Source organism: Propionispira arboris, assembly GCF_900109225.1.
In the GTDB taxonomy this organism is placed as follows: Bacteria; Bacillota; Negativicutes; order Selenomonadales; family Selenomonadaceae; genus Propionispira; species Propionispira arboris.
In genome coordinates this window covers 1-57,671 of sequence record NZ_FNZK01000003.1, presented here as the reverse complement: position 1 = coordinate 57,671, position 57,671 = coordinate 1, and the positions used below count along the sequence as shown (strand labels likewise).

The window sequence follows — 57,671 nt, the reverse complement described above, 5'->3', positions numbered from 1 at the left end:
ATTGCATAATTCGCGGCAGTAAGACCAGCGACAATAGCCGCAGCACTGCTGCCAAGACCACGGGACAGCGGCACACGATTTAGCATTTTTATATAAGCACCTTGATATTCAACATTTGCTCGATGAAGCAAATATTGAATCGATTTCCAAACAACATTACGCCCATCACAAGGAATGTTTTGCGCACCTTCGCCCATGATTTCAATCACCAGTTTACCTTTTTTGTGTAAAGTAAGCTCTAATTCATTATAAAGATTGCAAGCTATTCCCAATGAGTCAAAACCCGGACCACAATTAGCCGTAGTTCCCGGTACTTTTACTTTTACCGTCTTATCTTCCACCATGTATTCAATTGACCTCCTGCGATTTCTCTACACGAATCACATTACGAATCTCGGTAACAACCGGCAATTCATTTAATACGTGCGTTGCCTTCCGCAGATTTGCCTCCGTTACACAATGCGTAATCACAACGATTTCCGCTTGATTTGCCACACGTCTTGTTTGAATTACCGAATTCAAACTAACACCTTGATCCCCAAATGCACAGGCAATAGAGCCTAAAACACCTGGCTGATCTTCAACCAGTAAGCGTACATAATAAGAAGACACTGTATTTTCTACAGGACAAAACTTTTTATCTTCAAAACAAGTACAACGAATACGACCAAAAGTCTGGTTTACGATATCACGGGAAACATCAACCACATCAGCCACAACAGCAGATGCTGTCGGCAATGCGCCTGCCCCTCGACCATAAAACATTGCTTCGCCAATTGCATTACCCTTGACAAAAATTGCATTAAAAACATCATTAACCGCTGCCAATGGATGTGCTTTTGGCACAAAAGCCGGGTGTACACGTACATCCACACCATTTTCCGGCGAATCTTTTGCGATTGCCAATAATTTTATGACATAGCCTAATTCGGTAGCATATTCAACATCTTGCGGTGTAATTTTTGTAATGCCTTCCACATAGACTTTATCGAGAGTAACTCTCGTATTAAAAGCGATCGATGATAAAATCGCGGCTTTGCGGGCTGCATCCAGCCCCCCCACATCAGCTGTAGGATCGGATTCAGCATAGCCCTTCGCTTGGGCTTCCGCTAATACAGTATTATAATCCATGCCCTCTTTGGTCATTTTAGTCAGCATGTAATTCGTTGTCCCATTGACAATACCAATTACTTCCGTTATTTTGTTGGCAGTTAAACATTGTTTCAGTGGTGTAATAATTGGAATACCGCCACCGACACTTGCTTCAAACATGAAATCAACATCTGCCGACTCAGCCGCTTCAAACATCTCTTTTCCATGCTCAGCAACAACATCTTTATTTGCGGTAACAACATTTTTCCCCGACTGCAGTGCACGCAGCATATACGTACGGGATGGCTCGATACCACCCATAAGTTCAATCACAATGTCAATTTCAGGATCATCTAATATGGTCTCAATTTTATCGGTAATCACAAAATCACCAACGATATTGCGTTTCTTATTGACATCACGCACTAAAACCGTTTTAACTTCTACTGCCCGTCCGACTTTCTGTGAAATTTCATGAGCATTTTCCGTCAGAACTTTACATACCCCTGCACCAACTGTACCCAAACCTAATAAGCCTATTTTTATCTTATCCTTCATTCACTATCCAGTCCTTTCCGCCAGTTGTTTTCCTTACGCTTGCCCTAATACTTCCAAGCGTTTTACACCCTCAACCATTCTCAATTTATCAAGAAGTGCTTCCAAATCCACCACCAAGTTTGCCGTTTCAATAGATACCGTGGCATTCGCAACCCCCTGCAGTGGTATTCCCTGATTAATTGTTAATACACTTCCTGAATCAGCGGAAATCGTATTTAATACACTTGATAAAACACCTTGCTTATGTTCCAGCAAAAATGTCAATGTTACAATTTTATTTTGACTCGCTTCATAAAATGGAAATACATAATCTTTATATTTATAATATGCACTACGACTGAGCTCCATTTTTTCAACAGCCTCATTAATTGTTCTCGCTTCACCACGTTTCAGCATTTCCTTAACGCGGATTGTTTTTTTTATTGCTTCTGGTAAAATTTCTTCTCTTACCAAAAAAAAGCCAGATTTTTCTTTATTCATGTTCAGCCTCCGTACTCTTCCAATGGATGATATTCTATACTCAGTAGACATTATACCATCTTTTATTTACAATTTACAATAGATAATCAATAAAAAATGCCCGCTTATCACAAAATGAATCATGCGCGAGCATTTTTATCCGAACTAGTCGGTTTTACTTATTTATATGTCCGGATCGAATCTTCGATTCAGTACCATTTATTAAACGCTCAATATTCGTTTTATGTCGGCAAATCACAAAAATTGCCGCAACAATGCCAAAATACAAAAACTCCAATGGCTCATCAAATATATACGCAGCAATTGGAACCAAGGCTGCTGCAATCACTGATCCCAACGATACATATTTGCTAAAAAATACAATGACAATCCATACCCCTAGAATAACAAGCGTCACATGCGGCATCAGCATTGCAATAACACCAAGACCGGTAGCCACACCTTTACCGCCTTTAAAGCCTAAAAAGATCGACCAGCCATGACCTACAATAGCTGCGATTCCACCCAAAATCATAGCCAACGGCGTCCCAACAAAATAAAGTCCTAAAGCAACACCGAGAACACCTTTTAGTAAATCAGCGGTAAATACTAAGAGTCCCGGTCCTTTACCCAAAATACGCCAAGCATTGGTTGCACCGATATTTTTACTGCCATGTTCACGAAGATCGACACCCCAAATATATTTTCCAAAAAGTAAACCACTTGGAATCGATCCAAGACAATAACTTAAAATGCCAGCGAAAAAAAGTCCCATTTTATCGCCTCCCCATTCACTTTGTTATTTATTCATCTTCTTCTTTACGACCTCTAACGACCAACTTTAGAGGTGTCCCTTCAAAGCCAAAACTATCACGCAATTTATTTTCTAAGAATCGCAGATATGAAAAATGCATAAGTTCCGGATCATTGACAAATACAATAAAGGTTGGTGGTTTAATATCAACCTGTGTCATAAAGAGGATCTTCAGACGTTTTCCTTTATGAGCTGGTGGTGGATTAATCGATATAGCATCCATTAAGAGTGTATTTAGTACACTCGTTTGAATACGCATCGCTTGTTGTTCTGCCACGTATTTTACCAGTTCTGTAATTCTATGAACACGTTGTTTCGTTAAAGCTGATGTATACAATACCGGTGCATATTGCAAAAAGCCAAGTTCATCGCGTACAGTTTCCGTAAAACGAAGTGACGTCTTATCATCTTTTTCAATTAGATCCCATTTATTTACGACAAGAACGACACCTTTTCCCGCTTCATGTGCATACCCGGCAATTTTCTTATCCTGCTCCGTAACACCATCGACAGCATCAATAACCATTAGCACAACATCCGAACGATCCACTGCGCGCAAAGCACGCATAACGCTATATCGTTCTACCGGCAAATCAATTTTACTTTTACGGCGCATGCCAGCTGTATCAATCAAGATAAATTTTGTATCATCTCTTACAAAATGTGTATCAATAGCATCACGTGTTGTCCCCGCAACATCACTGACAATAGAACGTTGCTGACCAATTATTAAATTCACTAAAGATGATTTACCAACATTCGGCCGACCAATTACTGCAATGCTGATTTCATCGGTTTCTCGTGCTTCTTCGGCATGATCTGGAAAAGCTTCTACAATCCCATCCAATAAATCCCCAAGATTTAAGGAATTTGATGCAGAAATCGGAATCGGCTCACCGAGTCCTAATTTATAAAACTCATAAACATCCATTTCACGATTTGGGCTGTCTACCTTATTTACTGCCAAAACAATTGGTTTTTTAGTGGTACGCAAAATATGAGCTACGGCTTCATCCGCATTCGTTATCCCAGACCTGCCGTCAACTACGAACACGATCACATCTGCTTCCTCAATCGCAATCTTAGCTTGATAACGCATCGAAGTAAGCATATCATCCGTTGTTTCAATTTCAATACCACCCGTATCAATCATTGTAAATTGATGATTCAACCATTCTGCATCCATGTAAATACGATCTCTGGTCACACCGGGAAAATCTTCAACAATCGATACACGTTTTTTCCCAATTTGATTAAAAAGTGTGGACTTACCCACATTTGGACGACCAACAATCGCCACAATTGGTTTGCTCATTCATCTCACCTGTCTTTACTATTTATTCTTACTATATGCTGCATTACTTTGCCAAGTATATACATTCGGATTGACATCTAATGTCATCGGATGCTCATGCCACGATTGCAACAAACGTTTAAGTTCACCGCCATTATAGGCAACCTTCACATCCACGCCCAAATCTCGCTGTAAATCCGCTAATGAATAATCATCCAAAAAAACATCTTCGCCAGTACGTAGTGCTGACCCTGGAATAATGACACCAGTCCGTTTTCCTTGGTGATCTTTTAAATTCTTTAAAATGTCCTGCCCTGTCAAGAGCCCCGTAACTGTGATTTCTTTTCCAAAAAATTCATTTTCAATCGCAACAACCCGAACTGATAAATTTGGTATATCAAGCTGTTCGAGTAAAGAAGTCAATACCGAACCTGCTGATTTACCGCATACAATATCTAAGTATATCTGCTTCGCGTAAGGATTGCAAACATTATCTGTAATTTCATCCCATTCAGAGAGAAAATTACGGGTAAGACCTATACCATTTTCGAGTTGTGGAAAGCCATCATATTCTTTGGCAGGCGGGATTTCACGTTTCGCCAGAAAATAAAATTCATCACCTAAGTATACAAATGATTTTCCCGTTTTATTGCGATTTATTTTTTGCCAGCGTTCAACTTGATCAATCACTCTCGACGCTTCTTCCTGGCTAAACATTGCCAAGGGATAACAATCTTCGCGATATTTCGTCAAACCTACGGGAACAATCGCCAGCGTTTGAGCATATGGCTGCATCTGCATCAAATCATGAATGGTTTTTTCCAATTCTTCGCCATCATTGATTCCAGGGCATAATACAATTTGTGTATGAAATTCTACCGCAGCCTCTTTTAAATGGTTCAGTTGCAACATGATATCAGCCGCACGTTTATTTTGCAGCATCTTGGCACGAAGCTGACCATTTGTTGTATGCACCGAAACGAATAATGGTGTCAAATGCAGTTTCTTAATGCGCTCAAAATCTTCCGGTTTAGTGTTCGTAAGTGTCACAAAATTCCCATATAAAAAAGACATGCGATAATCATCATCTTTGACCGACAGACTGGCACGCATATTGGGTGCAATTTGATCGACAAAACAGAACCAGCAGCGGTTACCACAGCAGCGAATTCCATCAAAAACAGCCGATTCAAACTCTGCGCCAAGTTTCTCATCATATTCTTTATCAAATTCAATAACTTCTTGTTCACCGTTTTTTTTCTCAACCAGCAGCTCAATTTCTTCCTCCGCCAAAGCAAAACTAAGATCAATGATATCTCGCAAATTTTGACCATTGATCTCGATAATTTTATCGCCAATTTCCAGGCCGATTTCTTCCGCTAAACTATCTGGTTCAATGTTGACAATAATTCCTTTATGTGTTATCAATCCAATCACCTTACCCTATGAAAGTTAAACCGATAAACAAAGGAGTGATGTAGAAAAACCACCACTCCTTTGGAAATTCAGTCACACTCAATTTTTCCTGTATTAAGTAATATTATATACGAATTAAAGAATCCTGAATACCAACAAGATTATCTTTTATTTATCGGAAAAGTTTTTAAACAGATCCCCAAATTGATCACCCAATGTGTTTGTTGTTTCCGTCTGTTCTGAAATATAATCCGTATACTCTGCTCTTTCAGCATCTTGTTGTGCCTGTATAAGACTGAGTGCAATGCGTTTCGTCTTTTTATCGATATGAATAATTTTTACGTTTAGTTCCTCATCAAGATGAACGACTTCTTCCGCTTTTGTTATCCGTTTTTCCGAAAGCTCTTTCATATGAATCAACCCGTCCAGATGATCTCCAATCGTTAAAAATACACCAAATTCGGCAATTTTACTAACCTTACCCTTAACATAGCTGCCTTCTTTATATTGCTCCACTTTGGCAAACCATGGATCACGAATTGTATCTTTCACACTCAAAGAAATCCGTTTTGCCGCTATATCAAAACTTTTTACGAAAACATCAACTTGATCGCCTACTGCCAAAATATCGGAAGGGTGATTGACTCGTTCCCACGATAAATCTGAAATATGCGCCAAGCCATCAATTCCGCCAATATCGATAAACGCTCCATAATCTGCTAAACGCTTCACAGTGCCGCGAATCACCTGACCAACCGTTAACTGCTCAAAAATCTCCGTTTGTTTTTCATTGCGATCTGCTTCCAAAAGCACGCGCCGTGATAAAACAATGCGCTGTTTATCCGGATCAATTTCGATCGGCAAAACAACCAATGTTTGACCAATATATACAGATAAATCTTCAATAAATTTCAAATCAATCTGTGAGGCAGGAATAAAACCTCTAAGACCAAATATTGCTGTTACCAGACCACCTTTTACAGCTTCAAGCACAATCGTTTCCAGCTTTTCTTTTGTATTAAAAGCATTTTTTATTTTATCCCAAGCTACGATTTTATCAGCTTTCACTTTCGATAAAACAACCCCGTTTTCACCAGCGACAGATACAACATATAAATCAAGTACATCACCAATTTGTACAATATCAGCAGCATTTTCAGGAATTGGGAATGCCAGTTCCGCTTTTGGAATACTAACTTCCGCCTTATAGCCAATATCGACAAAAATTTCCTCATGATTTATTAAGACAACTGTCCCTTTAATTATATCATCTTCCTGAATTTTTTTAATATCTTGTTCCTCAAGTAAACTTTCCATATTCTGCACTTTTTCGTAAACCTCCTTAATAATCCAATCCGGAGTTGAAGCCCCAGCTGATATACCAACTTTATGAATACCGTTAAACCAGCCCGTTTCAATCTCTTGTACCGTTTCAATATGATGTGTTTTACAACCGGCATTTGAACAAAGCTGGGCTAGTCTAGTTGTATTTGCGCTGTTTTTTCCACCAATTACAAGCATGAGGTCAACTTCCTGTGAAAGCTCAATGGCGGCCTTTTGCCGCTGGTCTGTTGCCGTACAAATCGTTCGGGCAATTTTAATATCATTTGATTTATCAATTAAGACATTGACAATCTTCTTAAATTCTTCCCCTGAAAAAGTCGTTTGAGCGACAATACCTAATTTTAAACACGTTTTAATTTGAGCAGCCTGCTCAACTGTCTCAACAACTTCCGCCTTATGCCCTGACCATTCAAAAATACTTTTTACTTCCGGATGTTTTTTTTCGCCAACAATCACAACTTGATAGTTTTCTTCAGACAGAGAATAGGCTGACATCTGCGCTTTTTTCACATGTGGACAAGTTGCATCCACAATTTGCAGACCAGCAACTCCTGCTTCTTCATAAACTTGCGGACCAACACCATGAGAACGAATAATGATTGTATCTCCTGTCATCTCTTGTAGCGTATCCACCATACCAATGCCCTCACTGGCTAAGCGTTCTACCATTTGGGGATTATGAATAATCGGGCCTAATGTACAGGCTTTTCCCTCTAAAGCGGCACTATCTTGTGCTAATTTGATTGCGCGTTTTACACCATAACAAAAGCCATTATGTCTTGCTAAAAAAACTTCCATCTTTATATCACCATCAATTATTTATTCTGTTCAATCGTTATCATTTTTTCTATTTCATCCATAATCTGCTGCGAAAAAGCTTGTAATTCATCTCGATCCGCTGGATTTCCTTGAAACACCATTGGCATTCCATAGTGAATTTTCAGTTTAGGAAATTTTGTCTTTTCGCCAAAAATATCTGCTGCCCCTACCAGTGCGGTGGGAATGACCGGCACATTAGCCTTAGCGGCAATAAAAGCTATTCCAGCTTCCGGCTTATGCCTTTTGCCATCATGGCTGCGTGTTCCTTCCGGAAAAAGCCCTAAGCAATCTCCTTTTTTTAATATCTGCAAGGCTGTTTTTATTGCACCACGATCACCAGCCCCCCGTTTAACTGGAAATGCATAGAGTTGCTTTATAATTTGTCCCAAAACAGGTACAGCAAATAATTCCTGTTTGGCCATAAAGCAGACCGGACGCAAAGCAAATACAGCTGCCATGGGAGGGTCCCAATTACTCGCATGATTCGCGGCGATAATGAGTCCTCCTGACAATGGAATATGCTCAGCACCTGATATTTTACAGCGAAATACCACTTTAAACAACCACTGTAACAATTTGCGAACAAATTTGTATAACATGATATATCACCTACATAAATTTAATATAGCTTCTACCGTTTGATCAATAGACAGTCTCGTCGTATCAATCAAGACTGCATCAGCCGCCTGAACAAGCGGAGAAATTTCTCGTTCACTGTCCGCCTTATCACGAGCCGCGATTTCTTGTTTTAATTCAGACATGTCCACACTATAACCATTCAGCTGCAATTGACGCCAGCGTCTTGCCGCACGTTCATCAATTGATGCAGTTAAAAATATTTTCACATCAGCATTCGGTAATACATTGGTTGCTATATCCCGTCCATCCATAAGCACCGAACCACGCTGTGCCATTTTTCGCTGCAACGCGACTAATTTTTCTCGAACAGCACCAATTTTTGCAACTTGCGAAACAAGTGCTGTAACTTCAGGAGTTCGAATTTCACCACTAACATCGATTCCATCAACAAAAATAATAGATTTTCGATCTATATATTGTAAATCAACTTCAATATCTGCGACTACAGAAAGTATAAGTTCCTCTGTGATATTTGTTGCAGATTGTTGTAAAACTTTCCAAGCTACAGCACGATACATTGCTCCTGTATCAATATATGTATAAGCCAATTTTTCTGCGGCCAACTGTGCTACGGTGCTTTTTCCAGCCCCGGCGGGGCCATCAATTGCTACGACTAAATTCCTCATGTATTTCTCCCCCGCTATCTGTTTCTTAAAGTTTCCAATGTCGCATAAAATTCCGGATACGAAATATTCACACATTCCGCATTATCTATGGTTACTCCCGCACCTGCTGCTCCTGCAATTGCCAAAGCCATTGCTATGCGATGATCATGATAAGATAAACAAGAAGCAGCTTTCAGCTTAGCAGATCCTTTAATCGTAAGTCCATCCTCTGCCGCGATAATGCAGTCTGCTAATTTATTAAACTCAGTCGTAATGGCTTGCAAGCGATCCGTTTCTTTCACCCGAAGTTCACCCGCGCCAGTAATGACAGTTTCTCCTTCAGCAAACATCGCCGCAACTGCAATCACAGGAATTTCATCAACCAGACGAGGAATAATTTCCGCACCAAAAGTTGTACCATGAAGTGCAGCTGATTTTACGACAATATCTGCGACTGGTTCTTTGCCACTAAACCGTTTATTAATTAAAGTAATATCAGCTCCCATATCAATTAAAATATCAAGGATTCCAGTGCGGGTTGGATTCACCCCAACATTACGCAATGTCAATTCACTGCCTGAAATAATAGATGCTGCCACCAGCCAAAAAGCCGCTGAACTGATATCCCCGGGAACTTCAATCAACTCTGGTGCGTGAAAAGAATCCACCGCTTTGATTGTAATGCTCGTTCCCTCTTTATCCAATGCAACACCAAAAGTTTCCAGCATTTTTTCTGTATGATCGCGTGATGTATAAGGCTCCGTAACCCGAGTCTCACCATCAGCATACATACCGGCGAGCAAAATAGCAGACTTCACCTGTGCACTAGCCATCGGCATCTGATAATCAATACCTTTTAATTTTTGCGTTGGAATCAAAGTTACTGGCAAAAATTTCGCACTTTCACGACCGACAATATGAGCCCCCATCGCCGACAGCGGCTTAATAACACGCCCCATCGGACGTTTATGAAGCGATGCATCACCTGTAAAGGTTGTTAAAAAAGGCTGGGGTGCTAAGATTCCCATCATTAAGCGCAAAGTCGTTCCTGAATTCCCCGCATCAACAATGCACTGCGGCTCCTGCAATCCATGAAGGCCCTTGCCATGGACAATAAATTCAGTCGGTCCGATTTGGTCTATTTGAATACCCAATGAACGCATACACGCAACCGTAGACATACAATCCTGTGCATTTAAAAAATTCCTTATCCGTACTGCCCTATCGCCTAAACTTGAAAACATAACGCTGCGATGTGAAATTGATTTATCTCCTGGAATAAAAATCTCCCCACATATACCATGTTTTAAAGAATCAACTGTTTTATTTCCACCCATTTCATTCAACCTTTCTACTTAAAAATCATCAATCACTCCAAGCCGCATATTGCCCTGCGGCAGCACCTGTTGAAAAGGCAGCTTGAAGATTGAAACCACCTGTATAACCATCGATATCAATGACCTCACCAGCAAAATACAAGTGCTTCACAAGCTTTGATTCCATTGTTTTAGGGTTAATTTCCTTGACTTCAATCCCCCCCGCTGTAACAATTGCCTCTGCAATCGGCCGTGTTTTCGTAACGGTAAGCGTTAAATGTTCAATTGCATTCACCAACCTGAGCCGTTCTTCTTTTGTTACTTGATGGATTTCTTTATCCGGTTCCAGTGAAGCTAACCCAATCATTACATCAATGAGTTTCGCTGGTAGAAGTTCGTGCAGCGAATTTTTAATCTGTTTACGAATAAATTTTTCAAAGTCACGTTGAATTCTTTTATCCAATACTTCCGGTGTCAAAGCTGGCTTTAGATTAATACTAAGTTCTACCTTTTTACCCTGTTGCAGCTGCTCCGTTACAACCCGGCTAAGTGATAATATAATTGGTCCTGATACACCAAAATGCGTAAACAGCATCTCGCCAAAGTCCTCACCAATCTTTTCACCATCAGCAAGAGCTGTCACTTTTACATTTTTCAGTGACAGTCCCTGTACGGATTTGATCCAGGATTCTTTTGTTTCAAGCGGAACCAACGATGGTTTGATTGGCACAACCGAATGTCCTAAATTTTTGGCCATAGCATATCCGTCGCCCGTTGAACCTGTTCCGGGATACGAAGCTCCACCCGTAGCTAAAATAACAGCATCGCCCTCATAGATCTTTCCCGTTTTCGTTTTAACACCGCATACTGTGCTATTTTTCACTAAAATATGATCAATCACCTGATTGACTTCAATTTTAACACCAAGTCGATGCAGCGCGCGCAACATTGACCCTACTACATCAGCAGCTTTATCACTTTCAGGAAAAATTCTACCGCCACGTTCTATTTTAGTACTCAGTCCTAGTCCATTAAAAAAAGCAATAACATCCTCATTATCAAATGCTCGGATCGTACTATTCAAAAAAGCACCATTGCCCGTAATGTTTTTTATAAGTTCAGGTATTTGTGCTGTATTTGTTATATTGCAGCGCCCCTTACCTGTAATCAACATTTTTTTACCGACACGATTCATTTTTTCCAGTAAAAGTACTTCAGAGCCATTTTCCGCAGCTTTGACGGCTGCCATCAATCCCGCAGGACCACCACCGACCACAATAATCTTTTCCATTTGTCTACACCCTATCTTTTGAAAATAAACTTTTCTTCTTATTGAATTGATTTCAAACGATCTACTTCTCTTGCCGTCAAAGCACGATACTGTCCGCGATGAACACCCGACAAGGTAAGTCCCGCAAATTCAATTCTTTTCAGTGACTTAATCGAGCATCCAATCGCTTCACACATCCGACGTACCTGACGGTTCCGACCTTCATGGATTATGATTTCAAGCGTTGTAATATTTTTCATAGGTTCTGTCCCAGCAATATATACTTCAGCGGGAGCCGTCATACCATCCTCAAGTTCAATACCAGCCCTCAGCTGATCGAGTTTATCTTCCGAAGGATTCCCTTCAACTTTTGCAATATATGTTTTATAAATTTTATATTTAGGATGCAGCAGTGAATTCATTAATTCACCATCATTGGTTAAAAGCAAAAGGCCTTCTGTATTGTTATCAAGCCTGCCGACAGGATAAATACGTTCCGGAACCTTTGCTAAAAGATCAAGGACTGTTTTTCTGCCACGTTCATCCTTCGCTGTCGAAATAACCCCTTTGGGTTTATTTAAAATAAAATAAACATGATCCGTCATTGTCTTAATAACTTTTCCATCAACCAAAAGTTCGTCTTTTTCCGGATCAATTTTACTACCAAGTTCTTTTACCACTCGTCCATTGACACTGACACGGCCTTCTAGAATAATTTTTTCTGCTGCCCGGCGGGATGAAACTCCAGCCTGACTCATAACCTTTTGTAAACGTTCCAAACAACATTCTCCTTTTTTTACGCAACTACCGATGCTTTCATAAAATCATACTGCTTTTATTATAACAGATATCGCTGTTAAATTTTCCTTTTATACAAAAAAAGAACAGTTTACACTGTTCTTTTACTGTTTATATTAAACCAATGTATTTTTGATATAGGACACGGCCAAAGAAATCGTCTGATATACCGTTGAAAAAAAAGAACGTTTATCTACCGATTCCTTAGCGATCAGATTTACCGAAGCAACCTCTTTACCATCATACATGATTTTTACCTTACCAACAGGATCTCCTTTGCTAACGGGCGCATAAATGCGTTCAGGAACATCAATCAGTGTTTGAAATTTATCCTGATCACCTTCCACAACCGGAATATCAACATCACCATCCGCTATCAACTGAATGACATCTTTTTTCCCCGATATGACATGAACCGTCTTCACAATATCTTTTTTCTTAAATAAATTCATTGGTTGAATATTCCTAAAGCCATAATCTAACAAGGCAATAGAATCATTCCACATATATTCACTGTCAAGAACTACTGCAATCAATTGAACCCCATCACGTTTGGCCGCGGATACCAAACACCGCCCGGCAAGATCCGTATATCCTGTTTTAACACCATTGCCACCATCATATAAAGACAGCATCCTGTTTTCATTGTTCAAATCTCGCATATAAGCTCTAGATCCCCATGGTATCAGCTTTTCTTTCGTATTAACAATCTTGGCAAACATAGGGTTTTTATACCCATAAGCAGCAATCTTGGCCAAATCAGATGCCGTTGTATAATGATTTGGATCAGGCAGTCCACTTGAATTCACAAAGGAAGTATTTTGTGCTCCGATTTCAATAGCCTTTTTTGTCATAAGTTGAGCAAATTTATCAACAGAACCAGCAATATGTTCTGCCACCGCCACCGTAGCATCATTTCCTGATACGAGCATCATACCATATAATAAATCGGACAACTTGATTTTTTCACCTTCGTCAAGGCCCAGCGAGGACCCCTCTGTCTCTACTGCATTTTTGCTTACTGTTACAGTATCTTCCAGCTTGCCATATTCAAGTGCCACAATTAGCGTCATCATCTTTGTTGTACTGGCAGGATATCGTTTTGAGTTTGCATCTTTTTCATACAAAACCTTACCGGTAGCTGCTTCAATAACGATGGCTGACTTTGCCGTCAGATTCGATAGCTCTTGTGCCGATGCAACACTAAAGTTAAAATTAAGCAACATCATATTCAGCACTAAAATAATAGAAAAAACTTTTTTCAACCTTTCCACCCTTTCATTAAACACACCGTAAATATTATATATAAGACCACTACGCACCGTCAAGTATTTTTACAAAAAAACAGCTGTTCTGCCAAGTACGTAAAAAAGCAAGGACTATCCTCGTAGATTGCAAGACAGTCCTTACTTTTATTCATTCCGCATATACTGCATCTGGCAGTAATGGCAAATCTTCAATATTGTCCAAACCAAAACATTTTAAGAATTCTTCCGTCGTTCCATACAAAATTGGTCGTCCAATTACTTTTTTTCGACCTAATTCTTTGACCAGCAAACGATCTATTAGTTTCATTAAAACTCGATCGACTCGTACACCACGAATGTTTTCGATTTCCTGTTTGGTAATCGGCTGTTTAAATGCAATAATAGAGAGCGTTTCCATAGCCGGAACAGATAATTTATTATCCAATACCTGTGCCATTTTTTCCACGATCGCTGCTAATTCTGGCTTTGTACAAAGCTGATAGCCGCCAGCAACTTTAATGATGGTCAGGCCACGCTCCGATGTATCCATGTCTTCTTTTAACTGTGCGACGATTTCTTCTATATTGACTTTATCAACATTCAAAATTTCAGCAAGCTGCCCCGCTGGAACAGGATCACCATTGATAAACAACAGTGCCTCAACATGACCCTTAAGATTTGCATAAAACACGGTTATTCCTCGCTCCTTCTGTTAATATAGATAGGCGAAAAAGGCTGTGTCTGTTTAATTGTGACAGTTTTAAGCTTCATCAATTCGAGCAAAGCCAAAAATGTCGTAATAAATTCATTTTTTGTCCCGGATCTTGTGAAAGCGTCCGTAAAGAGAATAGTCCCAGCCTGCTTATCCAAAAGAAAAATAATATCCGCCATTTTATCTTGTACACTGAATTTTTCACGAGATACAAGTGAAGTATGATCTGCATTTGCCTCTAAAACACTATGAAATGCTTCCAAAAGCAGTTGAATATCGAGATTTGTCGGAGGCAGGTACTGAACAGGTATTAATGTTGGTGACCGGAAAAATAACTTTTCCTGTTCTTCTGCCAATTGGTCCAAAATTTCGCTTACTTCTTTGAAACGTCGATATTCTAAAAGACGATCAATCAGTTCTTGTCTTGGATCCAGTTCATCCTCAATATCCGTTTCATCCTCTGTTTTTTTTACCTTAGGCAATAAGATACGTGATTTAATTTGCAGCAAAGTTGCCGCCATAACCAAAAACTCGCTGGCTATTTCAATATTGAATTCCTGAAACCGATCCAGATATTCTATATACTGCTCGGTAAGAACAGCAATTGGAATATCATAAATATCAATTTTATTTTTTTCGATTAAATGCATCAACAAATCCAAAGGGCCTTCAAATGCATCTAATTTAATTTCATAGTCCAACATTTATTGTAAATGCATTGCTTCGCGAACTTCTTCCATTGTCGCTGCTGCAACTTTACGTGCCCGCTCCGTACCAGCCTCCAAAATTTCTCGAATTTTTTCTGGCTTTCCTTCATATTCCTGACGACGCACATGCATCGCCCCCATGATGTGTACCATCTTTTCAGCGAGTCGTTTTTTGCAATCTACACAGCCAATGGATGCACTGCGACAGGCTTGATCAATCTCAACAATCTCTTCTTTATTAAACAATTTATGAAATTTAAAAGCTACACAAACATCCGGATTGCCCTTATCTGTCTTTTTGATGCGTTGTGGATCGGTAATAATCATACGAACCCGTTCTCTAAGTTCATCCGGGCTTGAAGCAAACGGAATCGTATTTCCGTAGGATTTGCTCATCTTACGCCCATCAATACCAGGAAGAACCGCCGCTTCGCTCATTAAGCCCTGTGGTTCCGGAAAAATCGGACTATATAAATTATTGAAACGACGCGTAATTTCACGCGCAAGTTCCAAATGCGGCAGCTGATCTTCGCCGACAGGCACAAAGCCTGCTTTATAAAGAATAATGTCAGCTGTCATAAGTTCCGGATACCCTAAAAACCCATACGTATTAATATCTTTCCCCTGTGCACCAAGCTGCTGTAGTTTATCTTTATAGGTTGGTACACGTTCCAGCCAGGAAAGCGGGGTCATCATCGAAAGCAGTAAATGCAGTTCGGCATGTTCCTTTACTTTTGATTGAACAAAAATAACATTTTTTTCCGGGTCTAACCCTGCACTTAACCAATCAAGTGCCATGTTATAAATATTTTCTGGAATTTTACTTGTATCAGCATAGGCACTTGTCAAGGCATGTAAATCAACAATTGAAAAAAAGCATTCATAATCATTCTGTAATTTCACCCAATTTTCAAGTGCCCCCATATAATTTCCTAAATGAAACTTACCCGATGGCTGCATACCACTAAAAATACGACCCTTACTCAAAAAAATCTCCCCCTAAAATATAAATGACAAAATAAACGACATTACATTAAGAATTACATTCCGAATCGGGAAAATAATAACTCCCAATATATTTGTAAAAACCAACAAAATTAAGATAAAAAAGCTATAGCGTTCCAACCCGGCATATTGATAGGCTAATTTGCCCGGCAAAAAACTCATCAGAACTTTCGAGCCATCAAGTGGTGGCAATGGAATCATGTTAAATATAGCAAAATTAAGATTGAATACCATAACCAATTTGATAACAAGATAGACCCACTGCACTTGAATACCCATTACTGCAATAATATTCAAAAGAAGCAAGGATACAAATGCTGTTATTAAATTGGCTGCCGGTCCGGCAATTGCAACATAGAGTTCACCATGACGTCGATCACTAAAATTCCGCGGATTGATCATAACTGGTTTTGCCCAACCAAATTGTGCAAAAAACAGCATCAATAACCCAATTGGATCTAAATGAGCTAATGGATTGAGTGTCAACCTTCCCTCAAACTTTGGAGTTGGATCTCCCAATGCCACAGCGATCCTCGCATGTGCATACTCATGCACAGTCATCGCAATCAATAAACCAGGTATACCAAAAATCATATCTGGACCAAACACTAAAAAACCACTCCCAACCTGTTAAACTAAAGATAAATTTATGTCTATCTTTATAATTATACTAGAAAACCTTTGAATTGTAACGATAAATTACAAATTTTTCAAAACCATATCTCAATCAAATGAAGACCTATATATAAAAATCCTCTCTACAGATCCTATTGTAGAAAGGATTTTTACAAATTAAAGAATAAAATTTTTCACCATCAGCAACGAAACAACCGATTTTGCATCATCAATTTTTCCTGTCTGAATCAATTCATCAATTTTTTCAACTGAAATCATCACTGTATTAATAAACTCATCTTCATCAGGACATTGAAGCCCCGCATCAAGATCTTTCGCAACATACAGATGAATGACTTCATTTGAAAACCCCACCGTTGTAGCAATCGTTGTAAGTTTGGTTAACGTATGTGCGCGATAACCGGTTTCTTCTTTTAGTTCACGGCGTGCACATTCTAGTGGATCTTCATTTGGATCATCGAGTTTTCCTGCGGGAATTTCAAGAGTCACTTTTCCCATCGGATGACGATATTGCCTAACCATAACAATTTTTCCGTTATTTAAAAGAGGCACTACAGCCGCCGCCCCTGGATGTTCAATCCATTCACGTACCGCCTGCTTGCCATTTGGCAGTTCGACTACGTCTTTATTAACCTTCAAAAGAACGCCTTCATAGACGCGTGTACTGCTTATTTTTTTTTCAATTAAGCCTTCATCCATTTTTGTGCCTCCATTGCCATTCAATCCTATTTATTTTGTCTAAAACTCTCTTTTTTCAATTTTGCATTATTGAGCATTTCCATTGCGTTGTCAAGTGATGCCGCCGTAATATCGATTCCCGAAGCCATTCGCGCAATTTCATTTAACTGCTCACTCGTTGATAAAGGACGCACTTGCGTTACTGTTTTATTATTTTGTATCTGTTTATCAATATATAGATGTACATCGGCCATACAAGCAATCTGGGGCAAATGTGTAATACATAAAACCTGTTTATACGCAGCTACCATTGCAATACGTTCTGCAACCATCTGTGCTGTCTTTCCACCAATACCTGTATCGATTTCATCAAAAACCATGATACCAATTTTATCTTTTGCTGCACAAACCGTTTTAATTGCCAAAGCAATTCGGGAAAGTTCCCCGCCTGAGGCTACCTTTTGCATTGGTTTTGGATCTTCTCCTAAATTAGCAGAAAATAAAATATGAATTGTGTTAGCACCATTCATATGATAAATAGCATCGTCTTTTATTTCAATCACAAAACGTGCATTTTCCATTCCCAACGACAACAAATGTTTTTGAATGTCAGCGGATAGCAGCTCCGCTGAACTTTGTCGAAGTTTCGTCAATGCGACTGCCTTCACAGCCAAATCTTTTTCTGCCTGTACAATATTGTATTTAAGATCTTCAATACGCTGATCATAATTTTCAATTGCCAGTAATTCTTTTTTTGCATTATGATAATGCTCTAATACATCTGCAATTGTGGCTCCATATTTTTTACGAAGCTTATAAATTTCATCCATGCGTTCTTGTAATTTATTTAACCGCTCTGGACTATAATCAATACTTTCACCATAATCACGAATTTCGTAAGAACATTCTTCAATCTGACATAATGCATCCGTAATCATTTGCATAACATTGGTTAATTTCGTGTCATAGCGAATAAGCATCTCCATATTTTTTTTAATTTCCACCAGCGATGGGATGACCGCTGGCTGCCTTTTATCCCCACTATCTAAAAGGCGATAGGAAGACTTAACCAAATCAGAAATTTTTTCAGCATTCGATAAAAGTTTAATTTCTTGTTCTAACCCTTCGTCTTCCGCTTCTTTTAATTTAGCTGCCTCGATCTCATTGACCTGCCACGATAACATATCCATACGCTGAGCATGTTCGCGTGAATCCAGCTCTTGCTGTTTAAGACTCTCTTTCAGCTCATTCCATTTTACAAATGCAGTTTGATACACGGCAAGGCAGGTCTTGATTTCTATCTTATAAGCATCCACAAGAGCAAATTGATTTTCCGTCCGCAAAAGGGCTTGGTTCTCATTTTGTCCATGAATGTCAATCAGTAATTCGCCTAGCATTTTTAATGAAGTAAGCGTTACATGGCAGCCATTGACCTGAATTGTATTTTTTCCGGTTTTAGCAATTTGCCGACTGATAATTAAAGAATCGTCTTCATCCACAATATCGGATCGCTGTAAAAAATCATGCACTTGTGGATATTTGCTAGTATCAAAGACAGCTTCCACTCGCAACCAGTCACGATCTTTACGGATTTTTTCAATTGAAGTCCTGTGCCCAAGAATCATCCCTAAAGAATCAATCAAAATAGATTTTCCCGCACCCGTTTCACCCGTTAAAATATTTAACCCACGCTCAAACTCGATCTGGACATGTTCGAGTAAAGCAAAATTCCATACAGTTAATGTTTTCAGCATAGTCAATTTACTCCCTTGATGAACGATGCACTTAATTAATAAGCAGCTCCAATTTTTTTATAATACCTGGGACTGCTTCCAATGGTTTAACAACAACAAAAATATTGTCATCCCCAGCTACCGTTCCAATAATTTCCGGCCATTTCGCGTAATCCAAAGTCGATGCTACGGCATTCGCTGTTCCCGGCAGCGTTTTGATCACAATAATGTTCTCACTGAAATTCAATCCAATAACCGAATCCTGAAACATCCTAGTCATTCTATTTTTAGAAAAAACCATATTTTTTTCTAAAGGATAAGCATACCTATAACGGCCATCACCCGTTGGTATTTTGATGAGCATTAGTTCTTTTATGTCACGTGACACGGTTGCCTGCGTTACCTCTATATTTTGTTTACGTAAAGATTCTGCTAAATCTTCCTGTGTCTCAACAACCGTATTTTCAATAATGGCTTTTATTTTCGCATGACGTATTGCCTTCACTTCATCATCTCCTAACTTTTTCGATCAAATATAAAACAGGTGCCTTAATTGTGTGATTGAGCATACTATAACAAGCCACCGTAAATTCTTGCATTGGCAAATTTCTTAAATACTCGACCAATTGATTATATTCCAAAAGACCTTCCTCATGTCCAGGGTACGTAGTAATTGCCAAAAGTCCATTTGTCGCTAAACAATCGATAATTTTCATTACAGCTTCCAACGTTGATTCAGCCTGTGTAGTAATCGCATGATCACCACCCGGTAAATAACCGAGATTAAACATTGCCACATCAATCCGCGTAACTACATATTTTTCAACATTCACGTGACTGTCCAAAATCAACTGCACTTTATTTCGATATAATTCTACTATTTCTGCTGTTCTCTCCAATGCACTTTTCTGAATATCAAACGCATAAATATGAGCCGATTCCAACGAATTTTGGGCTAAAAAAAGGGTATCATTGCCATTACCGGCAGTTGCATCAACGATGGTCAATGCATTCTGTAATTTCTTCTTGAGCAATTCATGTGCTGCATCAATTGCACTGATTGTCTGCATTAAACATTCCCCCGCCATAATTTCGTCCGCATCGTTTTATAGTAATTTTTATCTTCAAACTTTATTATTTTTGCCATAAATGAAGACTTTCTTACGATCACCTCGTCGCCTGGAACCAAATTGCAACTTTCCTGACCATCAAAAGTCAATAAAATATCACGGTGTGCCGCTGCCACATTAATACGAACTTCTTCATCTTCAGAAATAATCATGGGACGAGCATTTAGCGTATGCGGACAAATCGGTGTCACCAATAGCAATTTAACCTTCGGATTTATAATAGGCCCACCAGCCGAAAGAGAATATCCCGTCGAACCAGTTGCTGTCGAAACAATCAGTCCATCCGCCTGATAATTGGCAATCAAGCAATTATCGATGCTTAACCCCAAATTAAGCATCCGAGCCACGCCGCCTTTTGTGACAACAATATCATTTATTGCATTGCCAACAAAACTCATTTGATTTCCCCGTTTTATAATCCCCGCCAGCATTAAACGTTCTTCAATACGGTATTGCCCCTGTAAAACCTTCTCAAGTTTATCTTCAAGTTCCGATAATTCAATATCAGCCAAAAAACCAAATCTGCCAATATTGATTCCACAAACCGGAATATTACGCAAAGCCAATCGGCGGCAAACGCCTAATAACGTACCATCACCACCAATTGTCAGGCCTAAATTGATAGCAGCATCAAATATATTTTCTACGCCAAACGCCGGATAGCCAAAAAATTCTGCTTCATCTTTTGGCAGAACCAAATGAACATCTTTATCTCGATAAAAGTCAACAAGTCGTGTTAAAACAGAATTGGCTTTTTTTTTATTTTTATTAGGAAAAACAGCAACTGTAATCATATAACTACCCACAAACCTTTCCCCAACTGCTATAATGGCATATCCATCCCATCTTCAATGATGTGTCACCTTATCTAGCTCTTGATGCGCATCCTTTACAACAGATTGAATTGTGTCAAAATTAATCAAACATGCTTCATCCGTATTGAGACCAAGACGAACCAGATATTCGATATTGCCCTCTGGTCCTTTCACCGGGGAAAAAGTCAATGCCATCGGCATAAAACCAATACTTCGACTAAAATCTATAACATGCTGAATAACTTCTTCATGTACCTTCGGATCACGAACTACACCTTTTTTTCCAACTTTTTCTCGACCGGCTTCGAATTGCGGTTTAATAAGTGCTACAATTTCACCGGTCGGCTGCAATAAAGACTTTGCCGCGGGGAGTACCTTCTCCAATGAAATAAATGCCACATCAATAGAAGCAAAATCGATGAGTTCATTTAAATCATCTGCTGTAACATTTCGAATATTAGTGCGTTCCATATTCACAACACGCTCATCTGTACGTAAAGACCAAGCTAACTGTCCATAACCAACATCAATGGCATATACTTTCACGGCACCATTTTGCAAAGAGCAATCCGTGAATCCACCTGTTGAAGCGCCAATATCAGCTACAATTTTTCCTTTTAATTCAATTGAAAATACTTCAATCGCTTTGGCAAGTTTAAGCCCGCCCCGGCTAACATACCCAATGCTATCACCTAAAATACGAATTTCAGCCTCTGGCTTTATAAGTGTACCGACCTTGTCTATTTTTTGCCCATCAACAAGTACCAGTCCAGCCATAATCGTTGTTTTTGCCCGTTCACGACTCACTACAAGATTTCTATTTACTAAGACTACATCTAATCTTTCCTTAGCCATAACTTTATCCCACCTACAAAAAAAGTGAAACTTACTGAATAAAATTGCGCACCATTGCCGCAATCGTTTCACCTGTTAAATTATATTTTTCCAAAAGCTCATTTCTGCTGCCCTGTTCAATAAAATGATCAGGCAGACCGCATCGCAGCACTTTTACATCATTTAGTTGATCTTCATTTAGTAATTCCAATATCGCAGAACCAAAACCGCCTGCTAATACATTATCTTCTACCGTTACAATTACATCCATTTGCCTCGCCAGTTGCTGCAACAAAATGTGATCAAGCGGTTTCACAAAGCGCGCATTGATCACCGTCGACTCAACACCATCCGCACGAAGCAAATCACTTGCCTTCACGCAGACATCTACCATACTTCCAATACCCACAAAAGCAATTTTCCCGCCCGAACGAATTTGCTCAGCTTTGCCAATGGGAATCCCACTAAAGTCTGCCTCAATCGGAACACCGAGTCCACAGCCACGCGGATAACGAAGCACAACTGGTCCCTCCATTGCAATTGCCGTACCTAACATCTGCCGAAGCTCATTTTCGTCTTTTGGTGCCATGATCGTCAAATTAGGCATGTGCCTGAGATAAGAATAGTCAAAGACACCATGATGTGTCGGACCGTCTTCACCCACCAGGCCAGCCCTGTCAAGACCTAAGACCACCGGCAAATTCTGTAAACAAACATCATGTAATATTTGATCATACGCTCTTTGAGCAAACGTCGAGTAAAGCACAACAACTGGTTTTTTACCCTGCGAAGCCAGCCCAGCCGCTAATGTAATCGCATGCTGTTCAGCGATTCCTACATCAAACAAACGAGTTGGATAAAATTCGCCAAATTTTTTAAGACCTGTCCCCGATGGCATTGCGGCAGTAATGGCTACAATGTCTTCATTTGTCTGTGCGAGTTCAATCAACGCTTTACTAAAAACAGAAGTATAAGACGGAATATTCGTTGCCGCTTTATTTGGTTCACCACTGGCAATATCAAATTTCCCAATTCCATGAAATTTATCCGGTTCAATTTCAGCTGGTAAATAGCCTTTTCCTTTTTTCGTTAACGTATGAATGAGAATTGGTCCATGCATTTTTTTCGCCTGTTCAAGAACCTCCAACAATATCTCCATATTGTTTCCATCAATCGGTCCTACGTAGGTAAAGCCCATTTCTTCAAACAGCCCTCCGGGAACAAGGAAAAAACGAACACTATCTTTAATATGTTCAGCCGTTTTAAGAACCGTATCACCAATAGCCGGTATCCGCCGCAAAAGTCCTTCTAAATCTTTTTTGGCTTTATTATACTTAGGAGCTGTACGCATCTTCGATAAATATTCTGACATAGCTCCAACGTTCCGATCAATAGACATTTCATTGTCATTTAAAATAACAATAAGATCTTTACCCAAATCTCCAGCATGATTGAGTGCTTCGAAAGCTTCACCGCCCGTTAAGGCCCCATCACCGATAACCGTGATGACATGATTTTTTTTATGATCTAAATCACGTGCAATCGCCATTCCCAGTGCTGCAGAGATGGATGTACTCGAATGTCCCACGCCAAAACTATCATATTTGCTTTCACTCCGGTTGGGGAACCCAGTTATGCCGCCAGATTGTCGCAACGTATGAAATGCATCACGACGACCGGTCAAGATTTTATGAGCATAAGCCTGGTGTCCAACATCCCAAACAATCTTATCACTGGGACAGTTAAAAACTTTATAAAGTGCTACCGTAAGATCGACTACGCCTAAGCTTGGTGCGAGATGTCCACCAGTTTTTGCAACATTTTGTATAATAAACCCACGAAGTTCCTGGGCAAGTTTTTTCAGTTCTCCCAATGAAAGGTTTTTTAATGCATCAGGAGTATCTATCGTATCTAATATATGATTCATTTACACCAACACACTTTCCTTTAGAATCTATATTTTATTTATCACGTGACTCCAAATACTGTACGATTGACCTCAGAAAATCGGCTTGGCTTCCAAAAATGTCTAAAGAATGTAACGCATCCTCAACAGCTTCCGCCGCCATTTTTTTTGCCTCTGCTAAGGATGTCAATGTAACATACGTAGATTTATGGTTGCGTTCATCACTACCCACTGGTTTACCAATTTTTTCTGCTGAACCGATAACATCCAAGATATCGTCCGTAATTTGAAAAGCCAACCCAAATTTTTCGGCATAAATCGTTAGCGCATCAACCTCACGGTCTGTCGCATTCGCTAAAATAGCACCAGAACGAATCGCTGCACAAAAAAGAGCTCCCGTTTTCGCTTCATGCATTTGCTTTAGCGTCTTCATATCAATTCTTTTATTTTCTGATAGAAGGTCAATAGCCTGTCCACCGACCATTCCATTTGGTCCGGCCGAAAAGCTCATTTCGCGAACAACACGAAGGCGATTTTCAGCATTAACATTTTTTTGACTGCACAGAACTTCAAAAGCCATCGTAAGCAGCGCATCTCCAGCTAGTACAGCCATCCCGTCACCATATACTTTGTGGTTGGTCAACTTACCACGCCGATAATCATCATTATCCATAGCTGGTAAATCATCATGAATCAAAGAATAGGTATGTATCATTTCAATGGCACAAGCAGATTTTACAAAAGAATCCCCCTCCCCGCCCACTGCATCAGCTGCCGCAATAAGTAAGACTGGACGAAGTCTTTTCCCGCCAGCCATAAGACTATAATTCATGGCTTCGCACAAAGTACTTGAAAGAGCTGACTTCTGAGGAATAATTTGAGCCAATTCAGCTTCAACCAATTGTAATTTTTCATTCCAATACGTTTTAAACATAAACTACTCTCCTTCTATATTCAATATTGATTCCTGAATTTCACCCTTATTTTCCTGTACCATCTTATCAATGGCAGCTTCAGTCTGATTTAACTGATCCAGACATGTCTTTGAAAGCAAGACTGCCTGTGTATATTTATCCAGAAGAGTCTCTAAACTAATATCGCCAGCTTCTAAATCTTTAACAAGTTCTTCTAAATTTTCCAAAGATGCTTCAAACGATATTTTTTTACTTTTCGCCATACAGAACCTGCCCCTTTCTAACATCCGCGACAATTGCATCAAAACTGCCATCACTAAGTATTACGGCAAGTTTCTGTCCCGGTTTTACAGCATCTATATTATACACAATTTTTTTTTCTATTTTCACAATACCATACCCTCTTTTTAAAACAGCAACGGGATTGAGTATGTGTAGTTTTTCTAAAACTACATTCATTTTATGTTTTTTTTCGACAAACAGCCTCGTCCTCAATTGTTCTACTTTTTCGAATGAATCATCAAGGTGCTGTCTTTTTTCCTGCAATAGAAGTTGTGGTTTTTGCATCGTCTTACTCTTTAAACAAACCATCAGACGAGTTTTTTTCGTCTGCAGCGTATGACGTATTTGTAAATCAGCCTGAATAAACAGCGATTGTATATAGCGGGTCAATTCTCGTGCATCCGGAACAATCAATTCAGCCGCCTGTGATGGTGTTGCTGCCCGTACATCGCTTACAAAATCTGACAATGTATAGTCCGTTTCATGTCCAACAGCAGACACTACGGGTATTTTTGAGGCAAAAATCGCCCGTACCACTTTTTCTTCATTAAAAGACCAAAGATCTTCCATCGAACCGCCGCCACGTCCAATAATTAGAACATCAACCGGAAATTTTTTATTAAAAAACTTCACAGCTTGAACAAGTTGTGATGCGGATTCAAGGCCTTGAACTTGGACTGGATACAAAACTAACTGCACATTTGGATTGCGCCGCTTCGAAACTTTATAAATATCTCGTAAAACAGCTCCAGTCGCTGAAGTAATAATCCCTACTGTTTTTGGCAGAATGGGCAGACTTTTTTTATGGATTTTCTCAAAAAGCCCTTCCTGTGTCAATTTTGTTTTAAGCTGTTCAAAAGCAACACTCAGCTCACCTGCACCTTCCGGTATCAGCATATCAACGTACATCTGATATGCTCCGTCACGCTCATAAACTGATATGGACCCATTGGCAACGACTTTCATACCATTAGTCGGCATGAATTTCAGATATTGTGCTTTGCCGCGAAACATCACAGATTTAAGGCTTGAACTACTATCTTTCAATGTAAAATAGCAATGACCGGAATAATGCTGTTTAAAATTTGAAATTTCGCCTCGCACCATCAAATTTTGCAGCGTAAAATCCTGTTCCATAATAGTTTTTATATGTTTTGTAATTTCATTCACACCATAAATATTCAAAACGGTCATAGCTCCTTACTTTACATACTATAATAAGAAAAAAGCCAGACCAAAGCCTGGCAAATTTAAAATAAATTTACAGCAACAATTTTGCTACAATATCCATATTGAAACGAAAAATGAAATTTCTTACTTTATCATTGACCCTAAAATTCCATTTACAAAACGTGCTGATGCATCTGTCCCGAACTTCTTTGCCAGTTCAACGGCTTCATTGATAATAATGTTTGGCACCATTTTCTCTTCACTAAATTGCAATTCAAAAACAGCGATTCGCGTAATATTGCGATCAACTCCTGGCATTCTATCAACTTTCCACTCGGTAGAATTTTTTGCAATCCATGCATCAATTTCAGCAAGATGTGCTTTGGTTCCATCAAGAAGCAACTTTGCATATTCTCTTGCGGAATCACTCAGTACAGGTGTCTCACTTAATACAGCATCATACGCATCGGTTTGATCTATTTCATTATAATCCAATTGGAATAACGCCTGCAGCGCTACCTCTCTGGCTTGTCTACGACTCATAACATACCTTCCTTTTAAAACAACATTTTACAACGATTCATTTTCTATCATCTAAATCTAGTGGGAATCAGCTTCTCTAAAAGCCGAAACAAGTCTTCGTGATTATCAACTTTGCCGCCTATATAGAGTCCTATAACAGCACAAATCAGTACAAACAACGTCTTAAAAAAGCCAAAAACTAAAACAGACAATCCAATAAAAAGACCTATGATAGTTCCTATAAATCTACCGCGATGATTTTTCCAGACAGCTTCCATAAAATTCTTCATATCTTCCTTCACTCTGTCACCTCATTGTGTAATGCAGCAAACATCACATAACACGCTGTTTCTGCAGCGCTACATTCGTTATATTGTCCACTGCAATCGTAACGGTCAAAGTTTCCAGTCCCAAAATGTTTTTCACATTTTCTTTTATAGCTGTTTGCAGCTGATCAGAAATCTCCGTAACATTGATTTCCTGCCCAATAACAACTGTTAAATGTGCACTTACATTGGTATCAATTGCACCTTTTGCAGCCTCAACTAAAACACGAACTTTTACATCACGTATCCCGCGAACAGCTCTTGCTGTCTTATCCACTAAATTTTTGACAGCATCCACAGCCACAGACACATCGCCCAAATCTCCATGAATAAGGATTGCTTCACTGGCATACTTCATTTTTTTATTGGAACTGAAACTGATGCCCATAAGTTGTATACTAACTAAAAATACAACAAAGGCCGCAACACCTGTTTCGTAGCGTCCATAAAGATATAAAAAATTATTCCATACCAATTCAATTGGAATAACCCCTGTACACAAAACAACAATTGCCAAAGACAATACAGCAAACGCAATTGTGTATATAAATAAAAGAATTCGATTTATGACTCCCATATTTATACCTCTCCCTAGCGTACTCTGACTTCTTCTTCTTTTACATCCTCAGGAAAGCCTACACCCTGCACATGAATATTAACTTCCACAACACGTAATCCAGTCATGGTTTCAATTGCTGTTTTTACATTTTCCTGTACAGCTAAAGCAACATCCGGGATTCGCACGCCATATTTCACAATAATATATAGATCAACAGCGGCTTCACGTTCACCAACTTCAACCTTAACACCTTTGGCGAAATTCTTTTTGCCAAGCATTTCGGCAATGCCGCCAACAAGGCCTCCACTCATGCCCGCAATACCAGTTACTTCTGTCGCAGCCAGGCCTGAAATAATGCTAACGACCTCATCCGCAATACGAATAGAACCAAGACTGCCCTGCATTTCTTTCTTTTCCATGTTTTTATCCATGATAGAAACCTCCCTTATTTTGTTGATTCACCCCATCTGTTCATTATACCTAAATTATAACAAACAAATACTTAATATACAAATTCTATCCTACTAATTATGTAAAAATTTATTATTTTTATTCATAAGCAAGCAATATTATAGATCAAGTTGAACTTACTCTATTTCTTTAAAATTCGCTGTCAAACGGAGTAACTCCTCCAACTGTGTAAAAAAATCCGATGAAGAATTTTCATCTTCATCGGATTTTTTATTCATACTCTACGCTCTTTCAAGATAGTTTCCTGTACGAGTATCAATACGTAAAACATCACCCAGATTAATAAATAAAGGCACACGCACTGTATAGCCTGTTTCCAATGTTGCTATTTTAGTAGCACCTGTCGCTGTATCACCTTTGATGCTTGGTTCACATTCAGTTACCTCTAAATCAACCGAATTTGGTAAGGCAATACCAATAATAGTACCTTTATGAGTTTGTAAACTAATATTCATATTTTCTTTCAGATATTGCAAAGCATCACCAAGTTGATCTTTGCTAAGCTCAACCTGTTCATAGCTTTCATTATCCATAAATGTGTATACACCATCTGCTTCATATAAGTATTGCATTTCGTTTGTTTCAATATGAGCTCTTGGCAATTTTTCATTCGGGTTAAAGGTACGTTCAACAACAGCACCTGTTCTTACATTTTTAATTTTTGTTCTAACAAAAGCAGCACCTTTGCCTGGTTTTACATGTTGGAAATCGACAATCTGCCATACACCATTGTCAAATTCAAGTGTTAATCCTGTACGGAAATCACTACTAGAAATCATTAATTACGCCCTCCACTATCATCTTAATCAAATTTACTTAATTTCTACTAATTGCTTGTTACTTTGCGTCAACGGTCGACCACCGAGTGTCGTAACCAAAACAGTATCTTCAATTCTTATGCCGCCCCACCCCGGCAAATAAATTCCCGGTTCTACAGTGACCAGCATATTTTCTTCTAAGTGTTCACACGTACTTGACGGTGAAAGCCTTGGAAGTTCGTGAATTTCAAGACCTACACTATGCCCAAGTCCATGACCAAAAAAGCGGCCATACCCTGCGTTCATAATATAGCGGCGTACATCAGCATCTACAGTCTGGCCAGAACTGCCAAGCTGTACTTTTTCGACACCCAAAAGCTGCGCTTGTAATACTATGTCATAAATTTTACGTTGCTTATCATCGGCACTACCAACACATACAGTCCGTGTGATATCCGAATGATAGCCTTTATAAACAGCACCGAAATCCATTGTAACAAAATCTCCGTCAACAATCAACTTATCGGTAGCAATTCCATGCGGCAGACTACCTCGTTCACCCGATGCAACAATTGTCGTAAAGGCTGGTTTCTCCGACCCTAAACGACGCATACAATTTTCTAATTCGGCGGCAATTTCAATTTCGGAAATTCCCGGCCGAAGAATCGTTAAAATATGTTCATAAGCCCTGTCACTGATTTCAACGGCTTTTTGCAAAAGAGCAATTTCTTGTTCATCTTTAACCATACGAAGTGTATCAAGCTCCACAGCTTGTTTAAAGTCCACTCCGTTTAGCATTTGTTTAAGAAGAGAAAAGTCGTTATACGTAAGTGCATTGCCCTCAAAACCTATATTTTTGAGTTCTAACCCCATAAGTACCTCGGCCGTTTTTGGCAAAAGCCCCTTGCTATGTTCGATCAACTGAAAAGACTTACTTTGCTGCCTTGCCTGTTCCATATAACGAAAATCTGTAATAAGTATGGCAGCTTTCTGTGAAACGACCACTATTGTGTCATCCCCCGTAAAGCCGCTAAAATAATGCAAATTCTCTACTTTGTTGATAACGACTGCATCTAAGCCCTGATTTTTTAGAAGCTCGCGCAGTTTTTCCAAACGTGCATCCATCGGCACGCCTCCCTATTTTAATTTACGTAAAACAATCTCTAATGCCGCCAGATAGCTGTCAGCACCAAAACCACAAATCTGCCCCATTACTACAGGTGCTATCACAGAATGATGTCGAAATTCTTCTCGTTTATGAATATTTGATAAATGCACCTCAATTACAGGGACCGTAACGCCCGCAATCGCATCACGCAAAGCAATGCTGTAATGTGTAAAAGCTGCTGCATTAAAAATAATAAATTGATACCCTTGCTCAGCTGCACTTTGAATAGTATCTACCAGTACACCTTCGTGATTGCTTTGCACAGCATCTATTAGAACCTCGTCTTGTCGACCTCTCTGATACAGCAGTTCATTTATATCTGCCAATGTCATTGAGCCATAAATTTCCGGTTCCCGTTTACCAAGTAAATTCAAATTGGGACCATGCAATACCAATATTTTTTTCAATAAGATCACTGCCTCACCTAAAAAGTAACATGACAATAAGTCCTATTATTATACCATAAATCATTTCAGTATTCAATCCTGCAACGCGGATTTAAACCACACAGCGGAATAATCAATACAAAATAGCAAATTTTTTATCTTGATTGATCACATCAATCTGTGTTAATTCCATATTTTTCACTTTAATAAACGCACTACCCTTGTTTATTCGCCCAACAAGTTTTTTAAGTTGTTCCCCTGCTCCCTGAATTTCCATTGTTACGCTACCGTCGTCCATATTGCGCACCCAGCCTGTAACATCAAGTTCCATTGCATTTGTTTGCACAAAATAACGAAAACCAACCCCTTGAACACGGCCTGCTGCCCTGGCAAAATATCGTATTTTTTGCTCCGTCATAAAAACGCACCACCTTCATCATAATATAATGAATTTTATCTTTAATTATACGTCGTTTTCACAAAACTGCCAATAAAAAAACTGGTCATATACCAAAATGATATATAACCAGTCTGATCAGGAAGATTTTATACGAATCACAGGTATGGGCATATTTTCAACAATTCCCAAAACATCTTCATAAAAATCTTTTGTAGTGCTAATGATTAAAATACCCGCATTTTTATCTAATGTTGTTACGACACCAAGGTACTCGTAGCCTTCCATAATGCGATTAAAAAAATTAATATTCTTGGGAGAAATTTTCAATTTTATAATCTCATTCATGCTTTGATGTCTCGCCGCAAAATAGAATACGGCTCGACGCTTTGTGTCATGACGATCGTCACCACTTGTTGGGCGTGTGGTGCTACAACAATGGGCAGTCCCGTCTCATCAAACATTTGTTGAATCGTCTGTTTAAACAATTCGCCGCACGGCTGAAAAACTTCAATTTCCTGACCAAGTTTCATATTATTACGTTGTTCAACCACTGCCGTTTTTGTTTTTTCATCATAGCTTAATACGAAACCAATAAAATCAGACGTCTGCGTATAAGAAGATGTACTGTAAATCTGATCATCTTCGGTTGGTTTATTAAAATAAAAACCAGTTGTATAGGCACGATGTGATACTTTGTGAAGTTCATCGATCCATGCCTGCTCAATTTTAAACTGTGCCGGATTTTCACAATAACTATCAATTGCTTGACGATATGCTTTCACAATACTTGCCACATAATGAACACTTTTCATACGACCTTCAATTTTCAAGCTAGTAACCCCGCTTGCAATCACTTCATCAATATGCGGCAAAAGGCACATATCTTTAGAATTAAAAATATAGGTACCTCGGTCATCTTCTTCTACAGGGAAGTATTCACCAGGACGTTTCTCCTCAACCAAGCTGTATTTCCAACGACAAGGTTGTGCACAGCTTCCACGGTTCGCATCGCGACCTGTAAAATAATTACTCATAAGACATCGACCAGAATACGAAATGCACATCGCTCCATGCACAAACATTTCCAATTCCACCTTTGATTTTTCACGAATTTCTTTAATTTCATCCAAAGACATCTCGCGTGCCAGCACAACCCGAGCCGCTCCCAGATCATCCCAGGCATTCACTGCCGCCCAATTGGTATTATTCGATTGTGTACTGATATGCATCGGCAAATTTGGCACAAGACTGCGAGCCATCATAAAGATTCCCAAATCGGCTACCAAAACAGCATCAACTTTTATACGATCTAAAAAAAACAGATAATCCGGCAGTGCTTCTAAATCACTGTTATGTGGAAATATATTAACTGTCACATATACTTTTTTATGTAAAGAATGGGCAAAGTCAACCCCCTCTTTAAGTTCTTCATTCGTAAAATTTCCGCCAAAAGCCCTTAGTCCAAAAGCTTTTCCGCCCAAATACACTGCATCAGCACCATATAAAAGAGCTACTTTCAATTTTTCTAAATTCCCTGCCGGTGCTAATAATTCAGGTTTTTTCAATATTTTTCCTCCTATAAGAAACAGCTAAGCCATCCCCTTGCTCATGGATCACCGTCTCAAACTCAGGATGGTTTTCAACTATTTCGATATATTTTTTCAATCTCGTTACAATTGTTTTATAACGACGCGGCGGTTTTTCACTGCTCCGTACATATCCACGAAATAGTACATTATCTGCAACAACAACACCGTCTGCTGCCAAATGCGGTAATATCTTATTAAAATACGTAAGATACTGCCCTTTGGCAGCATCAATAAAAACAAGATCATAAACATCTTGCAGTGTATCAATGTTTACCGCTGCATCACCAAGTAAAATTGTAATTTGTTCACTGTATCTTGAATGATTAATAAATTTTCTTGCCGTCGCGGCACGCTCTTCATTTAACTCCAAAGTAGTGATTTGAATATCATCTGCACTATTTTCTGCAATCAAAAGCGAAGAATATCCAATTGCCGTACCAATCTCCAATACACGATGCGGTCGTTTGGCTGCAACAGTCTCTATAAGGAATGCTTTGCCTTTTACATTAATAATTGGTACATGATGCACTACAGCATACTCTTCCATTTCTCGTAACAAATACTCCATTTTATTCCACCCGGTCTATCGTTTGTAAATGTTCTTGATATGTTTTGCTAAAATGATGTTTACCATGTTTATCCGCCACAAAATATAAATACTCTGTTGGTTCAGAATATAAAACCGCTTTAATGGAAGCAAGTCCCGGATTGGCAATAGGACCCGGTGGCAGCCCCATATTCAGGTACGTATTATAAGGCGATTTAATCTGCGTATCCTGAATAGACAATTCTGCTTTCGGATTCCCCAAAATATATTGAATAGTCGCACACGATTGCAGCGGCATCTTTTCGCGCAACCGATTCATAAATACTTGCGCGATGATAGGACGATCTTCTTCCACTTGCGCTTCTTTTTCAACTAGGGAGGCCAAAATAACCAAGTCGCGAATCGATAAATTCATTGCTATCGCCCGCGAACGCATTTCCGGCGTTAATTTATGATCAAATTCCTTCGCCATTAATGTAAGAATATCCATTGCCGTAAAATCTCCAGCGATTTCATAGGTATCAGGAAATAAAAAACCATCCACTCGATATTTTACATCATGCGCTTTTGTTATATAGTCATATGGTGCAAAATCGGTAGCAGCTTTTTCAAAATCTTTAGCACTAACAATCCCCTTATCTTGCAAGGTTTTAGCAATTTGCTCGACATTATAACCTTCAGGAATCATAATTGACATCGTCGCCGTTTTCCCACTAACTAAAACCTCAAGAATTTCCTTATATGTCATATTTGTCTGTAACTGATAATCACCCGTCTTCAAATTATTATCTAAACCTTCCACCTTCGCCATAATTCTAAACATATATACATTATCAATGACGTTCCGATCTCGCAACAGGTTGGCAATTTTTTCAGCATCCATCCCTGGTTTTACACGAATATAAACGGACTTCACCTTCGACTGCTCATTAGAAGCCGCCGCCGTATGAGATTGATGCATGCAGCCATATGTAAAAATCATAAAAATGAAAAGTATGATACTCCCTAATACAATACCTTTTGATAATTGTAACTTCTCTTTTATTTCCGACACAAAACCCTCTCCTTAACTCTAGACGCTTTTACATATCTTTTAATTATACGAAAACCACATAACAATTACAATATTTTTTTACGAAAAAAAATGTACTTACCTTTCGCAGATAAGTACATTTTCTTTCCATGACCTATAAGTCAGAACTTAAACCTTGAACTTCAAAATTGAATTTTGCAGTTCCATCGCCATATCAGCCAAATGTTTACTCGCTGTCGCAATTTCCTCAACAGCCGCCGATTGCTGCTCCGTTGCCGCTGAAATAGACTCGGTTTCTTCCGCTGCTTTTTCACTTTCTTGTATTGTATGGTGAGCACTCATTACCACCGTGTCTGTCCCGCTGGTAAGTTCCTGGCTCGCCGCTGAAATTTCATGAATTTGATCTGTAATCTCGCTCACCCTTGTCAATATTTCAGCAAAATTTTCACCAGCAAGGATCGCTACCTCTGCACCAGTTTTAACTTCTTTTTTACTATCATTCATAAATGAAACCGCACTATTGGTTCGTTCCTGAATTTCATGAATCAACTCCGTAATTTCCTTAGCAGACTGAGCAGATTGTTCCGCCAGCTTACGAACCTCTTCAGCTACAACAGAAAAGCCACGCCCCGCCTCACCTGCTCTAGCAGCTTCAATTGCTGCATTTAAAGCCAGTAAATTGGTTTGGTCGGCGATCGTCGTAATGGCCTCAACAATCTGACCAATTTGCTGTGAACGAGCATCCAATTCACTGATAACATTTGCTGTATGATCCGTTTTTTGCTCAATGACTTTCATTTGATCGATTGTTTGTTCAATAGCTGAACCGCCGCTGGTTGCCGAAATTGATGTTTTTTCAGCCGACTGCGTCGCAACCATACTATTTTGAGCTACTTGCTGAATTCCTTTTGCCATTTCTTCAATCGTAAGACTCGTTTCGTTCGCCATATGCAATTGTTTTTCCGATCCCTTCGCAACCGTTATAATCGACTGAGCTACTTGTTCTGAAGCTTGTGCTGATTGCTCAGCTGTAGCAGATAGTTCTTCAGATGCCGATGCTAAGTTCTCAGCCGTAGTAGAAATATTCTTAATCAACGCACGAATATGCTTATTCATTTGATCAATTGACCTTGATAAACGACCAAATTCACTATGATCTTCAAGACTGTGAGCTGCACTTACATCGCGTGAAAAATCGCCTGTCGCAATTTCATCTAAAAAATCCACGGCATCATTTAAGCGCGTAACAATTTGTCGAATAATAAGGCTGCCTAAAATAAGCCCGATCACCGTCAGACACAAAACAAAAAGAATAAATACCATTTTTGCCTGCTGGAATGCCGCATGTGATGCAGCCGCCATTTCATCCGCATTCGCTTGTGATTTAATTGTCATATCATTTAAGTGCTGTACAAAATCATCGGCTATGACTTCGCCTTTATCCCGATATAATTGTCGAGCCGCTTGATCCTGACCAGTTGTAGCTAATTCAATAACCCTCTTTTTGACCACACGATAATCATTGATCGCATCTCTCAATTCTTTTAAATTCCCCTGTTCCATAGAATTTAGAGGCAGCTGTTCATAAGATTTAAGAGTTTCATCAAATTTTAAGGTTAGATTATTAATTTCGCCCATTAATTTTTTTTCTTCCTCAGGATAGGTGGTACTCATTAAAAGAAACATATCTCCCTGAATTTCGCGAATCAGTACGCAGCCTTGTGATGCATGCTCAACTTTTTTTAAATCCACCTGATATAAATTTTCAAAATTCTCATTTGCTTGCCGTAAATAATAAAAGCCCATAACCCCAATACTTATTAATCCACAAATAAATACAAACATCAAAATAAATAGTTTTTTCTTCACCTTTAGATTATGCAGCCATTGCATTTGTACATCTCTCCTTTAATCGATTACGTTCATTGAATGGACACCACGACCGCCATACACATCATAAAATCTTACACGTTGTATAATCTTTTAAAAAATTGGCATTTTTAATGCTTGGTACCAATAAGAACTGTATTAAATGATTTCTTGAGAATATCGTACAAAGTATCTACGTAAAATAACTTCTAAAAAAAATAGCAACAAACAAAAAAATTTGATTACTGCTATTTTTTAAATTCACTCACTATAAATAGTATTTATTATTTAATTCCATTTAAAACATAAAATTCCTGCTGCGATCAATTTAAATTTACAAATAAAAAAATAAATCGTCCCAATCAACAAGACAGGGACGACTTAAAAAGTTATTTATTCGCTTTTATTCTTTATCTTCGGCTTCTTCTTCATCCATAATTGCATCATATGCTTTTTGAACTTCTTCGAATTCTTCATCCGTAGGGTCGATATATTCATCTTCACCATTTTCATTGGTTACGATTTTCGCAATCAATACATCTTCTTCGTCGTCACAACCGCAGCCACAGCCGCAATCTTCATGTTCATGAGTTTCCTCGGATTCATCTTCTTCATCTTCATGAATACCTACGAGTAAAGCAAATTTCTTGTCGCCAACTGGTATGATCATTTCTTCGCGATAATAAAACTCATTACCGTCTTCATCGGTCATAACAACAACCATTTCTTCTGCTTCATCAATTAAATCTTTTTCTTTATCTGTCATTCAATTCACCTCATAGTATTTTTAGGTCCGTATAAACCCATTCTTTGCTAACATTCTAACCTAGAAACTTCGCTCTGTCAAGAATTTATGAACGACCATCCAAATATCCCTGTAAGATAAAAACTGCCGCCATTTTATCAATGACTTTTTTTCGTTTTGCCCTGCTTACATCAGCGGCAATCAAAGAGCGCGATGCTGCAACAGTAGATAACCGTTCATCCCAAAAAATGATTTTCGTCTCCGGCATCACATTTGTAATCTCTTGCGTAAAAGCTTTGACAATTTCGCAGCGTACCCCTATGGTACCATCCATATTTTTAGGTAACCCAACAAGTAACGTATTGGTCTCATACTGCTCCATCAACTCACCCAGGCGTTTCAAATCACGATCTAAAGAGGTACGGCGAATCGTCTCCACGCCTTGTGCTGTAAACATCAGTTCATCACTCACAGCAATACCAATTGTACGATCACCAACATCAAGCGCTATTATCCGCATACGTCCTCCATTATTATCACTATACTTATTTATTCGTTGCAATGTAAGATCGAATGAGCTCTTCTAACAGCTCATCTCGTTCCAGTTTTCGAATCATGCTCCTGGCATCATTGTGACTCGTCACATAAGCAGGATCACCTGACAACAAATAACCAACCAACTGATTGATTGGATTGTAACCTTTTTCTTCCATAGCCTGACATACTTTTTTAAGAACATTTGCTGCTTTATTTTCATCGGCACCAAACTTAAACATCATTGTTTCTTCCATATTAGCCATTATTGAGTCCTCCCCTCAAAACACAGATCATTTGCTATTTCCGTAAATATAGTATAAATAACGCGGTAAATAGTACTTGCAGTAAAAATCTAATGCATTATTTATATTTTAGATACTTATAGTTTATATTCTTGTTTCATTCATGATTTCCTGTCCAGTATGAAAAATAAAGATAGAGCAGACTGTAAGATCTGCCCCATCTTCCTTGATTAGACTTAGTGAATTTGTTCTTTTATAATAGCTGCCGCTGCTGAAAAAGCATCCGCCAGCTTTTCCGGTATTTTTCCGCCAGCCTGAGCCATATCTGGACGACCACCGCCGCCGCCGCCAACAAGTTTCGCAGTATCTTTAATGATTTTTCCGGCATGAAGACCTTTCGCAACAGCCGCCTTACTGACTTTAACAACAAGACTAACCTTCCCGTCATTAACAGCCGCCAGTACAACCGCACCACACGTTAATTGATCACAAACCATATCAGCAATATTGCGCAGCTCATCCATATCACCAGCCGCAGCTTTCGCAATCACAACTTGAACTTCACCATAACTTTCAGCCGACAACAAAAGTTTTTGCGTTGCTTCCTTCGCTCTTGTTTCATTAAATGCAGTGAGTTCCTGTTCTAAATCCTTGATGCTGCTCAAAACAGCATCAACTCGCGCTGCCGCTTCATCAGGACGTGTTTTTAATTTATCAGAAATCTCCTGCAACGTCTGAATCTGTTTATTCGCATACTCCATTGAAGCTCTACCTGTCACAGCTTCAATGCGGCGCACACCAGATGCCACGCCGGATTCCCCCATGATTTTAAACAAACCGATTTGCCCAATATTTTTCACATGTGAACCGCCGCACAATTCCATACTGAAATCAGCTACAGAAACTACGCGAACAACATCACCATATTTTTCACCAAAAAGTGCCATTGCACCTTTTTCTTTTGCTTCAGCTTGGCTCATTTGACAAATATCAACATCGATACCTTTCAAGATTTCCGCATTGACGATTGCCTCCACCTCTTGCAGCTGTTCTTTGCTAACTGGTTCAAAACTCGAAAAATCGAAGCGCAAATGCTCTGCTGTAACAGAAGAACCTGCCTGATTGACATGTTCGCCAACGACAGTTTTTAAAGCAGCTTGTAGTAAATGTGTTGCCGTATGATTACGAGCCGAAGAAAGTTTTTTGGCTTCATCCAATTCAATTTTGATCGTATCACCAACTTTAATGATACCTTCTTCCACATAACCAATATGATAGACGGTTCCATTTGGAAGTTTTTTGGTATTCGAAACACTTACCTTACCAAATTGACCTTCAAGAATGCCTGCATCGCCGATTTGTCCACCGCCTTCTGCATAAAATGGCGTAATATCAAAAACCATACCAGCTTCTTCGCCATCATTGACTGAATCGACCATCTTGCCATCTTTCCAGATACAAACAATTTTCGCTTCTTTCACGCTTGAATCTACTAATAATTTTTCCGTATCCAGACCGCGTAAATCCGGTATTGCCACTCTTGTGTTTTCATGACGTGCTGCCCGGGCTCTTTGGCGCTGCTGCTGCATTTCCTTATCAAATGCATCTTTATCCAGCGTCATATCATTTTCGTGCAAAATTTCATCCGTAAGTTCCCATGGAAAACCAAACGTATCGTACAATTTAAAGCCAATTTCACCACGTAAAACAGTTCGTTTCTCCGTTTTTAATTGTTCAATATGCCCGCTTAAAAGTTCCATGCCTTGAACAAGTGTCGTATGGAAACGATCTTCTTCCAAACTGATTACTTTTTTGATATAATCCTGTTTTTCCACCAATTCAGCAAATACACCATTATAAATTTTAAGGACTGCATCCACTGCCCCAGTTAAAAACTTCGTTTCAATCCCCAGCATCCTGCCATGACGAATGGCCCGACGCAAAATGCGGCGAAGTACATATCCACGACCTTCATTAGAAGGCAGGATACCATCCATGATCATAATAGTCATACTTCTTGCATGATCGGCAATAACTTTCAGGGAAACATCTTTATCTTCATTGACACCATATGTAACACCAGAAACGGCACTTGCATATTCAATGATCGGAAATAACAAATCTGTTTCAAAATTTGTCTTTTTATTTTGCATAACCGATGCCAAACGTTCCAGACCAGCACCTGTATCAATATTTTTTTTCGCAAGCGGTACATATTCGCCCGCTTCGCTCTTATCATATTGTGTAAAGACAAGGTTCCAAATTTCAAGGTATCGGTCACAATCACAGCCCACTGCACAATCAGCACTGCCGCAACCACGTTCTTCACCCAAATCAATATAAATTTCTGAATCCGGACCACATGGACCAGGTCCGATTTCCCAAAAATTATCTTCCAACTTAACAATATGAGAAGGATCTACACTTGTTTCTTCGGCCCAAATCTTATAAGCTTCTTCATCTTTTGGATAAACCGTGACCCATAATTTGTCTTCTGGTAATTCAAGTTCTTTTGTTAAAAATTCCCAAGCCCAATTAATTGCATCATGTTTAAAATAATCACCAAACGAAAAATTGCCGAGCATTTCAAAATAAGTCTGATGACGGGCTGTTCTGCCAACATTTTCGATATCGCCAGTTCTCACGCAGCGCTGGCTCGTTGTAATACGTGTACAAGGCGGCTTCATCTTCCCTGTAAAAAATGGTTTAAACGGCGCCATTCCAGCACCAACCATTAATAATGTTGGATCATTTTCCGGTATCAAAGATGCACTTTGCAATCTCAAATGACCTTTACTAACAAAAAACTGCAAATATTTTTCTCGCAGTTCATTTCCACTCATAAATTTCAAACTAATCGACCTCCACTACAGATAGGTACTTTTTCAAGTAAAAACTATTCAAATAATTATATAAAATTCCAGTCATAAAGTCAATTTTCACTGACTTCAGCTTTTTTCATAAAAATAGATGTTCTGGTGAAAAATTCAGAACATCTATTTTTATCTGCACAAAAGGAGCCTTAGCTGAAAGCTCGCACGATGTTGCCACCGCCAACCACAGAATCATTTTCATAAAAAACAACCGACTGACCAGGTGTAACCGCTCGCTGCGGTTTATCAAATACCACTTTGACCAGCCCATCCTTAAGCGGCGAAATCAATGCCGCGCCCTCTTTATTGCCATACCGAACTTTGGCCATGACCTGCATTGGTTCCTTGAGTTCATCAATCGTAATCCAGTTCATATCATTGGCAATCAGTCCATTTGTAAAAGTATCTTTATCTTCACCGACCACAACCAAATGCTGTTTCAAATTCAGTTCAACAACATAAAGCGGGGTTTTTGCGGCAATACCAAGACCTTTGCGCTGACCAATCGTATACAGCGGCACCCCTTTATGACGACCAAGGACATTTCCCTGTAAGTCGACAATATTGCCCGGCTGAAGTGCCTGCGGCACCTTATCTTCTAAATACGCTTTATAGTCATCATTTGGCACAAAGCAAATTTCCTGACTATCAGGTTTATGTGCTACCGGTAAATTAAATTCTTCCGCCAGCTCACGAGTCTCTACTTTCGTATACGTTCCGAGCGGCATCATAAAATGCTGCAAAGATTTCTGATTCAAATGATACAAAGCATAGGACTGATCCTTTAGAACATCAATCCCTTTACGAAGTAAATACCGACCACTGCGTTCATCCTGCTCGATTTTGGCATAATGCCCGGTTGCTACGTAGTCAGCACCAATTTCACGGCATCTTTGTAAAAGCCCCTCAAATTTCACATAACGGTTGCAGGCAATACAAGGATTTGGTGTTCTGCCATGAACATATTCATCCAAAAAATAATCCACGACTGTTTTTTGAAACATATCCCTAAAATTCATAACATAATGCGGGATGCCAATGATCTCCGCCACACGCCGAGCATCATCAACTGCTTTTAGCGAACAGCAGCCGCGATCTTCATTTTCATCATAATCTCTGCTATCATCACTCAGGCGCATTGTCACGCCAATCACGTTATAGCCTTCACGTACAAGAAGGGCGGCAGTCAAAGAACTGTCCACCCCTCCGCTCATGGCTACAACCACTGTTGGTTTAGTACCCATTTAAATTCATCCTTACTGGTTGTTATTCATTATTTTCAATCAAAACTTCTTAATTGTCATGTATACACAGTATAAACCATTACAAAGAAACTGAACAGATATTTTAAAAATTTTAAATAAAAAATCTTATTTTTTATGATGTTCCATATAATCTTTTATGGCTTCATGCATGGCATCCGCTGCTAAATTGGAGCAATGCATCTTAACGGCCGGTAACCCGCCCAAAGCCTCTGCTACAGCTGCATTCGTAACGTCCAGTGCAGCTTCAAGAGTTTTGCCTTTAACAAGTTCCGTGACCATACTGCTGGTAGCTATAGCTGCCCCGCAGCCAAAAGTCTTGAACTTCACATCTTCAATAATATTATTTTCTACCTTTAAATAGATCTTCATGATATCACCGCAAACCGGATTACCCACTTCACCGATACCATCCGCATTTAAAATTTCTCCAACATTTCTTGGATTTGCAAAATGATCTAATACTTTCTCATTATAATCGCTAGCACCCATTCTATTTCTCCCCTATTTATGCAATATTCTCGAATTGTATTTCAAAACAGCACAGATTGTGTCAGCCGTTTGCTTTTTGATATGTTTTGCCTTCACTAGCCATAATTCCCGTAGTATGCTCTTCATTGAGTGGTGACATGCTGCGAAGTCTGGCTACGATTTCCGATAAAACTTCCAACATATAATCAATATCTGCTTCTGTATTTTCCCGTCCTAATGTCAGGCGCAGCGAGCCATGTGCTACCTCATGCGTTAATCCCATAGCCAATAATACATGCGACGGGTCCAGAGAGCCTGATGTGCAAGCCGAACCACTTGAAGCGGCAATTCCTTTCATATCAAGTGTCAATAGGAGTGATTCACCTTCGACAAACCGAAAGCTAAAATTCACATTACCAGGCAGACGCTGGAGGCGATGACCATTTAATTTCGCATCTGGTATTTTAGCTTCAATGCCCTGAATCAATTTATCGCGCAGACTTTCCAGTCGATTCTTTTCTGTTTTCAACTCGCTGAGTGCCTTTTGTGCTGCAATACCCAAACCGACAATAGCAGGCACATTTTCTGTACCAGCACGAAGTTTACGTTCTTGTGCACCACCATGTTGAACCGTTTCAATCTTCACTCCACGACGAATATAAAGAGCACCAATTCCTTTTGGTCCATAAAATTTATGACCCGATAACGACAAGAGATCAATATTCATTGCCTTTACGTCAATTGGCACATGAGATACAGCCTGAACCGCATCTGTATGAAAATAAATACCCTTTTCTTTCGCAAGCGCAGCAATTTCAACAATAGGTTCAATTGTGCCAACCTCATTATTAGCAAACATCACGCTGATTAAAATTGTTTTATCCGTAATCGCCTGCTTTACAGCTTCAACACTTACTAATCCAAATTCATCAACTGGTAAATACGTAACCGTAAAGCCATGCTTTTCGAGCCACTGACAAGTATGCAAAACAGCATGATGTTCAATTTGTGTCGTAATGATATGATTGCCTTTTTTCTGATTGGCAAAAGCAATCCCCTTCAAAGCAAAGTTATCACTTTCACTGCCCCCGCTCGTATAAAAAATTTCATCTGCGGTCGCACCGATAAGATCAGCCAATTGCTGCCTTGCATCAACAACTTCTTTGCGAACCTGACGGCCAAAATAATGTGGACTGGATGGATTGCCAAATTTTGTTGTCATATAGTCAAGCATAGCATTTGCTACAACTGGATCCGTTGCAGTCGTTGACGCATGGTCAAAATAAATATGTCTCATGATAAAAATCTCTCCTTAAGGTTTATCTTTACATAAATCTGCCAAAGTAATAGAATTCAACACACTGCTAATGCTGTCACAGACCTTAGCCCAAACACCACGAGTAACACATCGTTCGGCTTTATTGCAATACTGATTGTCCGTAATATCCGTAAGCAGGCAATCCACAAGCGCAATAGGACCTTCCATCACCGTAATAATATCCCCGACCGTAATTTCAGCCGGATTTTTGGTCAATAAATAACCGCCCTGTGCTCCACGCATACTTGTAACAAAACCAGCATTACGCAGCGTACAAATAAGCTGTTCTAAATAATGTTCTGAAATATCTTGTTTTGCAGCTATCGTTTTAAGCGATATGGGACCTTCACCGTAATGCAAAGCAAGTTCATACATTGCAATAACTCCATATCGCCCTTTCGTTGATAATTTCACAAAAATCGCTCCTTATTTTACCCGGTAATCATCTCCGACTAAAACAATCGGATTTCTGAGTATTAATATACCAAATATTTGTTCATTTGTCAAAGAAATTTATCTCCATATAATGCATTAAAAATATTATAGCATTCAGAACTACAATGCAGCAAAATATTAAAAAGGATGCTACAGCGAAGCTGCACCACCCTTTTTAAAACGATTTTTATAGATCGGCTTTAGAAACTAATTGAAGTTCAGACAAAATTTTCTGCAGCACATTCTTTTTTAAAATATATTTATGTGTTAAAAGGAAACTAAGGAAATAAGCTATGCCAGGAACTAATGTAAATAAAGCAACAATTCCACTTAGAGCAGCACTTCCCTGTGTTGCTGCACCAGCCTGATAACTAACTCCGGCCAATACCCAGCCAATTAAAGCCCCGCCAACGGCTAACCCCAGTTTTAAAACAAAAAGCATCCCGGCAAAGCTAATACCCGTAAGACGTTTACCACTCTTCCACTCACCATATTCCACAGTATCAGACATCATAACCCATTGGATTGGTGTAATCATTTGATGCAGTATTCCTATAAAAAAGACAAAAATAAACATCATAACAACGGACTGCATCGGAATCCAAAACATCACAAAGCTGATAACGGCTAAAATTAAATTTGTCCAACCAAAAACACGCACCTTACAGATACGATCCGTAACTGGTTTAGCCAAAGCACTTCCCAGCAGATTTCCAACGGAATACGTACCAAGAAAAACAGCAAAATAACCAACATTGCCTAAAATATATGTTACATAATACATCATAGCTCCGCCACGAACCGACACAGCCAAAATATTTAAGATCGTGAACCCCGCCACAATGCGCCATTGATCATTTCTTATCAAATCCTTTACATCATTCCACATACTAGAATGATAAGCCTCTGTCACCTTTACTCTTTCTTTCGTAAAATAAAAACATAAAACCAGCATAATGCAGGCAGCCACGGCCAAAATTGTAATCCCACCTTGATAACCAAGAGCACGATTGCTGCCACCAATGAATTCCGCCAGAGGTGTCATGAGTACGGTACTCAGCATACCGCCAGCTGTTGCCAAAACAAAACGATAGGACTGCAATGACATCCGCTGCGTCGGCTCAGCTGTAATAACACCACCAAGTGCACAATAAGGAATATTGACTACCGTATATAAAAGCATCAATAAGACATAGGTAATCGCTGCAAAGATCATCTTTCCATCCATCGCAAAATTTGGTGTTGTATAAACTAAAATACAAGATACAGCAAATGGCAGCGCTCCAAATAAAATATAAGGTCTAAACTGTCCCCATCTGGTTCGAGTTCGATCAGCAATATGTCCCATGATTGGATCTACCACGGCATCCAATGCTCTTGCCAACAAAAACATGGTACCAACAAAACCAGCAGACAGACCGACGATATCTGTGTAAAAAAACATCATATAAAACATGACATTATCAAAAACAATATGACTTGCTGCATCGCCAAGACCATAACCAATCTTTTCCGTCCGTGATAAAACCTGCATTGTTGTATCATTTTCATTGGTAGATATTTTTCTTTCCTCTACAAATGTACTCATTTTCCCACTCCTTTTATCGTGCCGACATTTTTAAAATTTATTCAAAAACAAATTCGTTATATATCTTCTATTATAAAAGAGAATTCTTTTATTCCCTCTTTCACCAAAATTCGATCAGCTTTTATTTCGACCTCCCCTGCTAAAGTAGAATCAAGTTTTATTTTTTTATAACCATGTACCACCATCACACAAGGCTGGATAAGCTTCGAAAATATAACTTTACAGACAGCAGCCGCTCTTACAACGCGAACCTCTAGTGAAATCGCTCCTGTTAAATCTCGGATCACACAAAACGCATGATTGTCATCCTGAAGTTCAAATAAATGCAGCTCTAATCCGGCTAAATAATCATAATCCGGTCTTTGTTCATTTGCACCGATTGCCAAAAGCGTGTTTTCCTTTATGTAAATTGGCAAACTTTTAAAATCATAGATTTCATTTCGCCAGCCTGCTCCAGATACATTTTCCCCCGTAAATAAATGTGTCCACTGACCTTTTGGCAAATATACCGAAACCTTGCCATCTTCACGAAAAACAGGTGCCACCAAAATAGAATCTCCCAGCATATACTGTCGATCTAAAGATTCACAACCTAAATCTTCCTGAAATTCCAGTACCATAGCCCGCATCATCGGCAATCCCTGCGTTGCAGCAAGCACTGCCATCTGATAAAGATACGGCATCAAGCGGCATTTCCAATTCGTAAAAAATCGCAAAACATCCACGGCTTCTTCATCATAAGCCCAGGGAATCCGATATGATTTACTGCCATGGAGCCGGCTATGACTTGACAGAAGACCAAACGCGCACCACCGTTTGTAAACATGCGCTGGTGCCGTATTTTCAAAGCCGCCAATATCATGACTCCAAAAACCAAAACCAGATAAGCCAATTGAGAGTCCTCCCCGCAAACTTTCCGCCATAGATTCATAAGTTCCATAACAATCACCGCCCCAATGAACTGGGAACATTTGACTGCCCACACTCGCCGAACGAGCAAAAACGACTGCTTCTTTTTCGCCTTGTATTTCTTTTAAAACATCATAGACTACCTTATTATATAGGTAAGCATAATAATTATGCATTTTCAACGGATCAGAACCATCATAATAAACCACATCTGTTGGAATCCGTTCACCAAAATCCGTCTTAAAACAATCGACCCCTATTGCCATTAATTTGCGCAGACAATCTGTATACCATCTGCACGCCGCTGGATTGGTAAAATCAACAATTGCCTGCCCCGGCTGCCATTTATCCCATTGCCATACATTTCCCGCTTTATTCGTAATAAAATAATGGTGGTCCATTCCCTCTTTGAACAAATGCGACTGCTGACTGATATACGGATTGATCCAAACACAGATTTTAAGTCCCTTCTCTTTCAGACGCATAAGCATCGCCGCTGGTTCAGGAAAAACATCTTTATCCCAGGTGAAATCACACCAATGAAGTCCTTTCATCCAAAAACAATCAAAATGAAAAACATGCACCGGCAGTTGACGCTCTTTCATGCCGTCGATAAAATGGTTAACGGTAGCTTCATCATAATTCGTTGTAAACGAAGTGGAGAGCCATAAACCAAATGACCAGGCTGGCGGCAAAGCTGGTCTGCCAGTCAATCCCGTATAACGCCCCAGAACCTGTTTGAGTGTCGGCCCTGCTATAACATAATATTCTAACATTTCACCCGGCACCGAAAACTGTACCTTAGATACTTTTTCCGAGGCAACTTCAAATGACACATTCCCTGGATCATTGATAAAAACACCATACCCTTGATTGGTTACATAAAAAGGGATATTCTTATAAGCCTGCTCCGTGCTGGTACCGCCATCGCGATTCCAGGTCTCAACCGCTTGTCCATTTTTCACAAAAGACGTAAAGTGTTCACCAAGACCGTATACCACTTCTCCCACACTTAAATCCAGCCGATCAAATATAGTTTTCGTTCCCAATTTCCGATCGCTGGCATAACCAGCTGATTTTGTTCCGCTTCCCGTAATGCGCTGACCCTCATGCATAAAATCAACCTGCCATAGTTTTTCCTTATCAATTTCTACCGATAAAGGTCCACTGCTCAAACTGGCTTTTTTAGCATCATTCACACAATGAACCGTTACAGCTTGATCTCGTTGCAAACTAAATTCCGGTGTTTTGGGGTAAATTCCTGTAAAATGCTCCATCCTTACACCAATAATACCTTCACGCGGCGAAAAAAAATGAAACGTGATTAGTGGTATATCTATTTGATTTTCGCGCGCTTTCACCGGATACTGTGCGACATATGCTGTAAGTTCACTTCCCGTAGACTCTATCTCATATACATGACATGGATTCAAAACAGCTAAATTTTCTTGAATCAGCCAATTTCCATCACTAATCTTCATCCAAAATTACCTCACCTTTTTTATTTCTCAACAAAATATTAAATCATACTTAACCTAAATATTTCAAACAGCAAAGGATGCCTATTCGTATGAAGCCTTCTTCTGCCGTGTATTACAGCTCTTTATTTATTATAAGTAAATTCAAAACTAGAATCTTGCTATATATTGACCGTCACTAACAATATTTTGACTTTTCAGATATATTTATTTGAAATTGTTTACTTTTCTTTTCTTTCGTTTTGCAATATAATTTGAGATATGAACTACATAAGGAGATAACGATTTTGGACAAAGCTATTTTAAAAGAACATCGTATTCATGGCAACGATTCATTTCCGCTCGGCACATATACAATTGAGCACGAAGCTGGCGAAAACATTCTCGATTGTCATTGGCACGACGAATGGGAATTTTTACTTGTAACCGCCGGAAAAGCCACATTCCAGATTGATACTGCTTACTATCCGGTCGAAAAAGGACAAGGTATTTTTGTAAACAGTGGCTGCATTCACGCCGGCTATCCGCTGCAAAATTCAGCCTGTACATATCGTGCGATTGTTTTTAACCCGAATCTCTTATGTAGTACTTCGTTTGATCCTTTGCAAATAAAATTCATTGATCCGTTCTTAAATGAACACTATACCCTGCCTGCTTTTATTTCTGGTAAAGAAGCCGGGGAAAGTGAAGCCTTATTATATTTGTTAAATATTTTAAAAATTTGTGAAGATCTGCCATTTGCCTATGAATTAACGGTAAAAGCGCAGCTCCTTCTTGTTTTAGCTTCTTTTATAAAAAACCACACCTTTCATACAAAAACAATACAGCCCCTGCATAATCGCAAAGCCGAACAACTAAAAACCATTTTATCTTTCATTCATGAAAACTATAGCAAAAAAATAAACAGCAACGAAATTTGTCAGCAAGTCCATATAAATGAAAGTTATTTTTGCCGTTTTTTCAAACAGATGATGCGCCAAACACCCATTGAATATATCAATATGTATCGAATGAACATGGCTGCCAAGCTGCTGCGCGACAACGATCAAAAAATTTTGGACATCGCCTGGAGTGTCGGATTTGATAATCTAAGTTATTTTAATAGTGTCTTCAAAAAGCAATTCCAATCTACACCTTCCGAGTATCGTCAAAAAAAATCGCGTAACCCTTGAAAATCAGGGTTACGCGATTTTTATTTATTTTTTGTTCTTCCAGCACTGTTGCAGCCGATCTTTCAAGACTTTTTCCTGTCCATTTTCTGTCGGCAAATAATATTGACTGCCTTGTAATTCTTTCGGTAAATATTGCTGAATAGTAAAGTGACCTGGAAAATCATGTGGATATATATATTCAATTCCATGTCCTAATTTTGCTGCACCTTTATAATGTGCATCACGTAAATGTGCCGGAACAGCACCACAGTTTTTACTGCGTACATCTTGCAATGCCCGATCAATCGCCAAATAAGCCGCATTACTTTTGGGAGCAGCAGCTACATATGTCACAGCTTGCGCCAGAGGGATTCGTGCCTCTGGCATTCCTAGAAACTGTACGGCCTGCACGGTTGCCATAGCTAAAACAAGAGCCTGCGGATCAGCATTCCCCACATCTTCCGCGGCACAAATCGCAATTCGCCTGGCGATAAAATTCAAATTTTCACCAGATACCAGCATTCTTGCTAAATAATGCAAGGCTGCATCTGGATCACTGCCGCGCATGCTCTTGATGAAAGCAGACACCGTATCATAATGATTGTCGCCTTTTTTATCATATTTCTGTAATCGATCGCCCACGATTTCATATAAAATATCGAGTGTAATTTCACCACCAGTTCCACTTAGCATAGAACTTGATTGCTCTAAGATATTAAGTGCCACCCGAGCATCTCCACCTGAGGCCTCAGCAATTGCTGCCAAAACTTCATCGCTGCATTTAAGCTGCAAAAAACCCAGCCCCCTTGTCTCATCAGCAAGAGCCTGCTTTAATATTTCCACCAGCTGGATCGTAGTAAGCAGCACCAATTTCACAATACGAACTCTCGATAGCAGTGGATGATTTACTTCAAAATAAGGATTTTCCGTGGTCGCACCAATTAAAATCAACCGACCATCTTCCACGTAAGGCAGCAGTACATCCTGTTGTCCCTTATTGAAACGATGTATTTCATCTATAAATATAATTGTCCTTTTTTGATAAAACTTCAACTGTTCTTTCGCCTGATCGACAATTTTACGAATATCAGAAATTCCTGCCGATACAGCATTGATTTTTTCAAAATCACTATGTGTGACATTAGCAACCATTTGTGCCAGTGTTGTTTTGCCGGTACCCGGCGGACCAAATAAGATAAGCGACGGAATCTGGTCTTTTTCAATCATCTTACGCAAATAACACTGCTTACCTACAACGGCCTCCTGTCCAATAAATTCATCAAAGCTTCGCGGGCGCATCCGAACCGCTAACGGTGAATAACCATTTTCGTTCTTGCCGCTTTGATTCGCACCTGAAAACAAATCCATATCTGTATCCATTGATCTCATACTCCTGTCGAGCCCATACCACCTTGACGTACATCACCATCGCCCGCAAAATCTCCATCTACCGTTAAATAGTGATAAAAAATTCCTTGGGCTACACGCATACCCTTCGTTACAAGAACCACTTCATCACTATGATTGATGACTGCAATCATGATATGACCTTCATTTTCTAAATTATTATAATAATCTGCATCAATTACCCCTTGGCTATTCATGAGTGACACTGCCTGTTTTATAGAAAATCCAGACCGGATATGAATTCCCAAATATTCGTCTTGCTGCATGTAAGCTTTAAGACCAGTAGGAATAATCGTTACCTTATGCGGCGTAAGTTCAATCCGTTCGGCAGCTTCCATATCATAGCCAGCACTGCAACCAGTTTTTCGTTTTGGCAGTGTAATGGCCTTATCTTTATATTTTGTAACAATTTCAAAACCACGTTTTCTCATAAACCCTCCACTTTGGAACCTTAGTTCTTTTTCTATTCAAAAAATAAGCAAAACAGTTCCCTGTTTTGCTTATTTCTTTATTTCGTTTCTTCTTTTTTATCAACACCGTAATTACCACTGAGGGTCTTAAACGGAGTAATTGTCGAAATTGCATGTTTATAAACCATTTGCTGTTTACCTTCATTTTCAATAATCACCGTAAAATTATCAAACCCTTTTACATAACCCCGAATCTGAAAACCATTCACCAGATGGATCGTAACGGATACATTCTCCTTGCGAACCTGATTTAAAAAACTATCCTGTAAATTGATCACTTTCGTTGGCATAGTGAAAACCTCCTGCACTTTGTTACACTTTATAAACTTAATTTACTACTTTATATTAATTCTACTTGAGTAAAAATTCTCCTGCAATATCTTTAAAAACGATTTTTAATAGTTCTTTAGGACTATATTCTTCAACATCATACCAATGAATATATGGCATCTTACGATACCAGGTAAGCTGACGTTTCGCAAAATGTCGTGTCGCTTTTTTTATATTTTCAATAGCGGTATCCAATGAAATAAGTCCATCTATATACCCAACAATATCCAAATATCCAATTCCTTTCATCGCCTGGCAATTCCTTGAAATCCCAGCATTTAAGAGTGATTGGACTTCTTCAACAAAACCAGATTCCATCATCAAGTCAACACGCTGATTAATCCGTTCATATAAATGACTCCGTTCACGATTCAGACCAATGACTACAGCATTATAAGCAAGTTTTCCATCCTCCAGCATCGCCTTATCCTGTGAAATAAGTTCCCCCCCCATATGATAAACTTCTAACGCACGAATCACGCGGCGAAAATCATTTATATGCAGCCGCTCCGCTGTTTTTGGATCTACGGCTCGCAGCATTTCGTGTACGTAGGCCTTACCCTGCTTTTGTGCCAAAGCTTCCAGCTCACATCGATATACTTCATCTCCTGGTGTTTTATTAAAAGAATAATCTTCAACCAGTGATTTTACGTAAAGACCCGTACCTCCGGCTAAAATTGGAATCTTACCCCTGTTATTGATTTTTTGAATATGCTCCTGTGCATAAGCCTTAAACTGCGTCACGCTAAACTCTTGTTCAGGATTTAAAATATCAATCATATGATGCTGAACACTTTTTTGTTCAAGTAATGTTGGTTTTGCCGTACCAACATCAAAACCTTTATAGACAAGCATCGAATCACCCGAAATAATTTCCGTAGACATTTTTTTCGCCAGCTCAAGGCTAAGTTCTGTTTTACCGACAGCAGTCGGGCCAATAATTGCAATCAATTTTTCGCTCTTCATTTTTTACCTCATATGACTTCTTTCCAGTAACATATGTCTTATTATACCATTTCATACCAAAAAGAAAAACTGCCTCTGTATACAAATCTGCGCATCAGAAAAAGATATATTTATTGACCACTTCATCTAAAAAAATGATACAATAAAATCTATACGATAAATCATTACATATCAGGAGTGAGTTTCTTTTGCGTAAAAAATATTTTTTCTTTGACATTGATGGAACACTCGCCTATGGGATTACTGGTATTATTCTGCCGGAAACCATCGCTACGATTGAGACGCTGCAAAAGAATGGGCATTTTGTTGCCATAGCTACAGGGCGACTTCAATGTTCCGCTATACCGCAATGCAAAATTCTCGGTATTCAAAACATGGTCAGCGACGGTGGAAATGCACTAACTTTGCATCACAAAATTATCCACATGCACCCATTACCAAAGCAACCCATTCTTGATTTAATTGCCGAACTTGAGCATCATCAAATACCGTGGGCCTACACTGCCGAAAATAAAACCATTCGTCATACGAAATATGTTAAATTTAAAGAATTAGCTGGAGAATCAAATATGGATACACTCGTACATTCCAGTATTGAAATAGCTTCGATTGAACAGTTTTACAAAATCTATATCTATCATCCGAATCTAAAAAAGCTCAATTCTTTGCCCAGTTTGACTGGTCTACCGCAGATTCATTACAACAATAATATGCTGCTCATTGAACCAACCCATAAGGAAAAAGGGATTTTTAATATGATGGAATATCTAAAAGCCGACCTTGCTGATGTTGTTGTTTTTGGAGATGGAATCAATGATCTCTCAATGTTCCGCCCCGAATGGTTTTCCATCGCAATGGGCAACGCTATTGAAATCCTCAAACAAAAAGCCGATTTTGTCACGAAACGCTGTGAAGATGGTGGAATCACATATGCCTGTCAACGTTTTGGCTGGATCTAAAAATAAAAAACGCCTCCACATTATGCATAAAAGCGGAGGCATTTTTACAACAAAATTTTTACTAGCCAAGCAGATAACTTGTCATGGAAAGTGAACCCATCACACAAGCATCATTATAGACCTTAACTTTATCATCTGCATCCGCTGCTCCAATCATATAAAGCAATGGATAATAATGATCTGGTGTTGGTACGGACCACTGTGCCGGCTTGCCAAATACTTCATAATTAATAATATTTTCATAACGCCCGGCAAGAACCTCATCACGAATTTGATGATCAAATGTTTCAGCCCAATCATAACCTGAAGTTGAATTCCAATCAGCTCGCTGCAAATTATGGACAACATCACCACTAGCTAGAATCAAAACCCCTTCATCTCGAAGTGGCTTTAATTTCTGCCCCAGTAAAAAATGACCCTCGGCACTTAAAGTCTGATCAACGCTAAGTTGCGTAACTGGAATATCACAGTTTGGATACATTTTATGCAAAACAGCCCAATTTCCATGATCATATCCCCAACTATTATCAACTTGAACTGTATCCCCTAATAATTCTTGAACGCACTTAGCAGTCTTCACAGCCCCGGGAGCATTGTAAATAACTTGATATAATTTTTTTGGGAAACCATACATATCATATGTCATTTTCGGGTTTGCATCCTCTAGAACTTTTGTTCCTTTTACATACCAATGTGCCGAAATAACTAAAATCGTTTTCGGAATTGGTATTTTTTTCGCCATTTCTTCCCATTCATGAGTAAAAGAATTATCTTCAATCGCATTCATTGGTGAACCGTGTCCAATAAACAAAACCGGCATTTTTGACATAAAAATCATCTCCTGTTATCGATTGAAAAAGTACGAAACATTATTTTAGTTCCAAAGAATTTCCTGAACTTACAATGTGCACCTCAGCACGTGATGTACTTTCTGCCAATTCTTTGAATTTTTCCGGATCCTGCGCAATTGGCGGCCACGTATTATAATGGATTGGTATGACATGTTTTGCATTAAGCCACTGTGCCGCCATAGCAGCATCTTCTAAACCCATCGTAAAGTTATCACCGATTGGCAATAAAGCATAATCAATTTTTTCTTTGTGACCAATTAATTTCATATCACCAAACAATGCAGTATCACCAGCAAAATAAATAACCTGATCTCCAAAATGAAGCACAAAACCACAAGCTGTTCCACCGACAATCCCAGAACTATGCAAGGCTAAAGTGACTCTCACTTTACCAAAATCAAAACGATATGAACCACCGAGATTCATGCCATGAACGGTGCAACCCTGATCCGCACATAGATGGGCAACTTCGGCAGTTGAAATAATCATTGCACCTGTACGTTTAGCGATAGCCACCGCATCCCCAAGATGATCAAAATGTGCATGAGAAACCAATATATATTGACACTCTACCTGCTCTGCCGTTATCGTGGCTAACGGATTATTTGTAAAAAACGGATCAAAAAGCAAGGTCGTTTTACCATCACTAAGCGTAAAACAAGAATGCCCAAAATAAGAAAATGTAACCATTAAAACACAACCTTTCTTGTAAACAGCTAAACCAGGAAATCTTCTACACGAGCATACCTAAGCTGTTATTAAATAGATTAGACACCTAACAGAAAAATCCTGCTAAACAGCCTGTTACATTGTTTTTCCTTGGAAAATTGCAAATCCCCCCTAGTCGTAGTATCCTAAATTAGACTATGCAACATAAATTTGACAAACTATAGGAGATTACAGCATGAATCATCTTTTAATACTACCGCAGCTACGCTGTACCTTTAAAAATCCACTTCCCGAAAAACAAGTTTTTTTAGTCGCCGGTGGCAAAGCACCAGATACGATCTGGTTAAAAAAAGCAGTTGGCACTGCTCCCTTATGGTGTGCGGATCACGGAATAGACGCTTGTATGAAAGCTAAACTAGTGCCCCATCATGTCGTTGGCGATGGTGACAGTGCTACAACAAAAGGCTGGAGCTGGGCCAAATCGTTACAAATCCCGGTTGACGAATATCCCCCAGAAAAAGATCTAACCGATTTACAACTCACATTACAAAAAATTGGTAAGGCTTATGGTGAAGCCAGTGTTATTTTGACTGGTGTCTGGGGCGGACGCTTTGACCATGCCTTCAGTAATATATTTTCTTTAAAAGGTGCCGCCGATTTTGGTATAAATGGTGCCTGTGCGGCTGATGAAAAAGAAGTTCTTATTTTGCTAAAAGGCTCAAACAATGTCCACATAGAAACCCTGAATCGACCTGAAGTCATTTCTCTTTTGCCGTTGTCAAGTGAATGCACAGGTCTCTCCATCGATGGAGTCCATTGGCCGCTGGATCATGTTCTATTAAAAAACACCCTTCCCTACGCCATCAGTAACAGCTTAACACCGTCCAGTAATGAATTTCATGTTACCATTGAAGACGGCTGGGTTGGTATTTACCTATATTGGAAATAGGCTTTACAAAACTATTGAAACAGGAGTTGTTTACCATGCAAGAAACCGCACTGAAAAATCTGACCGAATTAGCAGCACATCCAAGCAGTCTATTTGCTTTGCTCGGTACTGCTTTATTGATTTTAGCATTAATCTATAGTAAAAAAACGAAACTAAATACTCCTTTGCTCGTTCATGTTGGACTTATGTTAGCTTTGACTGTTATTTTGCATCAATTCCGCCTTTATCATATGCCGCAAGGCGGCAGCATTACCTTAGGTGGTATGATTCCTCTATTATTTATTGCTTTCCGTTATGGTCCCGGTGTTGGTTATCTGGCCGGATTTCTTTACGGTATGATCAATCTGCTGCAAGACCCATTTGTAATGCATCCTGTTCAGGTTCTTTTTGACTATCCGCTTCCCTATATGGCATTAGGTCTTGCTGGATATTTTAAAGATCGTTTTCTCCTTGGAGCCAGCATCGGTATTTTCGGTCGTTTCATCTGTCATTATATATCCGGCATCATTTTTTTCGCCTCATATGCACCCGAAGGAACCTCCCCCTATCTATATTCACTTTTATTCAATGCGGCATATCTCTTGCCGGAACTACTCATTTGTCTATTTATTTTAAAAGTATTACCCGTTAAAAGGCTGCTATTACAGATGCATAATACGGCAAAGAACAATTTTTCATATAAATAGCACTCAAAAAGGAGTTGACTCTGCGTTACAGAGCAACTCTTTTTTATATCAAAATATTTAAACTTTACAAAACAAATATATAAATTCCTTATGTATTATCGTTGTCCGTTGTAAACCTTCTTACCTTTATGCCTTTCTTTATAGGCATACATATCCTTATCTGCAGTAGAAACTAGATACTCGAACTCACTACCTTCTTGTGGATACGAGGAAACACCCACTGATAATGTAATGGAAAATCCCAACTGACTGGATAAATCACTCATATGCTCTGCCAATTTTTCTTTCCAAACATAGAGGGCATCAAACTTAGCCCGATGCAAAATCACCAAGAACTCATCCCCACCCCATCTTGCAGCAATATCATTGGTTTCTAGCAGAACGTTAAATGTTTCAGCTATTTTTTGCAAGACCAAATCGCCTTTTGCATGTCCATATGTATCATTAATAACTTTAAAGTCATTGCAATCAATTAAAACAATTCCCAAACAGTTATGAATCTTTTTTGTATTTTGTAAAATCATCGGCATTGATTTTTGGATAAAGCGCCGATTATACAGACCTGTTAATTCATCTTTTTCTGAAAAAAATTTAGCTTCATCATATTTTTTACCACTCCAATAAACAACTCCCAAAACAATAATTCCTGGAATCGGTAAATTCATCCAGGAATAATCCAAATATAAATATGCATATATACGAATCATAAGAATAACCAAAAACGTTATTATGGTACCAAGCAATCGACCTGTATACTTCAATCAGTTCACCTTATTTATAAAATGTATTTATATTATACAATACCACAAAACAGTATTTCATAGAATCAATTTTACAAATTTTACAAAACAAATGAACCTGCTTTATTGCATATTTAACGAAAAAAATAGACCATCCATACTATATGGTGGTCTATTTTTAACTACATTAATTCTGTGGAGGAACATCATCCTGCGGCTGTGGTTGACCTGGCTGATGGTCCTGTTCTTTATGCATTTGCGGTTGATGATGATCTCCAGGTTGATTTTCCTGTTGTTGTGGTGGTTGCGGTGGAACATCATTTGGCGGTACTGCAGCACTTACAGTTGCTGCCGATAAAGCAAACATAAACATAAATACGAGCAACATAGATATTTTTTTCATATTGACATCTCCTAAATTAAATTTTACTGTTATGTAACTAACAACGTATCTTTCAACTCTTATGATATAACTTTATTCTTTGTTTTTCTTTTATTTTCAATAAAAATATCATTTTATAAAAAATTGGGGCTGTGAAATAATGCCCCTATAAAAACAAAAGAGGATCACTAGCTCGAAAGAGCCGCTGATCCTCTTTTTGTGTTAAAATTTTACATAGCACATGAAAAATTCAAACATACATTATTTTAAAACAAAACAGGCAGTTTTGCCACTGTTTATTTCAGATTATCTGAATATCTGTGATCCCGTGCTGGTTTTTGACCGATTTATGGAGGAAATCGACTTGGAGAAATACCTGAAAAATGTTCCAGCTCACTTTGCTGGACGTATCAGGTATAACCCGACCAGCAT

At 39.1% G+C, this 57,671-nt stretch carries 62 protein-coding genes and 1 pseudogene (1 of these 63 running past the window's edge); 5 read left to right on the top strand and 58 right to left on the bottom strand.

Translation table 11 applies throughout. From position 1 onward, the window contains the following. The 50 genes from thrB to yicI all read right to left on the bottom strand — a co-directional run. Positions 1-344: the beginning of a homoserine kinase gene (gene thrB, locus BMY14_RS03805; RefSeq protein WP_091829372.1), read on the bottom strand. 571 nt of this gene lie to the left of the window's left edge; the window shows 344 of its 915 coding nt (coding positions 1-344); it begins with the start codon at positions 342-344; its stop codon lies off the left edge, out of view. Positions 345-348: 4 nt separating this feature from the next. Beyond that, positions 349-1,650, bottom strand: coding sequence for a homoserine dehydrogenase (locus BMY14_RS03800; protein WP_091829370.1), 1,302 nt, complete (start codon positions 1,648-1,650; stop codon positions 349-351). A gap of 33 nt (positions 1,651-1,683) precedes the next feature. Then, positions 1,684-2,130, bottom strand: a complete 447-nt coding sequence (locus BMY14_RS03795) for an ACT domain-containing protein (RefSeq protein WP_019553039.1) — start codon at positions 2,128-2,130, stop codon at positions 1,684-1,686. Between the two features lie 154 nt (positions 2,131-2,284). Then, complete coding sequence (plsY, locus tag BMY14_RS03790; protein WP_091829368.1) at positions 2,285-2,884, bottom strand: glycerol-3-phosphate 1-O-acyltransferase PlsY; 600 nt, start codon at positions 2,882-2,884, stop codon at positions 2,285-2,287. Between the two features lie 28 nt (positions 2,885-2,912). Then, positions 2,913-4,238 carry a ribosome biogenesis GTPase Der gene (der, locus tag BMY14_RS03785; protein ID WP_019553037.1) on the bottom strand — a complete coding sequence of 442 codons (1,326 nt, stop codon included), beginning with the start codon at positions 4,236-4,238 and terminating at the stop codon, positions 2,913-2,915. Positions 4,239-4,256: 18 nt separating this feature from the next. Beyond that, complete coding sequence (locus BMY14_RS03780) at positions 4,257-5,642, bottom strand: DUF512 domain-containing protein (protein WP_091829717.1); 1,386 nt, start codon at positions 5,640-5,642, stop codon at positions 4,257-4,259. 159 nt (positions 5,643-5,801) lie between these two features. After that, positions 5,802-7,775, bottom strand: coding sequence for a bifunctional 4-hydroxy-3-methylbut-2-enyl diphosphate reductase/30S ribosomal protein S1 (locus BMY14_RS03775; protein ID WP_091829366.1), 1,974 nt, complete (start codon positions 7,773-7,775; stop codon positions 5,802-5,804). A gap of 17 nt (positions 7,776-7,792) precedes the next feature. Next, positions 7,793-8,395: a lysophospholipid acyltransferase family protein gene (locus tag BMY14_RS03770; protein WP_091829364.1), complete on the bottom strand. Its 603-nt coding sequence runs from the start codon at positions 8,393-8,395 to the stop codon at positions 7,793-7,795. A gap of 6 nt (positions 8,396-8,401) precedes the next feature. Next, positions 8,402-9,061, bottom strand: coding sequence for a (d)CMP kinase (gene cmk, locus BMY14_RS03765; RefSeq protein ID WP_091829362.1), 660 nt, complete (start codon positions 9,059-9,061; stop codon positions 8,402-8,404). Positions 9,062-9,075: 14 nt separating this feature from the next. After that, positions 9,076-10,377: a 3-phosphoshikimate 1-carboxyvinyltransferase gene (aroA, locus tag BMY14_RS03760; RefSeq protein ID WP_091829360.1), complete on the bottom strand. Its 1,302-nt coding sequence runs from the start codon at positions 10,375-10,377 to the stop codon at positions 9,076-9,078. Between the two features lie 28 nt (positions 10,378-10,405). Further along, positions 10,406-11,647, bottom strand: coding sequence for a BaiN/RdsA family NAD(P)/FAD-dependent oxidoreductase (locus tag BMY14_RS03755; protein ID WP_091829359.1), 1,242 nt, complete (start codon positions 11,645-11,647; stop codon positions 10,406-10,408). A gap of 38 nt (positions 11,648-11,685) precedes the next feature. Beyond that, the gene (locus BMY14_RS03750; RefSeq protein WP_019553030.1) at positions 11,686-12,405 is read right to left on the bottom strand and encodes a pseudouridine synthase; all 720 of its coding nucleotides are present in this window, start codon (positions 12,403-12,405) and stop codon (positions 11,686-11,688) included. A gap of 135 nt (positions 12,406-12,540) precedes the next feature. Continuing rightward, positions 12,541-13,698 carry a D-alanyl-D-alanine carboxypeptidase family protein gene (locus tag BMY14_RS03745; RefSeq protein WP_245741262.1) on the bottom strand — a complete coding sequence of 386 codons (1,158 nt, stop codon included), beginning with the start codon at positions 13,696-13,698 and terminating at the stop codon, positions 12,541-12,543. Positions 13,699-13,840: 142 nt separating this feature from the next. Beyond that, a complete protein-coding gene (gene scpB / locus BMY14_RS03740) occupies positions 13,841-14,362 on the bottom strand; it encodes an SMC-Scp complex subunit ScpB (protein WP_091829355.1) in 522 nt (173 codons plus the stop codon). Between the two features lie 2 nt (positions 14,363-14,364). After that, positions 14,365-15,087: a segregation and condensation protein A gene (locus BMY14_RS03735; RefSeq protein ID WP_019553027.1), complete on the bottom strand. Its 723-nt coding sequence runs from the start codon at positions 15,085-15,087 to the stop codon at positions 14,365-14,367. Further along, complete coding sequence (trpS, locus tag BMY14_RS03730; RefSeq protein WP_091829353.1) at positions 15,088-16,077, bottom strand: tryptophan--tRNA ligase; 990 nt, start codon at positions 16,075-16,077, stop codon at positions 15,088-15,090. Between the two features lie 12 nt (positions 16,078-16,089). Then, positions 16,090-16,704 carry a site-2 protease family protein gene (locus tag BMY14_RS03725; RefSeq protein WP_091829351.1) on the bottom strand — a complete coding sequence of 205 codons (615 nt, stop codon included), beginning with the start codon at positions 16,702-16,704 and terminating at the stop codon, positions 16,090-16,092. Between the two features lie 183 nt (positions 16,705-16,887). Next, positions 16,888-17,430 (bottom strand): NUDIX domain-containing protein, encoded by a 543-nt coding sequence (locus BMY14_RS03720; protein ID WP_019553024.1) that lies wholly within the window; start codon positions 17,428-17,430, stop codon positions 16,888-16,890. 26 nt (positions 17,431-17,456) lie between these two features. Then, the gene (recN, locus tag BMY14_RS03715) at positions 17,457-19,163 is read right to left on the bottom strand and encodes a DNA repair protein RecN (protein ID WP_091829350.1); all 1,707 of its coding nucleotides are present in this window, start codon (positions 19,161-19,163) and stop codon (positions 17,457-17,459) included. A 31-nt stretch (positions 19,164-19,194) separates the two neighbouring features. Continuing rightward, positions 19,195-19,647 carry an arginine repressor gene (gene argR, locus BMY14_RS03710; RefSeq protein ID WP_091829348.1) on the bottom strand — a complete coding sequence of 151 codons (453 nt, stop codon included), beginning with the start codon at positions 19,645-19,647 and terminating at the stop codon, positions 19,195-19,197. A gap of 4 nt (positions 19,648-19,651) precedes the next feature. Further along, the gene (mnmM, locus tag BMY14_RS03705) at positions 19,652-20,212 is read right to left on the bottom strand and encodes a tRNA 5-(aminomethyl)-2-thiouridylate-methyltransferase MnmM (protein WP_091829346.1); all 561 of its coding nucleotides are present in this window, start codon (positions 20,210-20,212) and stop codon (positions 19,652-19,654) included. After that, positions 20,212-21,066, bottom strand: coding sequence for an NAD(+)/NADH kinase (locus BMY14_RS03700; RefSeq protein WP_091829716.1), 855 nt, complete (start codon positions 21,064-21,066; stop codon positions 20,212-20,214). Before BMY14_RS03700 ends, mnmM begins: the two co-directional genes overlap by 1 nt. A gap of 54 nt (positions 21,067-21,120) precedes the next feature. Further along, on the bottom strand, positions 21,121-21,942 hold the full coding sequence (locus tag BMY14_RS03695) for a TlyA family RNA methyltransferase (protein WP_091829344.1): 822 nt from the start codon (positions 21,940-21,942) through the stop codon (positions 21,121-21,123). Between the two features lie 31 nt (positions 21,943-21,973). Continuing rightward, positions 21,974-23,848, bottom strand: a complete 1,875-nt coding sequence (dxs, locus tag BMY14_RS03690; RefSeq protein WP_091829342.1) for a 1-deoxy-D-xylulose-5-phosphate synthase — start codon at positions 23,846-23,848, stop codon at positions 21,974-21,976. A 34-nt stretch (positions 23,849-23,882) separates the two neighbouring features. After that, complete coding sequence (locus BMY14_RS03685) at positions 23,883-24,761, bottom strand: polyprenyl synthetase family protein (protein WP_091829340.1); 879 nt, start codon at positions 24,759-24,761, stop codon at positions 23,883-23,885. Positions 24,762-24,764: 3 nt separating this feature from the next. After that, positions 24,765-25,004: an exodeoxyribonuclease VII small subunit gene (xseB, locus tag BMY14_RS03680; RefSeq protein WP_019553016.1), complete on the bottom strand. Its 240-nt coding sequence runs from the start codon at positions 25,002-25,004 to the stop codon at positions 24,765-24,767. Further along, complete coding sequence (gene xseA / locus BMY14_RS03675; RefSeq protein ID WP_177177468.1) at positions 24,991-26,217, bottom strand: exodeoxyribonuclease VII large subunit; 1,227 nt, start codon at positions 26,215-26,217, stop codon at positions 24,991-24,993. The genes xseB and xseA overlap by 14 nt, the downstream gene beginning before the upstream one ends. Positions 26,218-26,337: 120 nt before the next feature. Then, entirely contained in the window at positions 26,338-26,736 is a 399-nt protein-coding gene (gene nusB, locus BMY14_RS03670) for a transcription antitermination factor NusB (protein ID WP_091829334.1), read from the bottom strand. A gap of 47 nt (positions 26,737-26,783) precedes the next feature. Then, positions 26,784-27,017, bottom strand: a complete 234-nt coding sequence (locus tag BMY14_RS03665) for a DUF2273 domain-containing protein (protein ID WP_091829332.1) — start codon at positions 27,015-27,017, stop codon at positions 26,784-26,786. Positions 27,018-27,048: 31 nt separating this feature from the next. Further along, positions 27,049-27,618: an alkaline shock response membrane anchor protein AmaP gene (amaP, locus tag BMY14_RS03660; protein WP_091829330.1), complete on the bottom strand. Its 570-nt coding sequence runs from the start codon at positions 27,616-27,618 to the stop codon at positions 27,049-27,051. 14 nt (positions 27,619-27,632) lie between these two features. Further along, complete coding sequence (locus BMY14_RS03655; RefSeq protein ID WP_091829328.1) at positions 27,633-28,031, bottom strand: Asp23/Gls24 family envelope stress response protein; 399 nt, start codon at positions 28,029-28,031, stop codon at positions 27,633-27,635. Between the two features lie 261 nt (positions 28,032-28,292). Continuing rightward, complete coding sequence (gene efp / locus BMY14_RS03650; RefSeq protein WP_019553009.1) at positions 28,293-28,850, bottom strand: elongation factor P; 558 nt, start codon at positions 28,848-28,850, stop codon at positions 28,293-28,295. Positions 28,851-28,883: 33 nt separating this feature from the next. Continuing rightward, entirely contained in the window at positions 28,884-29,954 is a 1,071-nt protein-coding gene (locus tag BMY14_RS03645; protein WP_177177467.1) for a M24 family metallopeptidase, read from the bottom strand. A 12-nt stretch (positions 29,955-29,966) separates the two neighbouring features. After that, complete coding sequence (gene aroQ, locus BMY14_RS03640) at positions 29,967-30,404, bottom strand: type II 3-dehydroquinate dehydratase (RefSeq protein ID WP_091829324.1); 438 nt, start codon at positions 30,402-30,404, stop codon at positions 29,967-29,969. A 112-nt stretch (positions 30,405-30,516) separates the two neighbouring features. After that, a complete protein-coding gene (locus BMY14_RS03635) occupies positions 30,517-30,801 on the bottom strand; it encodes an acylphosphatase (protein ID WP_091829322.1) in 285 nt (94 codons plus the stop codon). Positions 30,802-30,918: 117 nt separating this feature from the next. After that, positions 30,919-31,128, bottom strand: coding sequence for a DUF4911 domain-containing protein (locus tag BMY14_RS03630; protein WP_091829320.1), 210 nt, complete (start codon positions 31,126-31,128; stop codon positions 30,919-30,921). Then, positions 31,125-32,348, bottom strand: a complete 1,224-nt coding sequence (locus tag BMY14_RS03625; RefSeq protein WP_091829318.1) for a peptidase U32 family protein — start codon at positions 32,346-32,348, stop codon at positions 31,125-31,127. The genes BMY14_RS03630 and BMY14_RS03625 overlap by 4 nt, the downstream gene beginning before the upstream one ends. Beyond that, a complete protein-coding gene (locus tag BMY14_RS03620) occupies positions 32,335-32,940 on the bottom strand; it encodes an O-methyltransferase (RefSeq protein WP_091829316.1) in 606 nt (201 codons plus the stop codon). The genes BMY14_RS03625 and BMY14_RS03620 overlap by 14 nt, the downstream gene beginning before the upstream one ends. 1 nt (position 32,941) lies before the next feature. Next, complete coding sequence (gene mltG, locus BMY14_RS03615; protein ID WP_091829314.1) at positions 32,942-33,973, bottom strand: endolytic transglycosylase MltG; 1,032 nt, start codon at positions 33,971-33,973, stop codon at positions 32,942-32,944. Between the two features lie 147 nt (positions 33,974-34,120). Further along, entirely contained in the window at positions 34,121-35,845 is a 1,725-nt protein-coding gene (locus BMY14_RS03610) for a HAMP domain-containing methyl-accepting chemotaxis protein (RefSeq protein ID WP_091829312.1), read from the bottom strand. Between the two features lie 379 nt (positions 35,846-36,224). Continuing rightward, positions 36,225-36,587, bottom strand: coding sequence for a DUF1292 domain-containing protein (locus BMY14_RS03605; RefSeq protein ID WP_091829310.1), 363 nt, complete (start codon positions 36,585-36,587; stop codon positions 36,225-36,227). Positions 36,588-36,672: 85 nt separating this feature from the next. Beyond that, on the bottom strand, positions 36,673-37,086 hold the full coding sequence (ruvX, locus tag BMY14_RS03600) for a Holliday junction resolvase RuvX (protein ID WP_019552999.1): 414 nt from the start codon (positions 37,084-37,086) through the stop codon (positions 36,673-36,675). A 25-nt stretch (positions 37,087-37,111) separates the two neighbouring features. Continuing rightward, positions 37,112-37,366 (bottom strand): IreB family regulatory phosphoprotein, encoded by a 255-nt coding sequence (locus BMY14_RS03595; protein ID WP_019552998.1) that lies wholly within the window; start codon positions 37,364-37,366, stop codon positions 37,112-37,114. A 215-nt stretch (positions 37,367-37,581) separates the two neighbouring features. Next, positions 37,582-40,197, bottom strand: a complete 2,616-nt coding sequence (alaS, locus tag BMY14_RS03590) for an alanine--tRNA ligase (RefSeq protein WP_091829308.1) — start codon at positions 40,195-40,197, stop codon at positions 37,582-37,584. A 170-nt stretch (positions 40,198-40,367) separates the two neighbouring features. Continuing rightward, positions 40,368-41,462, bottom strand: a complete 1,095-nt coding sequence (gene mnmA, locus BMY14_RS03585) for a tRNA 2-thiouridine(34) synthase MnmA (RefSeq protein WP_091829306.1) — start codon at positions 41,460-41,462, stop codon at positions 40,368-40,370. Between the two features lie 126 nt (positions 41,463-41,588). Further along, on the bottom strand, positions 41,589-41,972 hold the full coding sequence (nifU, locus tag BMY14_RS03580; protein WP_019552995.1) for a Fe-S cluster assembly scaffold protein NifU: 384 nt from the start codon (positions 41,970-41,972) through the stop codon (positions 41,589-41,591). Between the two features lie 61 nt (positions 41,973-42,033). Next, positions 42,034-43,248 carry a cysteine desulfurase NifS gene (gene nifS, locus BMY14_RS03575; protein ID WP_091829304.1) on the bottom strand — a complete coding sequence of 405 codons (1,215 nt, stop codon included), beginning with the start codon at positions 43,246-43,248 and terminating at the stop codon, positions 42,034-42,036. 15 nt (positions 43,249-43,263) lie between these two features. Further along, positions 43,264-43,683 (bottom strand): RrF2 family transcriptional regulator, encoded by a 420-nt coding sequence (locus BMY14_RS03570; RefSeq protein WP_019552993.1) that lies wholly within the window; start codon positions 43,681-43,683, stop codon positions 43,264-43,266. A gap of 208 nt (positions 43,684-43,891) precedes the next feature. Next, the gene (locus BMY14_RS03565) at positions 43,892-45,292 is read right to left on the bottom strand and encodes a glycoside-pentoside-hexuronide (GPH):cation symporter (protein ID WP_091829301.1); all 1,401 of its coding nucleotides are present in this window, start codon (positions 45,290-45,292) and stop codon (positions 43,892-43,894) included. A gap of 56 nt (positions 45,293-45,348) precedes the next feature. Further along, positions 45,349-47,682 carry an alpha-xylosidase gene (gene yicI / locus BMY14_RS03560; RefSeq protein WP_091829299.1) on the bottom strand — a complete coding sequence of 778 codons (2,334 nt, stop codon included), beginning with the start codon at positions 47,680-47,682 and terminating at the stop codon, positions 45,349-45,351. A 284-nt stretch (positions 47,683-47,966) separates the two neighbouring features. Here yicI and BMY14_RS03555 point away from each other — a divergent pair, with 284 nt between their 5' ends. Beyond that, positions 47,967-48,851, top strand: a complete 885-nt coding sequence (locus BMY14_RS03555; protein WP_177177466.1) for an AraC family transcriptional regulator — start codon at positions 47,967-47,969, stop codon at positions 48,849-48,851. 24 nt (positions 48,852-48,875) lie between these two features. On the opposite strand, the gene BMY14_RS03550 is transcribed toward BMY14_RS03555, so the two are convergent. The 4 genes from BMY14_RS03550 to miaA all read right to left on the bottom strand — a co-directional run bounded on the left by BMY14_RS03550 (position 48,876) and on the right by miaA (position 52,003). Next, complete coding sequence (locus BMY14_RS03550) at positions 48,876-50,210, bottom strand: replication-associated recombination protein A (protein WP_245741258.1); 1,335 nt, start codon at positions 50,208-50,210, stop codon at positions 48,876-48,878. 5 nt (positions 50,211-50,215) lie between these two features. Continuing rightward, positions 50,216-50,668, bottom strand: coding sequence for a dCTP deaminase/dUTPase family protein (locus BMY14_RS03545; RefSeq protein ID WP_019552988.1), 453 nt, complete (start codon positions 50,666-50,668; stop codon positions 50,216-50,218). Between the two features lie 77 nt (positions 50,669-50,745). Further along, positions 50,746-50,997, bottom strand: coding sequence for an RNA chaperone Hfq (gene hfq / locus BMY14_RS03540; protein WP_019552987.1), 252 nt, complete (start codon positions 50,995-50,997; stop codon positions 50,746-50,748). Between the two features lie 61 nt (positions 50,998-51,058). Next, positions 51,059-52,003 carry a tRNA (adenosine(37)-N6)-dimethylallyltransferase MiaA gene (gene miaA / locus BMY14_RS03535; RefSeq protein WP_091829295.1) on the bottom strand — a complete coding sequence of 315 codons (945 nt, stop codon included), beginning with the start codon at positions 52,001-52,003 and terminating at the stop codon, positions 51,059-51,061. A gap of 188 nt (positions 52,004-52,191) precedes the next feature. Here miaA and BMY14_RS03530 point away from each other — a divergent pair, with 188 nt between their 5' ends. Beyond that, entirely contained in the window at positions 52,192-52,962 is a 771-nt protein-coding gene (locus BMY14_RS03530) for an HAD-IIB family hydrolase (RefSeq protein ID WP_177177465.1), read from the top strand. Positions 52,963-53,023: 61 nt separating this feature from the next. Here the strand turns inward: BMY14_RS03530 and ygiD are convergent, their stop codons facing one another. Then, positions 53,024-53,791 (bottom strand): 4,5-DOPA-extradiol-dioxygenase, encoded by a 768-nt coding sequence (ygiD, locus tag BMY14_RS03525; protein WP_091829290.1) that lies wholly within the window; start codon positions 53,789-53,791, stop codon positions 53,024-53,026. Between the two features lie 40 nt (positions 53,792-53,831). After that, a complete protein-coding gene (locus BMY14_RS03520; RefSeq protein ID WP_091829288.1) occupies positions 53,832-54,503 on the bottom strand; it encodes a metal-dependent hydrolase in 672 nt (223 codons plus the stop codon). 214 nt (positions 54,504-54,717) lie between these two features. Between BMY14_RS03520 and BMY14_RS03515 the strand changes: the two genes are divergently transcribed. Together BMY14_RS03515 and thiT are read left to right on the top strand one after the other, a co-directional pair. Continuing rightward, the gene (locus BMY14_RS03515) at positions 54,718-55,431 is read left to right on the top strand and encodes a thiamine diphosphokinase (RefSeq protein ID WP_091829286.1); all 714 of its coding nucleotides are present in this window, start codon (positions 54,718-54,720) and stop codon (positions 55,429-55,431) included. Positions 55,432-55,466: 35 nt separating this feature from the next. After that, positions 55,467-56,117 (top strand): energy-coupled thiamine transporter ThiT, encoded by a 651-nt coding sequence (thiT, locus tag BMY14_RS03510; protein ID WP_091829284.1) that lies wholly within the window; start codon positions 55,467-55,469, stop codon positions 56,115-56,117. Between the two features lie 95 nt (positions 56,118-56,212). Here the strand turns inward: thiT and BMY14_RS03505 are convergent, their stop codons facing one another. Together BMY14_RS03505 and BMY14_RS03500 are read right to left on the bottom strand one after the other, a co-directional pair. Then, positions 56,213-56,824: a GGDEF domain-containing protein gene (locus BMY14_RS03505; RefSeq protein WP_218144876.1), complete on the bottom strand. Its 612-nt coding sequence runs from the start codon at positions 56,822-56,824 to the stop codon at positions 56,213-56,215. 220 nt (positions 56,825-57,044) lie between these two features. Beyond that, positions 57,045-57,260 carry a hypothetical protein gene (locus BMY14_RS03500; RefSeq protein WP_091829280.1) on the bottom strand — a complete coding sequence of 72 codons (216 nt, stop codon included), beginning with the start codon at positions 57,258-57,260 and terminating at the stop codon, positions 57,045-57,047. 220 nt (positions 57,261-57,480) lie between these two features. Between BMY14_RS03500 and BMY14_RS03495 the strand changes: the two are divergent. Beyond that, positions 57,481-57,671: pseudogene (locus tag BMY14_RS03495) on the top strand (IS1182 family transposase); the annotation flags it as partial.

Bases quoted from the DNA above. Each gene is read 5' to 3' on its own strand.
- BMY14_RS03655 (WP_091829328.1), bottom strand. From the start codon at position 28,031: ATGGATAAAAACATGGAAAAGAAAGAAATGCAGGGCAGTCTTGGTTCT.
- thiT (WP_091829284.1), top strand. From the start codon at position 55,467: ATGCAAGAAACCGCACTGAAAAATCTGACCGAATTAGCAGCACATCCA.
- BMY14_RS03795 (WP_019553039.1), bottom strand. From the start codon at position 2,130: ATGAATAAAGAAAAATCTGGCTTTTTTTTGGTAAGAGAAGAAATTTTA.
- cmk (WP_091829362.1), bottom strand. From the start codon at position 9,061: ATGAGGAATTTAGTCGTAGCAATTGATGGCCCCGCCGGGGCTGGAAAA.
- mnmA (WP_091829306.1), bottom strand. From the start codon at position 41,462: ATGGGTACTAAACCAACAGTGGTTGTAGCCATGAGCGGAGGGGTGGAC.
- xseB (WP_019553016.1), bottom strand. From the start codon at position 25,004: ATGGCGAAAAGTAAAAAAATATCGTTTGAAGCATCTTTGGAAAATTTA.
- BMY14_RS03685 (WP_091829340.1), bottom strand. From the start codon at position 24,761: ATGTTTAAAACGTATTGGAATGAAAAATTACAATTGGTTGAAGCTGAA.
- BMY14_RS03550 (WP_245741258.1), bottom strand. From the start codon at position 50,210: ATGGATACAGATATGGATTTGTTTTCAGGTGCGAATCAAAGCGGCAAG.
- BMY14_RS03505 (WP_218144876.1), bottom strand. From the start codon at position 56,824: ATGATTCGTATATATGCATATTTATATTTGGATTATTCCTGGATGAAT.
- hfq (WP_019552987.1), bottom strand. From the start codon at position 50,997: ATGCCAACGAAAGTGATCAATTTACAGGATAGTTTTTTAAATCAGGTT.
- BMY14_RS03605 (WP_091829310.1), bottom strand. From the start codon at position 36,587: ATGACAGATAAAGAAAAAGATTTAATTGATGAAGCAGAAGAAATGGTT.
- BMY14_RS03500 (WP_091829280.1), bottom strand. From the start codon at position 57,260: ATGAAAAAAATATCTATGTTGCTCGTATTTATGTTTATGTTTGCTTTA.
- xseA (WP_177177468.1), bottom strand. From the start codon at position 26,217: ATGACCGTTTTGAATATTTATGGTGTGAATGAAATTACAAAACATATA.
- BMY14_RS03630 (WP_091829320.1), bottom strand. From the start codon at position 31,128: ATGAATGAGATTATAAAATTGAAAATTTCTCCCAAGAATATTAATTTT.
- BMY14_RS03610 (WP_091829312.1), bottom strand. From the start codon at position 35,845: ATGCAATGGCTGCATAATCTAAAGGTGAAGAAAAAACTATTTATTTTG.
- BMY14_RS03770 (WP_091829364.1), bottom strand. From the start codon at position 8,395: ATGTTATACAAATTTGTTCGCAAATTGTTACAGTGGTTGTTTAAAGTG.
- nifS (WP_091829304.1), bottom strand. From the start codon at position 43,248: ATGAGACATATTTATTTTGACCATGCGTCAACGACTGCAACGGATCCA.
- nifU (WP_019552995.1), bottom strand. From the start codon at position 41,972: ATGGGTGCTAGCGATTATAATGAGAAAGTATTAGATCATTTTGCAAAT.
- nusB (WP_091829334.1), bottom strand. From the start codon at position 26,736: ATGAGTCGTAGACAAGCCAGAGAGGTAGCGCTGCAGGCGTTATTCCAA.
- BMY14_RS03545 (WP_019552988.1), bottom strand. From the start codon at position 50,668: ATGAGAAAACGTGGTTTTGAAATTGTTACAAAATATAAAGATAAGGCC.
- BMY14_RS03695 (WP_091829344.1), bottom strand. From the start codon at position 21,942: ATGGCTAAGGAAAGATTAGATGTAGTCTTAGTAAATAGAAATCTTGTA.
- BMY14_RS03755 (WP_091829359.1), bottom strand. From the start codon at position 11,647: ATGGAAAAGATTATTGTGGTCGGTGGTGGTCCTGCGGGATTGATGGCA.
- BMY14_RS03595 (WP_019552998.1), bottom strand. From the start codon at position 37,366: ATGGCTAATATGGAAGAAACAATGATGTTTAAGTTTGGTGCCGATGAA.
- plsY (WP_091829368.1), bottom strand. From the start codon at position 2,884: ATGGGACTTTTTTTCGCTGGCATTTTAAGTTATTGTCTTGGATCGATT.
- amaP (WP_091829330.1), bottom strand. From the start codon at position 27,618: ATGGGAGTCATAAATCGAATTCTTTTATTTATATACACAATTGCGTTT.
- BMY14_RS03620 (WP_091829316.1), bottom strand. From the start codon at position 32,940: ATGGAGTATTTGTTACGAGAAATGGAAGAGTATGCTGTAGTGCATCAT.
- mnmM (WP_091829346.1), bottom strand. From the start codon at position 20,212: ATGCAGACAATCAGTGCAATTGATGCAGCACATGAATTGCTCAAGAAG.
- efp (WP_019553009.1), bottom strand. From the start codon at position 28,850: ATGATTTCTAGTAGTGATTTCCGTACAGGATTAACACTTGAATTTGAC.
- BMY14_RS03645 (WP_177177467.1), bottom strand. From the start codon at position 29,954: ATGGATGCACGTTTGGAAAAACTGCGCGAGCTTCTAAAAAATCAGGGC.
- yicI (WP_091829299.1), bottom strand. From the start codon at position 47,682: ATGAAGATTAGTGATGGAAATTGGCTGATTCAAGAAAATTTAGCTGTT.
- BMY14_RS03800 (WP_091829370.1), bottom strand. From the start codon at position 1,650: ATGAAGGATAAGATAAAAATAGGCTTATTAGGTTTGGGTACAGTTGGT.
- BMY14_RS03735 (WP_019553027.1), bottom strand. From the start codon at position 15,087: ATGTTGGACTATGAAATTAAATTAGATGCATTTGAAGGCCCTTTGGAT.
- der (WP_019553037.1), bottom strand. From the start codon at position 4,238: ATGAGCAAACCAATTGTGGCGATTGTTGGTCGTCCAAATGTGGGTAAG.
- BMY14_RS03775 (WP_091829366.1), bottom strand. From the start codon at position 7,775: ATGGAAGTTTTTTTAGCAAGACATAATGGCTTTTGTTATGGTGTAAAA.
- BMY14_RS03565 (WP_091829301.1), bottom strand. From the start codon at position 45,292: ATGAGTACATTTGTAGAGGAAAGAAAAATATCTACCAATGAAAATGAT.
- ygiD (WP_091829290.1), bottom strand. From the start codon at position 53,791: ATGTCAAAAATGCCGGTTTTGTTTATTGGACACGGTTCACCAATGAAT.
- BMY14_RS03635 (WP_091829322.1), bottom strand. From the start codon at position 30,801: ATGACGGAGCAAAAAATACGATATTTTGCCAGGGCAGCAGGCCGTGTT.
- recN (WP_091829350.1), bottom strand. From the start codon at position 19,163: ATGCTGAAAACATTAACTGTATGGAATTTTGCTTTACTCGAACATGTC.
- ruvX (WP_019552999.1), bottom strand. From the start codon at position 37,086: ATGCGGATAATAGCGCTTGATGTTGGTGATCGTACAATTGGTATTGCT.
- BMY14_RS03520 (WP_091829288.1), bottom strand. From the start codon at position 54,503: ATGGTTACATTTTCTTATTTTGGGCATTCTTGTTTTACGCTTAGTGAT.
- BMY14_RS03720 (WP_019553024.1), bottom strand. From the start codon at position 17,430: ATGGATGAAGGCTTAATTGAAAAAAAAATAAGCAGTACACGCGTCTAT.
- aroA (WP_091829360.1), bottom strand. From the start codon at position 10,377: ATGGGTGGAAATAAAACAGTTGATTCTTTAAAACATGGTATATGTGGG.
- dxs (WP_091829342.1), bottom strand. From the start codon at position 23,848: ATGAATCATATATTAGATACGATAGATACTCCTGATGCATTAAAAAAC.
- BMY14_RS03515 (WP_091829286.1), top strand. From the start codon at position 54,718: ATGAATCATCTTTTAATACTACCGCAGCTACGCTGTACCTTTAAAAAT.
- BMY14_RS03700 (WP_091829716.1), bottom strand. From the start codon at position 21,066: ATGATTACAGTTGCTGTTTTTCCTAATAAAAATAAAAAAAAAGCCAAT.
- miaA (WP_091829295.1), bottom strand. From the start codon at position 52,003: ATGAAGAGCGAAAAATTGATTGCAATTATTGGCCCGACTGCTGTCGGT.